The sequence below is a fragment of the Gilliamella sp. B3817 genome (genome assembly GCF_026536705.1).
GTDB classification, from domain to species: Bacteria; Pseudomonadota; Gammaproteobacteria; order Enterobacterales; family Orbaceae; genus Gilliamella; species Gilliamella apicola_I.
Map to the genome: position 1 here is coordinate 288,358 of NZ_JAFNNV010000002.1, position 57,671 is coordinate 346,028.

Genomic DNA, 57,671 nt, shown 5'->3' on the forward strand with positions numbered 1-57,671 from the left:
CCAGTAACGTGGCTCGAGTGTTTTGATCTTGAATAGGTCTATCAGCACCTTTATATTTTTTTATCGAATCGTCTGAGTTCACTCCCACAATGAGAATATCACAAACATTTTTAGCTTGTTGCAAAGAACTTAAATGCCCTAAATGTAACAAATCAAAACAGCCATTTGTAAATCCAATTTTTTTACCTTGTTTTTTTAATTCATCAATAATTGGCTTAGCATCGGATAAACTGATAATTTTATTTGTTCGAGTACACTTAATTTCACATTTTTTTGTCGTTAATTTTACTTTTAATTCATTAAAAGAAACAGTGGCTGTGCCTAATTTTCCAACCACAATTCCTGATGCAATATTGGCTAATTGCATCGCTTCGGCAATTGGTGCTTTTGCACCTAAAGCAATACCTAATGTGGCTAAAGAGGTATCTCCTGCACCAGAAACATCGAAAACTTCTTTAGCTTCTGTTGGTATTTTGACAATGAAATTTTTATTTTCACATGAAATATAAGCCATTCCATATTCACTTAAGGTCACAATAATATTTTTAATACCATATTGTTTTAAGAAAATATCAGCACCTTGTTTCAATTCATCATCAAATTGTGGACTATCAGGATTGAGTTTAATACCTGTTGCATCAAAAAATTCTTTGATATTTGGCTTAATTAATGTTGCACCACGATACTTAGAATAATCATTACCTTTTGGATCAACAATAACTGGAATATTAAACTTATTACAAAGATTAATAATCATCTGAGTGGTTTCTTGATTAAAAATACCTTTATTGTAATCCGATAACAAAACAATATCGGTCATCTTAATGGCTTGCTTGACTAACTTAGAAAATTTAGGGAGTAATTCAGGTACAAACGGAAGTAGCTTTTCAGCATCAGCACGAAGTAAATGATTATGATTAGCGATGAATCGTGTTTTGATAATAGTTGGATGATTTTTCAATCGATAAAGATGACTATGGCTTCCTGCATTTTTTAAAAGTGAAGTAACAAGCTTACCGTTTGTGTCTAAACCAACAAATCCTAAAAAAGTAGGTTTACAGCCAAGAGACGCTAAATTTGCCGCCACATTACCTGCCCCACCTAACATTACCTCTTCATGATCCAATCTGAAAATGGGTACGGGTGCTTCAGGAGAAATCCGCTCTACCGTTCCATACAAAAAACGATCCAACATAATATCCCCAATGACCGTTACTTTAGTATTTCTAAATCTATCAAGGTAAGAATAAAATTGATTCATATTAATATTTCCAGTTTATGCTATTTCAATATTTTTTTAATTTCTTCGAAAATCGAATTTGGTTTGATACTTTTCATACAGATATGATTGTTGTTTTTATTGATACAATATGATGCCCATTTATTATTTATCCATTCGCATGTTAAAGGACACGCACTGGAAGAAATATTGACATTATCTGAATAACCATAAAAGTCTGCAGAAGTCGGACCAAAAATCACGACTGAAACACCACCTTCTAAAGACTTTCTTAAATGAACCATTCCACCTTCTCCATCAATATGTAACATGGAATTTTTCAAAATAGCTTTCAACTGATTTAAAGTCGTTTTTCCAACTAAGTTTAAATCCGTACTTTTAATTAACTGACATCTATCTGTCGATACACCTAATTGAACAATTTTGTATTCTGGAAACGCTGTTTTTATCAGCCTGACTAATTCATCATAGTATTCAAGCGGATATAATTTTGTGGATTCACTTTGAGGATTTGTCCCATCCACCCCACGATTAAGCGTAATAAACTTTGTATCGGCTAATTTTAGATCTTTTAAAACTTTTTCATCATCAGATAGTGCTGGTAAAAATTTATAATTATTGCGATCAATATTCAAAAAACCATAAATATCTGGCTGTTGCAATCTATTTTGATTATTGATTATAGAATACTGAATACTTAATGAGTCAATTTTAGGTGGATCGTACACAATTTTACCATTTATTCGATAAAATTCTTCATACAATTTAACCAATTTTTTTAATTTCAAATTTACATTTGACGGGAGTAAAACTAAATTATTTTTAACTATTAGTGGAAAACGATCTATTTTAAAATCAAGTAAGTAAGCTACTCGATCTTGATTCCACTCATCTTTATGATAGATATTAAAAACTGATTCCCCAATCAATTCTTTAACTAATTTGGTATTCTTTACGAAAATATCGATAGTTTTAATTTCATCTTTCAAATAATCCAAAAGATAACTACAGTAATTAAGATTAATTAAGATATCACCGATTCCCCCTGTAATGAAAAAAGATAAACGATCTAAGCGATATTCAATTTCATAAGGTTCATTAGTAATCGGATCAAATTTTTGCTTGTTTGATTTAAAGTCAAAAAGTTTACACAAATTCCACCACAACAATTTGATTGCAGCTTTTTTATACTTATTAGAATAAAGTGATTTATATTTATTAACTTTTTGCTGTAATTTATCAAAATAGTTCATAATTGATTTCTTATTTACTCATATAGTTTCAATATTAAAATATATTTACATTAACCTAGCTTTTGGGCGGGGTATTATACCCTAAAATAAAGGAAAATTTTTAGAAAAATTTCTAATAATTAAAATTATTTTTATAGCAAAAAAACTGAATAAATAAGTAATTATATTTATAACTTGAGTAAACAATCGTGTTATTTAACTATGCTAGTTTAGTCTTTGACCTTTCCAATAAAGCGACTATTGATAATAATTAATTTATACTTTCATCATGCTTTAAAAATTTTTTGACTTGTTCAAAAACAAAATTTGTATCTATAGATTTCATGCAGATATGGTTGTTGAGACTATTGATGCAAGTTTTCGCCCATGTTTCATTTAACCATTCGCAACTAAATGGGCAAGCTTTAGAAGCAATATTAATATTGTCAGCATATCCATAAAAATCGGCAGAGGTAGGCCCAAAAATCACAACAGATACCCCTCCATTTAAAGCCTTTCTTAAATGTACCATTCCCCCTTCACTATCAATATGTAGTACAGAATGCTTAAGTAATACTTTAAGGGCGTCTAATGATGTTTCGCCAACCAAGTTTATATCAACATTATCAATCAGTTGACATCGATCGGTTGATGCGCCTAATTGAACAATTTTATAATTTGGATAATTGATTTTAATAAGATTTACTAAAGCATTATAATTGTGTAAGCTCCACAGTTTAGTGGACTCAATCACATTACCTTGATTATCAACGCCCCTGTTGATAGTGATATATTTACCTGGCTTGAGCCTTAAATTGTTTAATATTCGGTTTTCGTGAAATATTTTAGGGGTATACTTAAAATTACGACTAATATTTAATAAATTAGCAATATCAGGTTGTTGTATTCTTTTATGTCCATTGATAAGCGAAAACTGATTAGTCATGCCGTCCATAAAAGGTAAGTAATCAAAAAAACGGGTATTTTTCTTGTAAAAATCTTTGTAAACGTCAATAAGTTTAAGCAATTTTTTATTTTTGGAATGCTTTGAATAAATAAGGTTATTTTCTAAAATTTGTGGGTATCTAACTAATCCTATTTTCAACAGATATTTATCATTTATTGGCTCTAAAACGGGAAAAATATTAAATTCAGCCCCACCATCTAAAGATTTCACCATACCAGCATTATTAACAAAAATATCGATAATAATGTTGTTAGGCTTTAAATATTCTCGTAAATAACAAGCGTAATTAAAACCAATTAAAATATCACCAATCCCCCCTGATAAAATTAGGGCTATTTTATTTAAATTTTTCTTAGATATTTTATCTTTACTGGTTTTTAAACTAATTATTTGAACAATGTTCCACCAAATTAATTTAAGCGCAATTTTCTTATCATTAACTTTGTATTTTGTTTTATATTTATTAACTTTTCTCTGTAACTCTTTAAGATAACTCATAATTAATATTACCCCATGTATTAATTTGAATTTTTCCAGCCATTACAATTCGTAATTTAATAAACGCTATCAATTAAATGGGTTGCTACATTACATGCTTACATTAGAACGTTAAAAGCATTGACAATTTACTGCTTTTCTAACTTTCTAATCACTATATTACGTACTATTTTGCAATTGGGTTGAAACATTCAATTATTCGTTTGGTAAAATTAGCTAATATTTTAGTTAAAGGTTTGATATATTTTAATCACGCAAAAAAAGGGATACAGATCATACAAGTGCCATTTATCACAAAGCTGATCCCATTTTTCTATACTGTATCATGTAACATTATAATATAACGTTTAAAGTGAGCTTATCAATCATATGTCAAATAACATCAGTCATGATTAAACACCAAAATCAGTCTTCAAAGCACAACCAAACTTGGAATTTTCTAATGTTATTTAGTTTATAGCCAATTATTCAAAACAAAATGCCTTTATTTCAATTATAATTTTTAATTCAACATTCTGTATTTTTTTATGCCAATCAATAGAAATCACACTCTACTAAAGATTTTTAGATTATTTCACGACACAACGATTTTATTGACTCTTAATACTTAAATTTTATTACAGTGTTATATTTAATAATTGATAACTGGTCAACATTATTTTTATAAAAAAGTTAACTAATAATTCCAAACTCAATATTGGATGGCGGTAAGTTTATACTATTAGTCACTGAATTGGGAATGAAAGTTGGTAAATATTGATTTTTGAAGTTCGTTTGTATAAAAATTGATTCATTTACTTAACAATTTCAACCAACATGACCTAAATTTAAACGATTATCGATAGCGTAAATTATCCTACGCTTAAATTACACCAAAGGTCTGAAACTTTTTAATGTTTCTTTAATCTGTTCGATAATCAATTGGATATCTAATTCAGCAATCGGATCACCTGCCTTTGTAATCTTGTTTTGTTGTGTAAATAAAAGTTTAGCGTTCGTGCCGATAGGTGCCCATACTTTATTCAGATTAAAACCAGCATTAAAACGATTATTATAAACCGCTATCAATGGTTTATTATAAGTTGATGCAACATGCACAACTGATGTATCCACACTAATGACTAAATGACATAGCGAAACAAGCGCTGATGCCACAATAAAAGATGGATTTCTATTGAGATGAATATTCGGTAATTCATCAATAGCACAAATTTGCTTCTGTTCCCCCACAATAATGGTAGTACAATTTTTTTGTTGTGATAGAAAAGCGTTAATTCTTTTTATTTGTTCATGTGAAAAACTTTTCGTTTCAGACGATCCAAACGGATTAAAAACAATAATAAATTTATCCGATCCATTACACACTTCGTCAATAAACTTTTTGGCTGTTAATAATTCATCATGATAAATATTGAGATGATATTGAACACAATTATAACTAATTTTCAGAAGATCTAGAATTTTACAGCTTCGTTGAGTGATATGAGCGTTCACCTCGTTAAAAACAATTGAAGTATCATATTGTAAGAATTTAGATTGATTAAACCCTATGGTATGCGTCGGGTCAAAAGATGAGATAAGTTCAACTCTTCTAAGACTATTATCACCTTCATCATAAAGATCAATGGCAAGATCTATCTTGATATTTTTTTCGGTTTTGCAAAATTTTTTTATCTCTTTTTTATTAAAAAAGTAAGCATTATCGACTTCAATAAAACCATTAAATAAAAAGCTTAACCGTTCATCCACAACAACATTCACTTGATAATTTTTCTGTCTTAATTCATTAATAAGAAAAGAAGCAACGATTGCATCACCAATACCAAAATCGCACATGACTATTAATAATGAGTGATATTTTTCAGCATCAAAAACGGTTTGATTTAATTTTCGTTTGTTAAGTTGATTTGTTTTAAAATTATTCTTAATCTTTTTAATTAGAAAATTTCTATATCGATTAAGGCGTTTGAAGCATTCAATCATTCTTTATTGTCTCGTCAGTTTTCCATAATAAATAGTTCAACAATTTTGTCTTATAAAACAAATCAATCGTTATTTTTCAATTGGATTTTTTTCAAAATTAATCATCGATTCATACCATAATCCCGTAATTTATTGGCGATTGCCGTATGTGATACGCCTAACCGTTTCGCCAGTTTACGGGAACTTGGATATTTATCGTATAACTGTAATAAAATCTCTTTTTCAAACTGTTTGGTCATTTCATCTAATGTCTTATTTTCGATATTATCAATGCTAGATATTCTTGATGAAGTTTGCACTGGTAACTCAATATCATTGACGGTCAATTTAGTTGATGTCAACTGAGATAGAGCGCAATACAGAATATTTTTTAGTTGTCTTACATTCCCTGGCCATGAGTAGCGGGCTAAATAGTCAAAAACTTCATTATCGACATAAGGAGCAGGTATGCCTTGTTTATCGGCAAATTCATTGACAAACATCATGGTTAGCGGAGCAATGTCTTCTTTGCGTTCACGTAATGAAGGAAGATGTAATGAAAGCACATTGAGCCGATAATAGAGATCTTTTCTAAATTTTCCTTGTTCGACTAAATCGGCTAAATCAACTTTTGTGGCACAAATAATACGTACATCAACATACACCTCGTTATCATCGCCAACCCGACGAAAATAGCCATCATTAATGAAACGTAATAACTTGGTCTGCATTTGAAAAGACATTTCATCAATACCATCAAGTAGAACCGATCCGCCATTAGCCTGTTCAAAAAAACCTTTTTTACTTTCTATTACCCCTGGGTAAGCCCCTGCAGCATGACCGTAAAGTTCGCTTTCAACCACTTCATCTGGCATTGCAGCACAATTTAACGCTAAAAAAGTTTGCTCCCCTCGAGGACTGTATTGATGACAGGCATAAGCAAGCAGATCTTTACCAGTACCTGTTTCTCCCGAGATTAATAACGGTTCACGTTGCATCGAAAACGCTTTAGCTTGGGCAATTAATTTTTGCATGGCATTACTTTGGGTCGCAAAAATGTCAAAAGCCTGACTTGCCACAACATGAATTTTGGATAATCTTTTTTTAAGATATTCTATAGGTTGGATGATAAAAATAGTTTTTGATGTTTCATTAACTTTTTGCAACAGATAATACTGTGCATTAAGTACAATAATAGTATCATCTAGCTCATCAACACCTTGCGTCTTATCCAGATGAAATATTGCCTGATAGTCAAAAGGTTGTTGTAACGTTAACAAAGTCGATGAAAGTAACGCTTTAGCCTTGTCATTATATGCTATCAGTCGTTTATTATGATCAATTTCAAGGATGGCTATTTGCATTATAATCCGCCCATTTTTCATTTAGTTTCATCAAATTATTATATCGATTTTGCCAATCAGCTGTTTTGATTAAATCGTCATAGCTAATTTTGTTTTTTGTTAACAGCGATTGCGCTTTGGTTGATCTAAGGGAGTGTTGTTTATCTAAACTTTCCAATTGTTCTAAAATTGCAAAAGTTCCTTGACGGTTATTACACGCTAACAACAGATCACAACCTGCTGCTAATGCATTTTTTGCTCGCTCAGCATAATTTCCCATGACAGAAGCACCTTCCATCGATAAATCATCCGAGAAAATGACACCATCAAAATGTAATTGTTGACGAAGCACTGTTTTAAGCCAATAGCTTGAACCGCTCGCTGGTTTATCATCAAACGCTGGATAGATAACATGCGCAGGCATAATTGCATCAAGTTTTTTATCAGCAATTAATCTGGAAAATATCTGCATATCATGTTCAATTAATGATTGATTGCGATGATCAACTGGCGTTTCTTTATGAGAATCAGCAATAACATGACCATGCCCCGGAAAATGTTTACCGGTTGTTTTCATTCCAGCACTATGCATACCATCAATCATTGCTGATGCAATTTGGTATGCGATATCGACATCTTGATGAAACGAACGTGAGCCGATAGCCAAACATTCATGACCTAAATCCAATACGGGCGCATAACTCAAATCAATATCAAAGGCAATTAGTTCCATTGCTAACAACCAACCGGCATCAAAAGCTAAGGATTTTGCTTGTTCAATATCATTCAGCAACGCATACGATTGTGCAGGGGGAATTAATGTAAAACCTTGTCTAAAACGCTGAACTCGTCCCCCTTCATGATCCACTGAAATTAATAATCGTTCTGGGGATACTGAACGAATCTCTTTTATTAATTGTGATAATTGTTCTACATTCTGAAAATTACGGCTAAATAAAATGACGCCCGCAACTAAAGGATTTTGTAACAGCGTTTGATCTTCTTTGGTTAAGGTCGTCCCCTCAAAATCAATTAATAGCGGTCCCATTACTCATTTGCCTCAGTTTGATTATTATCAGTTTGCGTCTTTGGCTGAGCAAAATCTTTTGAAGCTACTCTCTCTAAAATTTCGCCATTTTGGGTAGAAAGTAATTCTATTGAAAGATCAGCATCTGTGCCATTATCATCATTAGGTAATTGATAAAGTGTGGTAAACAATACATATTGCGCATTTATTGATTTAGCTAACCCAATCATTTTTCCTCGAGACACAAATTTATCATCTGAACCAATACCGATTGCTTGTTTAGCTTGATTAATTGATTGCTTATCAACAACTGAAAAAATGGGTTGCTTACTCATTAACTGGTGTAGCGCTTCATCAATTTGATTATTTGCGACAAATTCACCTGTGCGATTTTGTATATCACTGATTAATAATACTCTATTGCCTTCAGGGATTGATGAGGATTGTAGTATTTTAGTAATAAATGGCGATAAAATACTTCGCCAATCTGTTTTTTTAACAATTTGCGGCGGAGTTTCAATAATGCCTATTGGTGAATTGTCAATTGGAGGAGTATCGACTGTTTTTTTAGAATCAAGAAGATGACACCCGACCAATAAACTGACAAATGCAATAAATGCTAATAACCTTATAATTTTTCTCATATTAAGTTAACCTATTAATCGCCCCAAATTTTTTCCACCTAATAAATGCATATGAATATGAAAGACTTCTTGTCCCGCATCTTTATTACAATTCATGATTAATCGATAACCACTTTCATCAATTCCTTCTTGTTTAGCAATGTTAGCGGCCACAATCATCATATGTCCAAGTAACTGTTCATCTTGTTCAGTCACATGATTAACAGTTGGAATAAGTTTGTTTGGAATGATTAAAATGTGAGTGGGGGCTTGCGGTGAGATATCTCGAAAAGCGGTCACTTTATCATCTTGAAATACGATATCTGCAGGAATTTCATGTCGGATAATTTTACTAAAAATAGTTTCTTCTGCCATTATATTTTCCTTATATAAAACCCGATAAAAGTTAAATTAGAGAAAGCATAACATATTTTTATTATAAAAGTGTATAGATAACGTTACAATTTACAGAAACAAAAAATCTAAACTAAATTGTTTACCATTTCAAAAAAACAGAGTATAACGCTAAGAAATCATTAATTTTAATGCTAATACCAGTAAGAACATCCCAAACAACTTAATCAGTTTATCCACTGAAATTCTTTGTGCTATTAGTAGGCCCACTTTTGCCATAGGAATACTAGCGAGCATAATGACTAATACAGCAGGAACATAAACAAAACCAACGCAATATTTTGGTAGAGGCATGACATGCCAACCAGAAATGATGTAACCTATCGTGCCAGCTATGGCAACCGGTAGCGTAAAAGCCGCTGATGTGCCGATTGCTTTACGCATACCAATACCGCATTTTTTTAGAAAAGGCACGACTAATACGCCTCCACCTACGCCAACTAAAGCGGCAAAAAGACCAATAACACCGCCCATTGCGATATAAATACTAGTATTCAACTTTACCACTTCAGTAGCGTGATTGTGCACAACTTGACGGGTTTTAAAAACAAATTGACTACCAACATAAATCATGAAAATGACAAAAATCCATTTTAACCAAACACCCGGTATCAAAGGCGTAATGTAGGATCCTCCGATAGTACCAATAATACAACCTAAAACCATTCTTTTTAAAATAGACCACTCGATATTGTGGTTTTTATTATGCATCCAGCTTGAAGACAAACTCGTCCCAATGATTGTTGCTAAAGATGTGGCTATAGCGATATGGTTTGTCCAAACACTATTAACGGTAAAGTGGTTGAGTGTAAAAATTAGCGCTGGCACAATCAAAGCGCCCCCACCGATACCAAACATGCCGGCTAACAGACCTGCTGCCGCCCCAATGCAAAGAAACAGAATAAATTCTAGTATCATAAAGCATCCTTTTGTTTTAGTAGCTAACATTAAAATCGAGATCATAAATTCAGATTTTAAATAATATTTCAAATAATCATTTGGTTATACATCGAAATTGTACGGTTTTACAGGGTTAATATTTGACAGACCACCTAAGTTTAACATGACAATGTATTTGGTCATGATCAAATAGTGACAGATGACAAAAAATCGCTTATTTTAATAGAAAATCAATGAATAAAATAAATTTCTAAAAATTAAAATGGTAAGGAGTACATCATGAAAGATCGATTAAAATGGGTTGATGAATTTTGTTTTATGGGCGAAACAGCAAGCGGTCATGCCTTAATCATGGATGGTGGCATTGAACACGGCGGTCGCAATCGTGGTGCTCGTCCAATGGAACTATTACTGCATGGTGCTGCTGGTTGCATGGCTTATGATATTGTCGCTATTTTAAAAACAGCTAAAAAAGATATACGGGATCTGTGGATTGATATCGATAAAACTCAAGCTGATTCTTCCCCTAAAGTTTACACCTCGATTAACTTTCATATTGTCGTCACAGGTAAGAATATTGACAACGAAGCCGTTGAAAAAGCCATAAAACTTGCATCTGAAAAATATTGTAGTGCCTCAATTATGTTAGGTAAAACAGCAAAAATGAGTTACACCTATGAAATAAGAGAGCACCATTAATCGTATAGATCGAAAAGTTATATATAAATAACAAGTTGATCTTAGCTGTATAACCATTCATCCATTAACATATTGAATGTAGGCTTTGATTTTATATGAGAATGGTTATGCCGCAGTTAACAAAGAGTATGCGATTTCGAGATCTGGTCATTCTTGGATTGCTTTTTATTGGACCCGCAGCCCCAGTTGGATTATTTGGGGTATTAGATGCAACGAGTGATGGCGCCACGGCGTTAGTGTATATAGTAGCGACATTAGTTATGGGGTTTACGGCATATTCTTATGCCAGAATGGCAAATGCGTTACCCCATGCTGGATCGGTGTATGCTTACTGCTCAGCGGGAATTCATCCTCATGCTGGTTTTTTAGTCGGTTGGTTATTATTGCTTGATTATTTGTTTATTCCAGCTGTAGCTTATTTATTTAGTGGAATATCCCTTAATGCCCTCATGCCTGATATTCCTGTTTGGCTATGGACGGGTTTAGCGGTTATTGTGACAACAGCACTCAATTTAATAGGGATTAAAAAATCGATTAATATCACTTTAGTTATATTAATTCTGGAAGTCTTAATTTTATTAGCGATTTTAACTGTAGGAATTTGGGTATTATTAACAAGTGATATTGAACGAGACTGGTTAAGACCATTTACAGGGGGACAATTATTTACTTGGGAAAAATTATTGACAGCGGTATCCATTGCCGTGTTATCGTATTTAGGTTTTGACGCCATCGCAACTTTTTCTGAAGAAAATCGAGGTGAACGCAATTTAGTCAGTCAAGCTATCTTAACTTGTTTATTCATAGCTGGGTTACTGTTTGTTATTCAAATTTATGTCGGTTCATTACTCAGTCCCTACTCTCCCGAATATCTGCAAACGCATACAGAATTACAAGGAAAAGCCTTTTACAATATTGTTAGCCAAGAGATAAGTCTTTGGCTTGGATGGGCGTTAGGTTTAATGAAAGCAATAGGTGCATCATTTGCTGCCATGGTCGGACAAGCTGCTTCAAGCCGTTTACTGTTTAGTATGGGTCGAGATAAACGCTTACCTGCAATGTTTGCAAAGGTCGGTAAGCAAAGCGGTGTACCTACTATCGCAATTTTATTTGCAGCAATTTTTAATTTAGGCTTGGCAGCGATTGCCGCAATTAGTCCAAAAGGATTGCCAACTTTAATTTCATTTGTTGATGTTGGTGCACTCACTGCATTTATTATGTTACATCTTTCAGTGATCGGCTATTTCAAGTTTAAAAAACAGAATTTCAACTATGGGATTTCTTCTTTTATATTTGATATATGTTTGCCTATTATCGGTATCTTGGTTTTAATACCGGTATTACTGCATATTGATAATCAAGCCAAAATAGTGGGGATTATATGGTTAACGATAGGCATTGTTGTTTTGATTTTTAATCAAGGAAAATGCCAATTAACGGCATTCACTAAAGCGAATATATAACCTAATCAACTTTAATTTATATCAACGATGCTATAGTGTATTGAATAATAGAATGGAATATATCAAAATAACAATTAAATACATTTAAAGGATTATTACACTATGTTGGCGGAAATATTACGGGGAGCAATGATCTCCGGTAGTCTTATTATTGCTATAGGCGCACAAAATCTATTTGTACTAAAGCAAGGTTTATTAAAAAATCATATATTCTTTGTGTCAGCTATCTGTTTTATATGTGATTTTACCTTAATGTCTATTGGCATCATGGGAGTCGGAACATTTATTAGTGCCAATCCTTTAATTACCAATATTCTTGCCATTTTAGGGGCACTTTTTTTAATATGGTATGGATTTAACGCATTAAAAAGTGCGATTAAAGGCACAAGTAGTATGCAAATTGAATCTCAAGATACAAAAAACAATAGCTTACTTAAAGTCGTACTTGCGACTTTAGCTGTGACGTTACTCAATCCACACGTTTATTTAGATACGGTTGTTATTGTTGGGGGAATTGCAGGCACGTTAACCAGTGAGCAGAAAATAGCATTTCTAATTGGTGCTGTTTGTGTTTCATTTATCTGGTTTTTTGGTATTGGTTACGGCGCCAGACTTTTAACCCCCCTATTCAAACAAAAAAGAATGTGGGTCATTTTAGATTGCTTGGTCGGTTTGGTGATGTTTTATATCGCTTATCGATTAATTATGTATGTTTACCAAGGTATTTAATTGACTTAAACCATTAATATACGATTATTGACCAACAAGATCGTTTCAACACTTGTGATCATTATAATGATTGCAAGTTAAGTTGAAATATTTGCAAATCTCGTCAAATTTTATTAGCCCACCTGATTAATCAAGCCTTTTTAATCTATAGCATAGTGGTCTTTCATTTTAAACAATGACTATGTTTGTATTGAAAACCTGCACTAATGCGTTTTATTACCTAAATATCTGCAAAATTAAAATCTTTAGCTTATTTTGTTGTTTAGATTAGTGGATTGATAATAAATTCAAATGAAATTTACATATTTTGCATGTCAAATTCGTTCCAGACGAATTTGTCGAACGCTTGCGTTCTCATCGCTTAGTTTACTTAAATTAGTCTTGTTGATTATGTTTAAAAACGAAGAAAGAAAGTGGTGGGTCGTGAGCTTGATTATTCGGCACTTCGTGTGCCTCACCCCTTCGGGGCCAACACTTCGTGTTGTTCAAATTCGTTCCAGACGAATTTGTCGAACGCTTGCGTTCTCATCGCTTAGGTTTACTTAAATTTATCTTGTTAATTATGTTGAAAAACGAGGAAAGAAAGTGGTGGGTCGTGAGCGATTCGAACGCTCGACAAACGGATTAAAAGTCCGCTGCTCTACCGACTGAGCTAACAACCCATAGAAAATTACTAAAAGTGGTGGGTGATACCGGGTTCGAACCAGTGACCCCCTCCTTGTAAGGGAGGTGCTCTCCCAACTGAGCTAATCACCCCAAATGTTTTATTGCTAAAACGTCACGGTAAAGATTGGTGGGTGATACCGGGTTCGAACCAGTGACCCCCTCCTTGTAAGGGAGGTGCTCTCCCAACTGAGCTAATCACCCTTACCGTGTGGATGTGCATTATAAGGCACGTCTTATTTCAGTCAACCTTTTTTTTCATAATTTCGCAAAATTAACTTTGTTCGATTTAATTTTAATCTTATTTTGCGTAATACTTCGCAAAAATCCCTTTTTTTCATTTTTATTTAATCAATCCTTATTATGCTTGGTCATAAGGTAATTTAAAATCATAAGTACACAATCGATCATGTTTATCCGAAAATGTCGTATTAAAATATATATTGAACCCCAATGGTTACGGTATCAAATTATCTATTTGGTTAACACTCAAACAGCAAAACAAAATGAGACTACCGTTAACTACCCTTATCAAAACTTGAATGATGTTGAACAACTGATTCTTGAGCTGAAGAACCGTATTCCAACACAATCGGTTTTTGAACTTTATCTTAATGAAAATGATTTCCAAACCAAACAACTCAAACTTCCACCACTTAATTTAGCCTTAGGCGAACTAGCTTTATATGTTGAAGCATCGATTTATCAATTATTTGAACTCACCGCTACAAACGTCTGTTATGATTTTATTTATTCTGCTGACAAACCTTATCTTAATGTAACAATATGTAAACGTGATTATGTCAATGAGTGGCTGGATTTATTTAAAAAACACAATTTAAGATTACACTGTATTGGTGGAGTAATTAATGAAGAGATAATCAATTTTTTACCCTGGCGACAAGAAAAACAGAAAAGGCAGAAATTTTCGTTACTTGTTACTATGGTGTGCATAATGGGGATTGCTTGCTGTTCTATGGGTTATTTATGGCATCAAACGCAACTTAAACTCAGTCATTACACCCTATTAAATGTCGAACAACAACATAACGAAAAACAGTTAACTCAACAATTAGCAACTTTTATTCCTAAGCTGTCGGTTAGCCAACAACAAATTTATCACGTTTTAACACTACTATCAGAACAATTACCACCTGTTATATGGTTAGAATCATTTCATTATCAACCGCAACAAGTGATGATTTCTGGTTATAGCTTTCGTCATATTGAGATTATCAATTTTAATCAAACGTTATTACGGCAGGATAACATCATAAAAAGTCAGATTCATGACATAACCAGACAAGAACACAATTTGTCATTTAAAATGGAAATCACATTCAATGAAGAGTGATTTTTTTAATCGCCCACTTTGGCAACAATATACTATCGGTTTTATTACTATCATCACAATGATCATCATTAGCTATCTATTTTTTATTGAGGATATTGCTAATCAAGCCAAACAGCAATTTAAACAGCATCAGATTCAGAGTGAAAAAATAAAACAGCTACAAACCCAAATTGACCGATATCAAACCCAAATGAATAGATCATTCGTTTTACTTTCAGAAAAAGATTTGGCTCATGCGATTACACAAAACCAGTTAACTTTACATGCATTCAGATACTATCGAACGGATAACAAAACGATGTGGGATATTGAGCTTCATGGACAATTTACTAATTTTCTAAACTTATTATCGACCTTTAACCACAATAGCTATTATCTTGATTTATCTGATTTTAGGATTCTTCGACAAAATAATCATCTAATCATATCGTTTACATTATCTTTCGATAAGGAAACAACATGAATCATTATTTATTCTCTAGCTTAATTTTTATCATGATGATTTGCTTTAATGCTGATGCAAATCACCGTTTGGCACGCGATCCATTCAATCTGACTGATTTGATATCGTGTACCGAACAAACTACCCAATTATTAGCACAGATACAAAGCTGGCAACTTAGCGGAATCATACAATCACAGCACAATAATTATTATCAAATCTGGTTAACGTCAACACAGCAATGGTTAGCAATAATCAATAGTGAGATTCCTCCAATGTTATTGCCTTGGCAAATCAAAACGCTTACGAATGATAACGTTGTTTGGCAAGCAAATCTGGCTCAATATTGTCAAGATAGTATTGTCTGGATGATGCCATTAAACAAGTGATATGAAGGAATTAACGTATGGCTAACATCCGATATCTTTTATTAAAACACCTCAAAAAATGGCAAATTATTAGCACTGTTTTATTCCTTGCTCAAGTCAATACTAGTTCAGCAACTAACAATCAATTATCTAAAATAAACCATTCGGAACTTATCACGTTAAATTTTTACCAAACTGATATTGGTATTATTTTGCAAGCATTAGCTGACAGTAAACAACTTAATTTGATTATGACTGAAGACATAGCACAAAAACAGACTATTAAGCTTCAAAATGTCGATTGGCATAAAGCATTAATGATTATAATCAATAGCGCTAACTTACAAGCCAAAATTGAGGACAATATCTTATTTATTTCAAAAGCGGAAGATCCCGAACAGATTAATCAAAAACAACGATTAGATAAATTATCACTTGAACAGCGTTTACCCTTAGATACTTTACCTATACGTATTGAGCATGCCGATCTGAACACATTATTGGATATCATCCATAAGCAAGCGCTATTGTCAGAACGTGGTAAAGTGATTGTTGATAAACGGACTAACTCGCTAATCATCACTGATATTCCCCCCAAATTGACAGCGATTAAAAGTCTTATCACATTGCTGGATAAAGCAATACCACAAGTCCATATTGCCGCTCATATTGTCAATATGAGTGATGAAAGTATGTCAGAACTGGGGATTAAATGGGGTTATGTGGGGCAGCCTTCGCAGTTAATCAATAAGTTCGATGTAAAATTGGGCGCTGCCAGTTCAACGGCTAATCTGGGCTTTAATCTTGCGAAAATGTCTGGCAGTTTACTCAATTTAGAGTTATCTGCACTACAGGCGGAAAATCAACTTGAAATTATTGCCAGTCCTAACTTACTGACCGCCAATCAAAATATGGCTTCAATTAAACAAGGCACTGAAATTCCTTACGAAGTATCGAGCGGTAGCAGCGGCTCGACTTCCATTGAGTTCAAACAAGCCGTTTTAGGATTAGAAGTGACGCCTAAAATCATTGGTGAACAGAGTATGATTTTAGATCTCCATATCACTCAAAACACCGCTGGGCAAGCGATTAAACGCAGTGATGGCGGTGAAGCCCTCGCTATAGATACGCAAGAAATCAAAACCCAAGTCAAGGTAAAAAGTGGCGAAACAATTATACTTGGCGGTATTTTTCATCAAATAAATAGCAAAAACGATCATAATGTACCTTATGTTAGCCAAGTCCCTATTATCGGTAGTTTATTTAAGTACAAAAATAAAAAGCAACAAAAGCGAGAATTAGTCATTTTTATTACACCGCAATTAGTTGAGTAAATGTGTACAGAGTTGTATCATACCCTATATTTTATATTTTTACTTTGAGGTCAATAAAGGATTCAAAGTATTGTTTTTTAAATCATTGTGATTTTCACTTTTTACACTAGTAGAGAATATTATGTTTCATGTTGTCGCTTCGGATTTAGATGGCACCTTATTAACGCCTGAACACAGTCTTTCACCTTATACCAAACAAGTTTTGCAAGCATTACGTCAAAAAGGCATTCATTTTATTTTTGCTACAGGGCGACATCATATTGATGTTGCGCAAATGCGTGAAAATATGGAAATTGATGCATTTATGATAACGTCAAATGGCGCCCGAGTTCATGATAGTCATGGAAACTTAATTTTTAGCCAAAATGTCGAACCGACGCTCGCCAGTCAAATCGCCCAAGAGTGCACTGACGATCCATTAGTGTTTACCCATATTTACCGAGGTGATCAGTGGTTAATTAACAAAGAAGATGCCTATTCTCTTAGCTTTCATCAAGAAAGCCGCTTTACTTATGAGTTTTTTAATCCTTTTGACTTTGAAACAGATGACATTGCTAAAATCTATTTCACAACAAGTGATGATGCCTTTCATCCACATTTAGTCAAATTAAAAAATCGGCTTGATGAAAAGTATGGCGATCAAGTCAGTATTGCCTTTTCATCATTAAATTGCCTTGAAATTATGGGCGCTAATGTTTCCAAAGGCAGTGCGTTAAAAAAAGTGGTCGATAAATTAGGATTAGCATTAAACGATAGTATTGCATTCGGTGATGGCATGAATGATTATGAAATGTTAAAAATGGTTGGAAAAGGGTGTATAATGCAAAACGCCACGCCAGATTTACGACAAAAATTACCTGAATTAGAAGTGATTGGTTCAAATGCTGATGATGCCGTACCGCATTATCTTGATAAACTTTTTTCAATTAATCCCTAACCAAATTATTGATAAAAATGAAAGCAGACAAAGAACTTAACACAATTGGATTACGCTGTCCTGAACCCATAATGATGGTTCGCAAAACGATGAGAGAGCTTGCTGTTGGGCAAGTTCTTCTTGTGATTGCTGATGATTTGGCAACAACTCGTGATATTCCCAGCTTTTGCCGGCATATGGATCATGAACTATTAAGTTCACAAATTGAATGCCCACCTTTCTATTACTGGATAAAAAAAACGCATTAAATGCAGGTCAACATGTCGCTAAAGATAGATATGTTTATCAATTAAAATCAAGTTGATATAGATAATATCGAAGTGTTCGCCAATCGCTAGTTGTCAAATTATCGCTCATCAAAAAAAGGGTACAGTGTTGCCCTGTTCGCCTTGATTTCAAATTCAAAAATAGACTATAACGAAGTATTAAGGGTTTTCGCATTAAATGCCATCGCTGATTGTGCCAATAAATCTGATTAATGTGATGAAATAAAGCTAATTCACCAGTTATTGTTTGAAAATAGCTAAGACTGCGCCACCACTCAACTATCAATAAAATGATCACCACAAATGTATAGGCGTTAAATGAGGTATCGGCAAATAAAAATAGGCTAGCCATTATTAACAATAAATAAAAACTTGATGAAATGATGATTTGCAAGTAAGATTGCTTAAGTTTTGTACTCCACATAATGATCACCCAAAAATAATAACGTCTAACTTTCTCATACTTTGCTAGAAATATTTTAGAATTAATCAATAATTGTGAAACAACACGCACATAGAATCGTATACGATAAATCTTTATTTATTAAAATGGTTAACTTCAAAATTACGATAGATACACTAAAATCAAATTTTTAATGTGCAATTGAAAGATGATTGAATGATTTTTAGGAAGAGTATTTTTTTGTGTTGTTCGATTAAATTGAGTGCTCAGTATTGAAAACGAACAAAGGGACTTATCACTTTTTGTTTTATGCAATTTACTATAATTAGTATATACTCATCGACCTAAAAAAAGTTAAAAACCTTACAGGAAATAGAGTTTTTTTAATTATTTCCAAATTTACCTTAAATCAATTAGGTAGGAATGATTAGTGATGTTAGTTAGAGTAATAAAGTTTTTTCTCAAATTTTTTGCTGGTTGCTTACTGTGTGGCTTAGTCATCGGTATAGCTGGTTACGCCTATTATTCAAAGGATCTACCAGATGTTGCTACACTAAAAGATGTGCAATTACAAACACCGTTACAAGTACTCAGTAAAGATGGTGAGTTAATTGCGATTTTTGGTGAACGTCGACGTACGCCTCTTAAATATGATGAAATACCTAAAACGGTTATTAATGCGGTTATTGCCACCGAAGATTCCCGATTTTATGAACATTTTGGTATCGATCCAATCGGAATTATTCGTGCAATGTATATTGGATTAAAACAAAAAGGATTTTCACAAGGTGGAAGTACTATTACTCAACAAGTTGCTAAAAACTTCTTTTTAACTTCTGAAAAAAGTATTTCTCGAAAAGTAAAAGAAATGATCTTAGCGATCCGCATGGAAAAAGAGCTGTCCAAAGATGAGATCATGGCACTTTACTTAAACATGATTAACTTTGGTTCACGAGCTTATGGTGTTGCAGCAGCTTCCTATACTTTTTTTGGTAAAACACCTGATCAATTAACTTTAGATGAAGCCGCTTTATTGGCTGGTCTTCCGAATGCGCCTTCTGCATATAATCCAATTTCGCATCCTAATAAAGCATTAACAAGACGTAACTGGGTATTGGGACGAATGTTAGATCAATCCTACATTACGCAAGCGGAATATAATGAAGCCATAAAAAAACCTTTAAATGTCAGTTACCATTCTCCACAGATCGCCTTTTCTGCTCCTTATATTGCTGAAATGGCACGGCAATTTATGTTTGAAAAATTTGGCGAAAAAGCCTATACGGACGGTTATAAAGTTTATACCACTATCTCAAAACAAGACCAAATTGCCGCAACAGAATCAATACAAAAATCGATCATTGATTACGACAAACGACATGGTTATCGTGGTGCTAATAAAATTTTATGGAAAGAAAATGAAACCGCGTGGCATGACGCAAAAATCCTCGAAACATTAAATAAATACACCTGTTATAGTGGAATCTGCCCAGCCGTTGTGCTGAAGTCTACGGATAAACAAGCATCAATTGTTTTAACTGATAATAGTCATGTTGAGATTTTGTTCGATGGCATGAAATGGGCAAGACCATTTATCAATGATAATAAACAAGGCGCTTATCCACATAAAGTATCAGATGTGCTAAAAGCGGGCCAGCTTATCTGGGTGAGAAAAGTTAACGACTTATGGGAACTGTCTCAACTACCCACTGTCAATGCGGCATTGGTTTCATTGGATTCTGAAAATGGTGCGATAAAAGCGATTGTCGGTGGTTTTGATTTCAATCTCAGTAAATTTAACCGTGCGACACAAGCACTGCGTCAATTAGGCTCAAACATAAAGCCATTTATCTATACTGCAACGTTAGAACATGGCTTAACAATGGCAACACTCCTTAATGATGCACCAATTGTTCGAACAACAGGCAGCACGACCTGGAAACCCAAAAACTCACCACCGCAATACGCAGGCCCTTTACGTCTGCGCATTGGTTTAGGTATGTCTAAAAATGTCATGATGGTACGAGCCTTACGTGCGGTTGGAATCGACTATGCCGCCACTTATTTAGAACGATTTGGCTTTCCTAAAGAAAATATTTCGCATAACGAATCGCTTGCTTTAGGTTCTGCATCATTTACGCCTTTACAAGTAGCAAGAGCGTATTCTGTTATCGTTAATGGCGGCTATTTGATTACCCCTTATCTAATTGAAAAGATTGAATACACAAGTGATAAAAGTATTATCTATCAACATCAACCTGTTATCGCTTGTCACGACTGTCAAGATGATCTCATTATTACTGACTCAACACCTCAAACTAATAACGATGTGGAAAATGCTACCAATGAATCTGGCAGTGAAGAGCCTGAACAAGCGAATCTCCGAGCGGATGATAATATCATTATTCCTGACATTGAAATTAATCATGAAAATAATAATAAGCCTATCACACCAATTTATGCACCACATACATTAAGTAGTGATATTGCCTTCATTATGAAAGATGGGTTACGTTCAACGGTATTTGGAGGTTCAGATTGGCAAGGAACAGCATGGCGTGTTAAAGCTTTAGGTCGACGAGATGTAGGCGGTAAAACGGGGACAACCAATGCATCTAAAGATGTTTGGTTTTCTGGATTTGGTGCCAATATTGTCACAACTGTATGGATGGGTTTTGACGATCATCGTCGTGAATTAGGAAAAACCTTCCGCGCTGAAGGCGGGGCCAATACGGCCAATCCAATATGGGTTGACTATATGAAAGAAGCATTAAAAGATGTGCCTGTTGTTACCGATGTTCAACCGGAAAACGTAATTAGTGTTACAATCGACCAAAAAACAGGATTATTACCACAATCTGGTGCAAACACCATGACAGAATATTTTATTAAAGGCACTGAGCCTACCCGTTATGCAACTAAAGAAGTCGGTACCGAAACAACAGATTCGGACGGTAACATTTCTGAACTATTCTAATTGAGGTATGATAATGAATGGTTCAATCAGAATAATTGGCGGAAAATGGCGAGGACGTAAATTAGCTGTACTTGACAAGCAAGGGTTGCGTCCGACCACAGATCGCATTAAAGAAACACTGTTTAACTGGCTAATGCCAGTTATTCATGACAGCACCTGTCTGGATTGTTTTTCAGGTAGTGGTTCATTGGGATTCGAAGCCGCTTCACGCGGGGCTAAAAGCGTGACGTTACTTGAAAAAGACAAGCAAGTCGCGAGCCAACTCAACAAAAATAAACAGCTCATAGCAAGTCATGCTATCGATATCTACCATACAGACACTTTAAATTGGTTGAATAAACCCGCCTCAAAAAAGTTTGATATCGTGTTCATCGATCCCCCCTTTCATCAAGGTTTAGTTGCCGATACGGTAAACTACCTTGAGAAAAATAACTGGCTAAACGCCTCATGCTACCTCTACATTGAGACGGAAATCGATCACAATGTATTGAGTTACATTCCGAATAACTGGCATTTACATCGCGAAAAAACCGCCGGTCAAGTTCATAGTTATCTATTTATACGAGAAGAAATTTGATGTTCATATTATTTGGTAAGATTTTTTATTCTATAGTTTGGCTATTTTTATTCGTCAATTTAATCCACCCCTACCCCACTCCAGCCAATGTTGTTGCCTATGTAGGATTACTCATTTTTACGCTTTTGCACGGTTTACAAGCTTGGATTCTTTACTCAACGATGACCAATCAAGAAAAGCGAGAGGATAAATTTAAACCACTTAGATTATTTATTTTTGGTTTTTTTGAATCACTTAGCTGGAAATATAAAAAATAGTTAAAAAAAAATCTTGCGACCTCAAAAATTTTTTGTATAATGCTCACCACTTCTTACGAAGAATTCCAAAAAGCGGGAATAGCTCAGTTGGTAGAGCGCAACCTTGCCAAGGTTGAGGTCGCGAGTTCGAACCTCGTTTCCCGCTCCAATTTCATCCTTATAAAAACTCTATACATACCCGTTTATTATATTATTTAATTGTGTTAATACTTATTACCCATTATATTGTCTGTGTAATTCCCTTTTGATAATCGTAGATGTTTTACTTATTAGTAAAGTGAAATGTACTTTGTCTTTTCTCAAAAGACAAACAAAAATAAAGCAAAATAAAAACTCAATTTATTTTGCCCTATATATCGTCGTATGCCTGCAATGCCAAACGTTTACTTTACTAATATTATCCTGTTTACTAAACAACTAAAAACTATTTGTTGTTTTAAAACCACCCCCACCAGATGAGGAACTCGATCTAAATCCACTACTTCTTGAAGAAGAACTCCTTGACGAAGAACGGCTAGAAGATGAACTACTTACTGACCAACCTGAAGAATGCGTTTCTTGTCTGACTACTCTATAGGCTAACAGTGTTTGAATGATGCTTTCAGGAAAAACACGACTATTGAATAAGTTATTCAATAAATCATCAAGTTTTGATGATGATAGATTAAATTCATAAAGAGAACTCGGAATATTATTTTCTTTAAATATATAAAGTGCTTGTTCAAAGCGATGATAAGTATTCTCCAGTTCTCTAATCGTTTTTAGTAACGTGATAAGATAGGCTTCCGTATCCTTAATTTTTTGGTTTAGCTCTAAAATTCTTTCTAACAAAGCATCATCTTCTTTCGATTGAGTCTGCAAAGTTAAATCCGTTAACTTATTAAAAGTTTGTTCTTGGAACAATTTAGCAAGTTGATTTGAAATTGTCCTAAACTGAAAACTTTCGCCTTTTCGAACTTCTTCTAAGGTATTTTCAGTCTCCAGTTTTTGTTTTTTATAATCTGCTAAATCTTGCTCAGTTTGAGCTAATTCCATTTTTGTCTCGGGTAATTTTAAGCTTTTTTCAACTTCATATTCTTTTTGTTCTTTCTGTTTCGAAATTTGTTCGTAGACGTTTTTTTTATTTTCAAAACGCAATTTAGACTCTTTTATTAACGCCTCAAGTATTATCTGATTTTTGTAGTTTTCAGAAAAATTGACAAATCTGGCTACCCAAGCATCTAACTTACGAAATATCCCAAAAGCTTTATAATTACTTTCGCCAAATCGGCGATTAACCAAATAGTTGTAATAACGATTCTTATGATATTGTGCTAATTTGGTTATAAATTCTTGTTTAGACGCATTATAATTTTTTGTTTCGGAGGTTAACGCTAATTTAGCTTCGTTATAATGATTAAAAATCGAGACATAATCAGCATCACTTTCAAGTTGCATAATCTTCTTTGTTGTTAGCTCATCTAATCGCAACAGCACTTCTGCCATTTTTTGATTATAGTCTTCAATGACATGATCTAATTGACCCGATTTATCTTCTAAATTACGGCATAACTCTTGTAATTGTCGGATGAACTTTTGAATCTGAACATCATCATTTTTAGGCGATTCTAATAAATAAATCGTTGCTATCTTCTGATATTTTTCGACCTGTTCATTTTTCATATCCACAATTTTTTGACGAGAATCTTGCAACTCTTTTTTCGCTTTTGTTAATGAAACATTTACACCCGAAAGTTTATCCTCAATATTTCTTTCAATCTTTTTAGGTTGCATTTTTTACCACTCCAAAATCCGTCCTGACTTAACCGAATTTGGGCAAATAAACATTAAACGTCCTTTCGGTTTATTGCATAATTGGTTATTATCAATATGCCCATCATCAATTTTATCTGCTCTGACACTATTATAGGCTTTTTCAGTTACCTGTTGACCAAACATATCCACAAATTCTGTTTCGCCCGTTTCAATACTTTTTACCCATAACGAAGTGGTATCTCCATTAGGCAATGTTGGAGTAACAATAATGTACCAAGATTTTCCATTCGTGTTTTCATGTGTCCGCTCAACACCTGATTTATAATACGGGTTATCAACAATCGTTAACGTCAAATTAGTTTGAGCAAGCTTAAGATAATAAGCTATCATTTTTTGATAGTTTTCTACATTATCAAAACTGAGATTTTTTAAATCTGCTTGTAACACATCTTGTAATGCAAGCACAGGTCTCATATCCGAATCAGGCACATTAAGTGCTAAAAATTGATTATTATCAGCTTGGATTTTATTTGCTATCGCCTTTGCCCTATCGATAGAATTGTAGAGCATTTCAATTTGACTAAAATCGACAACCTGTTGTCCTTGATTCAGATTGTCAATAACTGAATCAACCGCATGTTGTAATACAGGATATTGCTTACTTTCCTTGATAAATTGGTCACTTTTAATTAATTCTGCTAATCGTCTATCATCTTCAAGCAATGTATTTAACGTTTTCATTTGCAAACGTATTTCAGATAATTTATCACTTACGGTAAGACTGGCTTGCTTAAATTTATTATATGTTTCTTGTTCACTTTCGGTAATAAAAGAACCAGCAACCGTTGGTTTAACCAACGTCGGAATTAAATCTTGATTAAGCAGACTTGCAATAGAAGCTTTTAATTTTTTGGCGGGAATCTGTGCATAATGAATAGGATAATTATCAATTTTGGTAAACTGATTTTTTAACTCAGTTAAGGTGTTTTTAGACGTTAAAATCTGACTATAATAGTTATCGATGTTGGCTTTGATATCTTTTGTCACACTTAATTTACTGTAAACCACTATGACAGATAAAAACAAAATAACACCGATAACTATTGATATCGCCTTTCTTTTAATATAACAGAGTACCAACAAATGCTGAAACCAAGAATGCTTAGGAGCATTAAAACGTAATCGATGATCAAACCATCGATTAATGCCTTCTTCAATGATTTGATTATCGACAATTTGCCCTTTAGCTTGATAGTAGGATTTAATACTTTCTTTTAAATTACTCCGTAATTTATCGCGATCCAAATGCTCAAGTAATAGTTGCTGTTTTTGGTAAAGCTCATCAATTATTGCCATTGCACCTAATTGATCACTCAGTTTAATATCCTGCATCAACCCTCAACCTTCAAAATGATATTATTAAAGCGTTGTTTTCCTTCTTCAACAATCCGATCTATTTCTTTGGCGTTATCAATCGACTCATTTCTGAGTTCGGCAATTAATTGTTGGCTTGATTCTTGGTAATTTACAATTGATTCGACCAAAGCTCGCAATGAATCCGCTTTAATGGTTGAGCCATAACCTGCTTTTAAACCTTCTTCTAGTTGTTTATTACCAGAAGTCGCAATGCTTTCAATACCTTTACTCATACCTTCTTTCATTGCCTCTAAGGTTTTCGTACTTTCACTTAATCCTGTTAATGAAGTAATTGAAGCACTTAAAGCAGTAAATACAATTTCGTTGGTTGAAAAAAAGCTAACACTTTGTTGATAAACACGTTCTTTCACAGAAGTGGTTTGCTGTAATCGGGCAAAGACTGCTTCGGCAGAATTATAAGAAACAGTTAAATTATTGGCGAGATCTAACACAATTTGATAACGACTATCTTCTTGTTGAACATTACGTAATGCTTCATCTCGTAAAAGTTCTAGACGAGCACGTGCGACAGGATCATCAACATTAAAATTATCAACTTCAGCAATAGCCTCTGTTAATTTTTGTTTGCAGTCATCAAGGCGAGCAGTAGCAATTTGCAATACTTCTTGCGCAACAATTTGAGCTTGTTTTAAGCCAAAACGGAAATCTTGATAAGCATTTAAAATAACATGTTCACGTTGAACCTGATTGCCAGTTTCTTTCGAAACCTCTAAATAGGTTTTCTTAATCAAGTTAAATCGATCTGGAATAGAACCGCGTTGAAAGGTCATCCAACCCATTTTGATTTTTTCGATAAAATCTAATTTACCGTCATCTAGCCAACCCAACATTTTTTCCATATCCGTACGAATACTATCAAAATGGCTGACAATTTTGGTATAGCGATCTGAAACGTGTACACCGTCTATTTGCTCCCGAACCACTTCATTAAATGCACTTTGCTGTTGAAGTGTTCGCGCAATGGCAATAATACGATTTTTATCAATTTCAGCAATATTATCTAATAGTTTTAAAATCGGCGCATCGGCTTGAGGTTTAATCATAATTCCGATTTTATTTAACAATTGTACAGCTCTATCTACATATGAAACAACCTGACTAGACATCCTTTTTATTCCTTTAACCATTTTATCTTTAATATTAATCGCTTAAGCGAGCTGATTGAATTATATCTTAATAAAAAACTAATCACAATTTGAGATTCGTTTTAATTAAAGGTTAATAATTCAAATTTAGTAATAAAAACACAACCCCCGTTTTTGGCATAATATTCCCAATATATTTCAAAAATATGAGCAAAGATGTAATTTCTGTTTTGACATATCGCCATTTTGAGAATGGGAGTAATTGGCTATCGCTGACAATAAGGTTGCAGTTAATTTTTTTATAAAAAAATGACTAAGAAAATGGATTCAATCTATTGGATAAAAAAATAAACTATTTAAATGAATATCAAAAGTAAACAATTTAACTCATCATGATTGCTTATTTTTTGATTGCCAATTTTATTGCTATATGGTAAAAAAAGCTTAGTTACTTCTTTTTTAGTTTTATTTTTTTAAGTAAAAAAACAAACAAATTACAATTTTACACTTTCCCATTTTTAGTAATATAAACTGTTTTCATATTTAGCATTAACAATAATCTGTTGCTAGTCAAAAAAATCGTTTCCAATTATTAGTTATATAAGTAGGTATATGTTCAAAAAATTAAGCTCTACTTTGTTTTTTAACATAATTGCCAGATTCACGTAATGAGTTCTCAGCTGTCATTTTCAACTATTTGCTCTGTCGATTCAGAGTTCTGTTTAATTGTTAATATAAATGAGAGATTACCATGAATAAAATATATAAGTTGGTATGGAATGCACAGCGTCAAGCTTTTATCGTAACTTCAGAAAAAGCACAATCTAAGAGTAAATTATTTTTCACCAATTTACTGTCAATAACAACATTAACGTTAGCCTCGATTTCCATAAGCTATGCACAATGTATTGATAATCTTTCAGACATTAATACGAATTGCCAGCAGCAGAGTGATCAACAACCATACGACAATCATCAAGTTAGCCAGCAAACTCCAAAATATTTTCAATATCCTTACTCAATAACTAATTTAAACAATTCGGTGGAAATCACACTGCCAAATCATATTGAATCGAATGACGATGGTTATGATTACTCAAGTAGTTCTGATGTCGATAATTTAACTGTGAATCAGCCAGCGGGTGAAATCATTGGCGGTAAATATGGCATTAACATCAATCATAATGGTAAAGGCTCTACAAATCTTACCATTTCTGGCAGTGTTATTGGAAAGACAAATGCGGGGATACAAGTCACACATGCAATTGATGCCCAAGATTTAAATATTACAGAATTAGTTGGTGCTAATATTCATGGACAAGAATTTGGTATCCAGGCAATAAATAACGGGCGTGGGGTAACAACAATTACCACCTCAGAATCCGTGATCGCTGATAAGGGGATTGCTATTAATGTGGAAAATAACGTTGATACTAAAGGTTTAAATATCACGCAATCGGCTGGCGTCATTCATGGTATATTAGCGATTAGAGCTATGCATAATGGTAAAGGTTCATTGAACATCTCAACGTCGGGAGAAGTCATTTCTGACTCAGGAGATGGAGTCTACGGAATCAACAATTCAAACGCAAGTGATATTACTATTGGTCAATATGGCGGTTCAATCAAAGGTGCTCTAAATGGGATTTTTGCTAATAATGCAGGCAACGGGTCAACTACAATTACAACGGCTGGAAACATAACAGCACAAACACAATATGGCATATTCGCTCATAATGATTACAATACTCATGACTTAACAGTTACCCAGTCTAATGGACATATCACTAGTCAATCCCACGGTATGAAATTGGAAAACTATGGTAATGGTTCAACAGTCGTAACCACGTCAGGGGATATTATTAGTCAGGAAGGAGATGGGATATTAATCGATAATTTAAACAATACCAAAAAACTTACATTTAACCAATTAAAAGGCAGTATAACTGGCTATCATCAAGGTATTAATTTAATCCACACTGGTAATGATGCTATGTCAATTACAGCCAATGGGGATATTATTGGTCAACAATCAAATGGTATAGCCGCTTTTGGCGCTGCAAATACTCAAGAATTAACTATCAATCAATTGAAAGGCAATATTATTGGTTCCACTATTGGTATTTTTGCTCAAAATGGCGGCACAAATTCAACACTGATAACCACTTCTGGCAACGTGACAGGACAAAATTTAAGCGGAATATCTGTTCAGAATAATACTAATACGCATGATATCACCATTAACCAAGCATCCGGTACAATCCATGGGAATTTAAATGGGATTGAAACTTTCAATATGGGTAATGGCACAACGTTAATTACAACTGCAGGTGAAATAACCTCAAGCTCATCAAGTGGTATCTATTCGATAAATTATAACAATGCGAAAGATATTAATTTGATTCAGTCACTTGGAAGCATTTCTGGAAAAAACTATGGTGTTTATCTTGATAATAACGGTAATGGTTCAAGCTCTATCACTGTAGCTGGCAACGTTACTGGCGGTAGTAAAGATGGTTTATTTGTTAATAATCATACTAATACTAAAAATCTAACCGCTAAACAATCTTCGGGTATGATTCAAGGAAAAGAGAATGGTATCAATTATAACAATTCTGGTAATGGCTCAACCTATATAACAACTTCAGGCACTGTAAGTGGTGAAGAAAATGATGGTATATATGCAATTAACGATATTCATACACATGATTTGAATGTTATGCAAACGAAAGGTAGCATTAATGGATATCTAAATGGAATCAATATACAAAATAAAGGCAGTGGCTCAACATCAATAATTTCATCGGGTGATGTGGTTGGTAGCCAAAAAAATGGTATTCATGCATTAAATGATCAATCAAGTACTAACTTTGTTGTTTCGCAAACATCGGGATTGATTAAAGGGTTAATTTATGGTGTGTACATTGAAAATAATGGAACAGGATCAACATCAATTAATACATCTGGAAATATTGTTGGCGGTCAAGAAGACGGCATTTATGCATTAGGAAATGATAATACACAAGAAATAAAAATTGGTCAATTAGACGGCAATATCACAGGATCAAATCATGGCATTAATATTTTAAATAATGGTCAAAATTCCAGTACCATTACCACATTAGGCAAGGTTAATGGATTAGAAGGTCATGGTATTAATGCTATCAATAATTCTCATGCTAAAGATCTGACCGTGATTCAATCATCTGGCGAAATTAATGGTAAATTAAATGGCATAAAAATGCTCAACAATGGAACACGTTCAACCCTAGTCAGTATAGCCAGTAACGTTACCGGTAACTCGCTTGATGGAGTAGAAGTTATAGGACAGTCTTCAACCAATAATTTGATATTTGGACAGATAAAAAACAGTGAAATTAAGGGATATATTAACGGCGTTAATTTATTAAATAATGGACAAGGTTCAACAGGATTAAAAGTGGCAGGGAAAATAAATAGCCAAACCCGAGATGCTGTCCTTGTGGTTAATGATACCAACACGAACAATCTTTCGTTTAAACAAGAGAAAGAAGGCAATATAGAAGGCGCTTTAAATGGTGTTTACCTCACCAATCAGGGACGTGGATTTACGCATATTGTTAATGAAGGTTCAATTCTTTCTAATGGTGGTAATGGTATTTTCGTGGTAAATAAAAATTTGACACAAAACCTCAAAATTGAATCGTCTGGTAATATTAAAAGTTTTGATAATGGTATTAATGCCCTAAATGAAGGAAAAGGCTTTACCTCATTATCATCTTCATCAAATATTACAGCTAACATGGGTTCAGGAATTCATTTAATTAATGGAGAAACAGCAACCGATATGACAATTACTCAATTAAATGGCGTAATCTCAGGTTTTGATAGTGGTATTAAAGCGATAAATAATGGTTCAGGCTTCACGCAAATTGATATATCGGGCAAAGTGATTAGCCAAGATAATGTATCTGGGAATGGTATTTATACTTCAGGTAAAGAAAACGCGAAAACCTATATTAATCTTAATCAAGGTGCTGATGTTTCATCAGCAAATAATATTGCGATTAGAAATGAATCAACCGATTCCATCGTCTCACTAAATAATGGTTCTAAAGTAAGTGGAGAAATCAGATTAGGTTCGGGCAATGATACCTTGATCATGAATCAAGGTGCCGATATTTCTGCACTCACTATCATTGATGGTAGCGAGAAAAAAAATCAAATCAGGCGCGCATCTGAACTTGATACGCTCATACTGAATTTACATCTTACAGGTTCTTCAACCTCTGATGGTGCCATTAATAATGTTGCTATTTATAATTGGGAAGATATCACACTGAAAAATACAGGTAGATTAACATTAACCGGTGATCTCAACACCAACAAGCTAACGCTTGAATCTGGTGCTGTAGTTGACCTGCACCCTTCTCTTCATCAAGTTAAAGTTAATGGTAACGTCTACAATGGTGGAACAATCACTTTAAGCAACACTTTTGCCGGCGATAACATGACAATAAGTGGTGATTACATAGGTAATAATGGTAAATTAATACTCGACACCGTTGTTCAAGACAGTGATAGTCCAACAGATAAATTGATTGTAAACGGTAACACATCGGGCAATACATTTATCAGCATCAATAATATTAATGGATTAGGTGCGGATACAGGTAATACCAATGGCATTGAAGTCGTTCATGTTGATGGTACGAGCACGAATGATGCATTTAGCATTGAAAATCAACATATCGATGTGGGTGCTTACGAATATATCCTATATAAAGGCGATATTAATAAACAAAATAATAATTGGTATTTACGATCATTTTTGATTAAAGATCCAGAGCAACCAATCAATCCGGACAACCCAACCAACCCCGAAAATCCGACTAATCCAACTAATCCGGATAACCCGAACAATCCAGATAACCATACAGAACCTACCGACCCGATTATCGACCCTGACCCGCAAGATCCTAATGTAACCCCTGGAACAATAACATACCGAAAAGAAGTCCCAATGTTTGCTGCCATTCCCGCCCTATTACGTCAAGCTGATAATATTATGCAAGGCAATATGCACCAACGTATCGGCAATACGCCATTTTTAGATTCACCGATGACTTGGGGCCGATTCATCAATAAACGGATCAATTTACAACAGAGCGGTATAGCTAACGCGCATAGCAAAGGGAATTATACAGGCTTACAGTTAGGTAGTGATATTTTGCAGAATAAAGAATGGCGTATGGGGGCTTATTTTGGTTATTTGCGTGGAGATTTAAGTGTTGATGGCTTTGCGAGTGGCAAAAATGGTCGAGTGGGAAGTAACAAAATCGATTCATACTTTTTAGGTGCATATGGTACCTATATGCAAGACAATGGCACATATGTGGATATTGTTTTACAAGGTGCGCATCATCATACCGATGTAAAACCGAATGGAAATAAAAACAGCAAACAAAAAGGATACGGTTTCAGTGCATCGATCGAAACAGGCAAACCCTTTAACTTATCGGATAGTGGCTGGAAATTAGAACCACAAGCTCAAATAATACACCAATGGTTAAATTTGGATGATAGTCATGTGAGTGGAAACACTAAAATTAAACAAAGTCATATCAATAAATGGTTATTCCGTGTTGGTGGTCGATTTGAAGGTCTATTCCAAACCGAAACCGGTATTTTACGTCCCTATGCAAGGGCGAATTTATTCTATTCACCTAATGGCGCCGATCGTATTAACTTTGCTAGCCAGAGTGCATCAACAAAATTCAGTAATGGCGCAAAATACCTCAGCTCAGAAATTGCACTCGGTGGCAGTTATGAATTAAACAATCAAATGAGTATTTACACTGAAGTTGGGCATACGTGGACTAATGGCGGAAAAGCGAGAGTTAAAGCGCCATTCAGCAGTTCAATAGGTATTAAAGCCAACTGGTAATATTACTGAGCATCCTAATTTAAAAACAGATAAAACCGATAACATTGTTGCTATCGGTTTTATCTTGAAATTTGTTTACTACTTTTATAATTTAGCCTCAATCATTCATCCAATCACGCTTACAAATCGATAAAAACTAAAAATACATTTTTAGACTTTGTGATATTAATTATCATCTTCTAGCAACGATTTAAATCGCTTTCACATCACTGCGTAATTAATCTTAATAATTATCTCAAGCGCTATATAAAAAAACATTATGATAATGATTATTTTCTATAAAGATACTAATGAATTATGGTACTGTTTCGGCTTGTTATACAGATTTTGTTTCAAAATAGGAAAACAATTATGAGTCAATCATCCAATCCATTAGTTCGTTTCTATCTGAAAGTGGGATTAATACCACAGATACTATTAGGATTAATTTTAGGCATTATTTTGGCTGCCGTCTCAAAAGAAACCGCCTTAGATATGTCTTTGATTGGAGAACTATTTATCAATGCGCTTAAATCCGTTGCGCCAATATTAGTTTTGATTCTCGTTATTGCCTCAATTGCCAATCACCAACAAGGCAAGCAAGCAAACATGAAACCCTTAATTGCACTTTATTTGACTGGAATGATGTTAGCAGCATTATTAGCCACGGTTGCCAGCTTTCTATTTCCATCGCAAATCTCATTTGGTGATACACTTGAAAATTTAACCTTTACTCCACCTAATGGCATTTCTGCGGTATTAAAAACTTTATTAGAAAAGATGATCGATAATCCAGTTAGTGCCCTTATCAACGCCAACTATATTGGCTTAATTATATGGGGTGTGGGCATTGGTTTAGCCTTAAGGCACTCAAGTGAAACAACCAAAACCATGATGAGCGATTTATCTTATGCTATCTCATTTATTGTGAGAATTATCATCCGTTTTGCGCCCTTAGGTGTATTTGGACTTGTAGCATCAACACTGGCAAAAACAGGCTTTGGCGAATTATTAAAATATGCGCATTTACTGATTGTATTAGTTGCTTGTATGCTAATTGTTGCATTAGTGATTAATCCCCTACTCGCATTTCTGGTTATGCGTAAAAACCCTTATCCATTAGTATTTACATCTTTAAAAGAAAGTGCGATCCCCGCCTTTTTTACCCGTAGCTCTGCCGCCAATATTCCTGTTAATATTGAAATTTGTAAAAAATATAAAATGGATGAAGATACCTATTCGGTTGCTGTGCCACTTGGTGCTGCGATTAATATGTCTGGGGCGGCAATCACCATAACCGTTTTGACACTTGCCACTGTCAACTCAATGCCAGCAAGTGCTAATATCCATGTCGATATCTACTCCGCACTTTTACTCTGTATTATTACTTCTATATGTGCTTGTGGTGCATCAGGTATTGCCGGTGGCTCACTGCTTCTTATTCCGGTTGCCTGTAGTATGTTTGGCATACCGAATGAAATTTCAGCAAATGTAATTGGTATTGGCATTGCAATAGGTGTCATTCAAGACTCCGTTGAAACCGCATTAAATTCCTCCAGCGATGTGGTATTTATCGGTGCTGTATCATCAGCAGCGCAAAAGAAACAATCGGCATTAAATTAACATCTTATTTTTTAATGAAGGATTATTTAAACAATCAGTTAATCAAACAAAATACTTCACTGCTTAAATACCTCCCAAAAGCATGATAATCTAACCATTATCATGCGAAGCGTTGAAAGTCACATTTTAACAATGTTATGTGACACCATTCATAATGGTGTCTATAACCCACATGCACAATAAGATTGCTTTTATTAAAACGACTCATTATTATGAGAATCTTTTTAACAATTTGACAACCTCCTATAAATCACTATGTCAACACAGTCATTCTCAAAAAAAGGTAACGACACTAAAGCAGCATTGATCCGTAGTGGCATGGCGTTAATGACAACTTATGGCTACCTATCCTCAAATCTAGAAAGCATATTGAAACAGGTTGGTGTACCCAAAGGGTCATTTTATTACTACTTCAAAAGTAAAGAAGATTTTGGGCGAGCCATTATCGCGTCTTATGATAGCTTTTTTAGTCATAAATTAGATAAACATCTAACCGACAGCTTGATATCATCACCACTCGCTAGAATCAAAGCTTTTTATGAAGATGCTAAACAAGGCATGGCAAAATATGATTTTAATCGTGGTTGCTTAATTGGCGAACTAATCCAAGAAGAATCGTTATTACCGGAAGGGTATGCACAACTACTTGAACAGATTTTACAAAATTGGCAGACCAAACTAGAACACTGTTTATTACAGGCACAACAATGCGGAGAACTGAGTTCAGCGGTAAACTGTAAAGCCCTTGCAGAATTTTTTTGGATTGGTTGGGAAGGCGCCGTAACTCGTAGTAAATTAATAAAAAAATCGGCACCTTTAGATCTGTTTATTCAACTTTTTTTAGATAAAATAATTCAATAATACCAATGGTTAATTTTGATTTATTCCCTCCTAACCAATTCATGTTACGCACGCTTAAATAACCTTTAAAAGACAATTTATATTATTTTGATTGCCTATCACTAGGCAATATGATACAAATAATAGCGAATTATCGTACTATCTTTTCAAGCAAAAAATAATCGATAAATTCAATATACAATCTTTCCACCTTGTACTTCGTTTCATCATTTTATTTGTAAATAACGCAATTTTATTTTTATTCATAAATATCTTTACATAATGCATTAAATTTTCATAAGTTTTTTGTATCTCGTTACATTAAAAACAAAATATTCGTTGGTTAATTTTCTATCAGCATTTTCATTTAAATTAAAAGCTATATTTTACATAAATATAAATATCTCTGATTAAGTGAGAGGAAATAATGAACAAAATTTATAGGCTTATTTGGGATGCAGTACGTCAAAGTTATGTACCAACTTCGGAAAATACCCAATCAAAAGGTAAAAGTTTTTCGGTAAAATTGCTTACTGTTGTCAGTTTGAGTTTTGTATTAACACATTACAGTTATGCAAGTGACACGGCAAACGATTTAAATAATGCAATTGTTTCACAAAAACCTAATATTAATCAATCATTAAACTTGCCATACAGCGGTAATCCTCTACAGAATTTTATTAATCACAGCGCTGGCATAAGTATTTTTGCCACCTCAAAAAACATCACTATATCAAACGATATTACCAACTCGAATGATGGATACGATTACACAACCGACAGTAACACCAGTGATTTTACTTTTAACCAAGCGGCTGGCTCCATAACTGGTGAAGCCAGTGGAGTGAATATTACTCACGGCGGTATTGGTTCAAGTAACATCATGCTATCAGGCGTGATTACAGGAAAAGCTGAGAATGGGCTCGCGGTAAACAATACCGAAACCACAAAAGATTTAAAAGTATCACAAATGGGTAACAGTAGCATTCAGGGTAAAAAAAATGGGATTAAAGTCGAGAATAAAGGTAACGGAACCACAACACTAACCACTTCTGGACGCGTTGTTGGTGAAGCAGCCAACGGAATACAAGCTGATAATGCGACAAGTGCAAAGGATCTTAAGGTTATCCAACTGATAGGAAGTATATCGGGCAGAACAAACGGTATTTATGCAAACAATAGCGGAACGGGCTCGACAACGGTCACTACCTCTGGCGAAGTCATTGGTAGCCAACATGAAGGAATTTACATATTTAATGATACCACAGCCAAAGACATCACCGTTACACAAATGAATGGCAGTAGTATTAAAGGCCACGCAAATGGTGTCAATATTATAAACAACGGTATAGGATCGACGTTGATTAATGCATCAGGAAGTGTTGAAGGTCAAACAGCAAATGGCATGTTTGTCGTCAACAAAGAAAATACAGAAGATCTCACCGTTAACCAATTAGAAGGCACGATTCATGGTAGTACAAATGGTATTAACATGACAAATAATGGTAACGGTTCAACACTGGTCACGACTTCAGGTGATGTCATTGGTGATCAAAATGACGGGTTATTCAATGCTAATCATGCCAATGCCCATGACCTCACACTTAATCAGTTATCCGGCAAGATTCAAGGTAAGCAAAACGGGATCAATATGGCGAATAATGGTAAAGGCTCAACCTTTATCACCACCTTAGGTAATATTATTGGTACTGAAAATGATGGGCTATACTCCTATAACGGTAACAATACGCATGACCTTACTGTGCATCAATCTGGGGGCACTGTAAATGGCAAGCTTAATGGCATCAATCTTGCCAATCAGGGAAACGGATCAACCACCATTAACTCAGTGGGTGATGTCATAGGCGAAAATAATGATGGCATGTATGTGGCGAATGATGTCAACACGCAAGATCTGACGATTAAACAAAACGGCGGCAAAATCAGTGGCAATACGAACGGGATTAATCTTGCTAATAAAGGAAAGGGATCCACATTCATAACAACACAAGGAAAAGTGTTAGGCAACCAAAATGATGGTATGTTTGCCCTTAATGATACTACCACTCAGCATCTCACCGTCGAACAATCAGACGGAAGTATTCAAGGTAATAAAAATGGCATAAACATGGCGAACAAAGGCAACGGTTCAACCCAAATTACCACATCGGGTGAAGTCATTGGGAAAAATAATGATGGTATGTATGCCTTTAATGATATCAACACACAAAACATCACCGTCAACCAAAAAGGTGGAAAAATTTCTGGTAATTTAAATGGAATAAACATGGCCAATAGCGGTAAAGGTTCAACCACTATTACCACATCAGGCGAAGTATTTGGCAATAATAACGACGGTTTATATGCGGCGAATCAATCAAACACTCAAAATTTATCTATTACACAATCGGCAGGCATCATTAACGGGAATGCCAATGGAATCAACATTGCCAATCATGGTAATGGATCGACTTCTATTTCAACATCAGGTGTGATAAAAGGACAGAAAAATGACGGTATGTACGCCTTAAATGGCACCAATTCACATGATCTAACCGTTAAGCAATCATCAGGAAATATTTATGGTGCATTAAACGGTATCAATATGGCAAACAGTGGTCTTGGTGAAACCAACATTACCACGTCGGGAGATGTAATCGGTGCAAAATACGATGGGTTATATGCTGTTAACGATGTCCATACAACAGATATGAAGATAAATCATATACAAGGTAACATTACAGGCCAAAAAAACGGTATTAATATTACCAACAAAGGTGAAGGTTCATCTTATATAACATTAACCGGTAATGTAACCGGTTCAACTTATGATGCAATCGTTGCTTCAAATGATTCAACCGCTAATGATTTATCGGTAATACTTGATAATAATGCCACCATTACAGGACAACTTAATGGCATCAATTTAGTGAATAAAGGTCGTGGTTCAACCTCTATTAACATTAATGGATCTGTCCTAAGCCATTCTTTAGATGCAATCATTGTGGCTAATGATGTTACAACAAAAGATCTGATCTTTTCGCTCCAAAATCAGGCACATATTCAAGGAAGTAAAAATGGGATCAATCTGACTAACCAAGGATTAGGATCGACAAGCATTACTGTCGAAGGTAACATTCAAGCAGGGCGTGGAGATGCGATCTCAGCGTCCAATAAAAATAAAGCTCAACATTTATATATTGAACAAAAGGCAACCAGTAGCGTAACCAGTTCAGATAATGGTATCAATGTGAGTAATTTAGGAACAGGGATTTCATCTATTACTGTATCAGGAAATATTAATGGTGATAATGGTTCGGGAATATTAGTTAAAAACGGCAATACGTCAAGCGATCTCATCTTATCCCAAACGGCTGGTAGCATAATTGGACTAAATAGTGGGATTAATGTCACCAATAACGGGACAGGCATAACTAAAATTGATATCGCAGGTACGGTAGTTGGTAAGGGGCAAAATCAACTTAACCTTCCTGGTGCTGGCATTTACTCATCAGGTAATGTTGGGACAAAAACCTATATCAATCTTAATGCAGGATCGGATGTTTCAGCCCTAATAGGCGCATCAATTAAAAATGAAATTAGTGATGCGATAATTACTCTTAATGATGGTTCAAAAATCAGTGGACAAATCCTACTTGGAACGGGTAATGATACCCTCACCATTCATAAAAATGCGAATATTACCGACCTCACGATTATTGATGGTGGTAGTGATACAATGCGCAGTTCACAATCATCGTCAACCGATACACTCAATCTTTACCAAGATCTGACAGGATCATCAACAAGTACGGGGCGTAGTGGCGATGTATCTGTGCTAAATTGGGAAAATATCAACGTAGGGCAAGGGATAACATTTACATTAACAGGCGATTTAGATACTCAAAACCTTAACTTAAACGCTGATTCTGTTTTGAAATTACAAACATCATTAAATCAAGCTACGGTAAACGGTACCATCAATAACGCAGGAACCATAACGCTGAGTAATTCAAAGGCTGGCGAAAATTTAATAATTAACGGTGACTATGTCGGCAACAATGGTAAATTAATTCTGGATACCGTGGTACAAGGTAGTGAAAGTGATACCGATAGATTAAATGTGAATGGTCATGTAACTGGACAAACACAATTACAGATAAACAATGTCAATGGTATTGGAGCGGACACCACAAATACAAATGGCATTAAAGTGGTGAATGTGACAGGCAGTAGTACCAATGACGCATTCAATTTACAAGGTGGACATTTAGATGTCGGCGCTTTCGAATATTATCTTTATAAAGGTGATCTCAATAAGCAAAATGATAATTGGTATTTACGCTCCTATTTAGACAACATAAATGAAGATCAAATTACCGACAAGAATAATACTCATTCAAAGAATGAAGAAAATAATCCGGGAACAACTGATTCTAACAATGATGAAAATAATCACGATTTGAACCCTATTATTGATTCAAATCATCAAAAAGAAGAAAAGCATAATACCAACAACAAACGCTTAACTTACCGAAAAGAAGCCCCACTTTATTCAGCGGTGAGTAAGCAATTACGTCAAGCGGATATTATCATGCTCAGCAATCTACACCAACGCATAGGTAATACGCCAAGCAACGATGTCACTAACACATGGGGTAGATTCATTGCAGCACGCAAAGATATCAAACAAAACGGCGTATTAAATACTCACAGCAAAGGAAATTACACCGGTTTACAATTAGGTAGTGATATCTGGCAAGATAATGATTGGCGTATAGGCGCCTATTTTGGTTATCTATACGGTGACTTAAAAGTTAACGGGTTTGCAAGTGGTGTAAATGGAGATGTTGGAAAAAATACGACTGACACGTATTTTATTGGTGCTTATGGGACTTACACGCATGATGACGGCAGTTATCTGGATTTAGTGGTGCAAGCTGCACGACATAAAATCAATATCAAACCAAACAGTAACACCAACAGCAAACAAAAAGGCTATGGCGCCACCGCTTCAATCGAATTAGGTAAACCGTTTACATTCAGTGATATGGGTTGGAAGCTAGAGCCTCAAGTACAGATTATACACCAATGGCTCGATTTAGATAAAAGCCATATAAAAGGTAACACAACCGTCAAACATAGTAATAATAATGCTTGGCTATTCCGTATTGGGGGTAGAATCGAAAACGATTTTGTTACGGATTTTGGCACGTTACGACCCTATGCGCGAGTAAACCTGTTCTATTCGCCAAATGGTGCTGATCGTACCCACTTTGCTACACCAAGTTACACCAAGACAATCCGTAGTGGTGCGTCACATACCAGTACTGAATTAGCGATTGGTGGAAGCGTTGACATCAACACGCAATTTACCGCCTACGGTGAATTGGGTCACACTTGGTCAAATGGTGGCAATGCCAGAGTCAAAGCCCCAATAAATGGGTCAATAGGTCTCAAAGCCAACTGGTAAATTAATATAACAACCCCATTAAAACCGATATTGGTGATCAAACAAATATCGGTTTTTTTATATTTAAACCATTATACAAGTTTAGGCTGACTAAAATAAGCGTAAAATTAACCCCATTAGTTAATACGATTGATGGCAATTTTAACGCATCAATAGCTTGATTAATATCTGTTGCAATAGACTAGACAATCGGTCTATAATTTTTGGACCGACTGTCTAGCAACATTAAATCAGCCTGTTCACTGACTATCTGTTCTACCAATTCAGTGAGTAAACATACCTTAGATTGCCAAATGTAATAAGGAATAACCATGTCATTCAAAGCTATTGTGTTAGAAAAAGATGAAAACCACGGTTTTACAAGTTCTATAAAAACCGTCCCCCAACAACAATTACTTGCTCAGCAAGGTGACACATTAATCGAAGTTCACTACTCAAGCATTAACTATAAAGATGCATTAGCACTCACTAACAAAAGCCCCGTTGTCCGGCAATGGCCAATGATACCGGGCATTGATGGTGTGGGTTGTGTTATTGAGTGTGCAAATGGTCACTATCAAAAAGGGGATATGGTCATCTTAAACGGTTGGGGATGTGGTGAAACCCACTGGGGATGTTTAGGGCAATATGCCTACTTAAAATCAGAATGGTTAATTCCGTTACCACAAAATATCACGCCTTATCAATCAATGGTTTTGGGTACTGCCGGCTATACCGCCGCCTTATGTGTAAAACGACTGCTTGATTTCGGCATCAAACCGCAAAATGGCGCTATTCTTGTAACGGGTGCAAGTGGTGGCGTGGGTTCCGTTGCCGTTGCCCTGCTAAGCAAATTAGGTTATAGCGTAACAGCCTCGACAAGTAAAATGGATGATCAAGACTACCTACGCAAACTTGGTGCAACCAATATCATTGACAGCCAACCATTAAAACAAGCAGGCAAACCACTCCAAAAAGAGCAATGGGCAGCCGTTGTTGATGTCGTTGGATCACACACACTCGCAAATGCGTGTGCACAAACACAATATGGTGGCATAGTAGCTTGCTGTGGATTGGCACAAGGTATGGACTTACCTGCAACGGTTGCGCCGTTTATTTTGCGTGGCGTAACATTAGCCGGTGTTGATAGTGTGATGGCAACTTATCAAAATCGTTTAGCGGCATGGCAGTTATTATCCCAACAACTTGATGCATCAATGTTATCCCATATTGGCAAGACCATAACTTTAAACGACTGCAATGATATCGCCACTAAAATGATAGCAGGACAAATAAAAGGTCGTTATGTGGTTGATGTTAATAAATGAATTTAAGATTTATAAACATTATACGAGTATAATTTTCCTAAACGTTGGGTTTTTAGTATTTTGTAAAAACGAAATTTTTTATTCACTCAGTTTTTAATAAAAATAGCAATTTAAACTTTTGAACTTTTGAACTTTTGAACTTTTACAAGACACCATTCATTAGATTTTATAGCGAGAAAACTATTAGCTAGTTAATTAAAGATATCTTCAGTAAAAAAGAAAGAATTTTCTACTTCCTTTTTATTAACAATTATATCTTTATTATTTCATTTCATCATGTTAGTTTAATTATGCAACTCATCCAAAAATGTAAAAATTTCTAGTACTTTTTATGCTTGTTTTTTGCCAGAAAAATGGCTACAGTCAAAATCGAGTAAATTGTTTTGAAAAAGTAATACACGATGACCAATTAAAGTTTTCAGCCTTGCATGAATAATTTAAAAGAGGAAATGTGATATGCCATACAAAACACGCAATGATTTACCTGAATCCGTACGTCATGTACTGCCAGAACATGCTCAAGATATATTTAAAGAGGCATTTAATAGTGCGATTAAGGAATACCAAGATCCGAAAAAACGCCGAGACAATAGTCCGCCTGAGCAAGTTGCCTTTCGTGTTGCTTGGTCGGCAGTTGAAAAACTTTATCATAAAGATGAAAACGGCAAATGGGTAGCTAAATAATATTATCAATATGATTTGAGTATTAGAACAATACAAAAGCCAACTATGATAGTTGGCTTATTCATATGTTCAATCTAGTGTGATATTTCGTCAAATTTGAAGCTCTTACTCAGTCAAATAGACTCTTTTATGGTTAATACCGATTTCTATTGTGATGATCAATATATAGTGTGAATTTCTTTTAGCGTTTTGGTTGATATCTGGCAACTATAATTAATTTATTTTCATCATGCTTTATTTTCTCCTTTCTTGTATTTGCTGTTTTGCTAAACCTGCCATATTGCACTGATATTTTCCTTATCAATACGGAAAATGTTGGTTAGTAATTCTTTATTTTTCCTTTTATACTAAATTTGAATCGTCAATAAACATAGGTGCTTGATTATGAATAATAAAGGTTTACCAAAAGATTTTTTATGGGGAGGAGCCGTTGCTGCTCATCAATTAGAAGGGGCTTGGCAAGCGGGTGGAAAAGGAATAAGTGTTGCCGATGTCATGACCGTTGGTTCGCCAAAAAGTTATCGTAAAATTACCGAAGGAATTATTGAAGGTGAGTATTATCCTAATCATGAAGCCATCGACTTTTATCATCATTATAAAGACGACATTAAACTTTTTGCCGAAATGGGCTTTAAATGTTTTAGAACGTCGATTGCTTGGACACGGATCTTTCCTAAAGGTGATGAGCTTGCGCCAAATGAAGAAGGCTTGAAGTTTTATGATGATCTTTTCGATGAATGTTTAAAATATAATATTGAGCCAGTTGTCACCCTTTCACATTTTGAATTGCCTTATTATTTAGTCACCGAATACGGTGGATTTCGTAATCGAAAATTAATCGATTTTTTCGTTCGTTTTGCCGAAGTGTGTTTTGATCGTTATAAAGATAAAGTCAAATATTGGATGACGTTTAATGAAATTAATAATCAAGCCAACTTTGATGAGGATTTTGCGCCATTTACCAATTCAGGGATTTATTATCAAGCAGGCGATAATCGTGAAGAAATTATGTATCAAGCGGCTCATTATGAGTTAGTTGCCAGTGCTAAAGCCGTGCAAATTGGTCATGCGATCAATCCCGATTTTCAAATCGGTTGTATGATTGCTTTTGTACCTATCTACCCCGAAACCTGTAAGCCGAGTGATATATTAATGGCGCAAAAAGTCATGGAACGTAAATACTTTTTTGCCGATGTGCATGTTCATGGTCAATATCCAAATCATATTATCAAATATTGGCAACATAAAGGCTTTAAGTTAGATGTAACCAGCCAAGATTTAGAGGTACTGGCAAACGGCACCGTCGATTATATTGGCTTTAGTTATTATATGTCCAATGCGATCAGACATAAAGCAGGTAACGATCGTTATGAATTTAATGAAAAAACCGATTTGATCGGTAATCAATACGTCAAAAAATCGGATTGGGGTTGGCAAATCGATCCTGAAGGATTGCGATACTCATTAAATTGGTTTACGGATATGTATCATTTACCGTTATTTATCGTGGAAAATGGTTTTGGTGCTTATGACAAAGTCGAGGCTAATGGTGCAGTACATGATCATTATCGTATTGAATATTTGCGTGAACACATCAAGCAAATGAAGTTGGCTGTTTTGCAAGACGGTGTTGACTTAATGGGCTATACCCCTTGGGGCTGTATCGATTTAGTTTCGGCAGGCACGGGCGAAATGGAAAAACGTTATGGTTTTATTTATGTCGATAAGGACAACAAAGGGAATGGCACGTTAAAACGTAGTCGCAAAGATTCATTTGCATGGTACAAAAAAGTGATTGAGTCAAATGGTGAAGTTTTATAAAAATTTTGATTTATAACCCATTTTATGGATAACAACTTTTTAGGAGAAGCTATGAAAAAAGCGTTAATTATTTGTGCTGCGGGTATGTCTTCATCGTTAATGGCAAAAAAAGCAACCGAATATTTTACCAATAAAAATAAGGCGATTTCAGTTGATGCTGTTTCAGCAACCGAAGGCAGTAGTATGATTAAAAATAGTGATTTTTCCCTGTTTTTAATTAGTCCACAAACGACGATGATGTTAGATAAATTCAAAAAATTGGGCGATGAAGTCGGTAAGCCTGTTGTCAGTATTCCTTTTCAAGCTTATATCCCTACCCCTTCGGGTATTGAACAATTAGCGAAATTGATTGAGGAAAATATCCAATAATTTTAGATCATTGCTGTTTTCAGTATTGGGCGCCGTTTTTTGACCGTTTTAGGGTCGGCGCCCAGCGATGTTGCTTAGAGTGTGTCTGATTAGCCAACTAAAGCAACCACACTATTCTTTATCTTTTTAGCTGTTATAGGTGTGGATGATAATGATTAAAAATAAACAACGCGATCTTATTAGCCTATTAGTCGGCTCAAAAAATCAGTTTAAAAGCAGTGTGTTGCTAGCAACTGAGTTATCATTATCCGATAGGACTGTTCGTACTTATCTTAACGATTTGAAAGCATTGATTGAATGTAATGGCGCCAAAATTGTCAGTAAACAAGGCTATGGTTATCAATTGCAAATCTTGGATAGAACGGCGTTTAATTCGTTTTTGATTGAACATCATTTATTAGATCGGCATGAAGAACAAGCCAATATACGAGAAGTCTGTCACCGCAAACACTACATTCTTAATCTGCTATTACTGGAATGTCAAAAAATCGATATTGAAGCATTATCCGAACAGTTATTTATTAGTTCATCACAACTCAATAAAGATATGCTGGAAATAAAAAATCAGCTTCACCCCTTCGAACTGACTTTAAAGAAAAATAAACAGCTGTTTTATGTGGACGGTGCAGAAAAAGCCAAACGTCATTTTATTATGAGCTATTTTTTTCATGAAGAATCCATCAACTTTTTGCAGCGTTTAACTTATTTAAATAAGTTTAGTGATGCAATCAGTTTTGACACGTTAACCATTATTATTTTAGATGAGTGTCGTGAAGCAAACATAAAATTGTCCGATGTGATGATGCAAAATATTGTGTTGCATCTTTCTTTAAGCATTAAACGTTTACAATCTGGTCTGACCATTCAAAATCTGGATATGCCAGAAACAACTAAAAGTTCATTGGAATTTCACGTTGCGAAAAACATAATTGATCGCATTGAGACAGTAATTGGTTTTGCTTTTCCGAAAGAAGAACAGATGTATTTAACCTTGCATTTGATGAGTAAATCTAACTTTATCCAACAAGATTTAGATGCGCAACTCAGCTTAATGTTAACCGATTTATTACTTAAGATTCAGCTTGAAACAGGCTATCAATTTTTGAAAGATGAGCAATTAAAAAATGGCTTGGTTCAACATTTAAAACCGATGTTAGTAAGGTTAGCGCAAAATATCAAACTTGAAAATCCATTACTGAATGAGATCAAAACCTGCTCGCCCGAATTATTTGACTTAGTTAAGCACTATTTTAAACAACTCCCTAATCTAACTAAGTTAACTGTTTCTGATGATGAATGGGGTTATTTAGCCTTGCACTTTTTGGCTTCCGTTGAAAAACTGAAAAATGCGCAAAAAATGAGAGTATTAATTATCTGTGCAACCGGATTGGGTAGCGCTCAGCTTTTAAAAAATCGGGTCGAGTGTGAATTTGATGAGCGTATTAAAATTATTGATACCCGAGGCTATTATGAAATTGAACCCGACATGTTAAACGAAGTGGATTTTATTATCTCTTCAGTCGATCTTTCTGCCAAAGTCTTTAAAATTCCGGTTTTTCATGTTTCTGTTTTTTTTACTGAAGAAGATGTGCAAAAAATTCGGCGTTATCTTTCTTCACGTCATGTCATAACTTCATCCAATCTGAACACGATGTCATCGACTCATATCGTCAATGAAAAAAGTCATTTGTCCTATCTTGAGCAAGTCGTTGAAGAGGTGACCGCTGATTACTTTTATTATTGCCAATGTCCATTAACGAAAGAAGATATTTTAGATCTTTTATTGGAGCGTTTAGCGGTCAATGAAGCCTGTTGTTATAAATCAAAGATGATTAAGCAAATGGCTAAACGAATGGCGTTAGGAGATATCTTTTTTAGTCCTAACATTGTAGTACCGCATCCTGCTGTTCCTGTCGGAAGATTATCTAAAATGGGGATTGCGCTGATTCCTCATGGTGTCTATTGGGATAAAAACTACCCTGATATTCGCTTTATTTTTCTTATTTCACCGTCTGTTTATCAAAATCCTTCTTTAGCAATGATGACGAAAGCAATCGTCAATTTGATTGATGATTCAGCGATGCAACACCAGTTATTACAATGCCAAACTTTTTCCGAATTCAAATCACTGTTTATTAAACTTATAGAAAAGGGAGCGTAACAATGATTTCAAAAATGAGCTCAGAAGATATTCAACTAGTCGCTTTTAATATTATTTTGCATAGTGGCAATGCCAAAACCAAAATCCATGAAGCCTTTCAGGCAATGCGAGCAGCCAAGTTTGACCTGGCTAATCAACTTCTTGAAGAGGCTAATCATGAAATTTTAGCAGCCCATCAATCTCAAACCGAATTACTGCAATCTTATGCCAATGGTATGCAAATCGAAATGGAAATTATTATGGTGCATGCTCAAGACCATTTAATGACAACCATGACAATGCGTGAAATTGCAATTGAGATGTCATTTTTATATCAAAAATGTGATCAGCTATCGACTAACTAAAGAGGTTAAGCAATGATGATAAACGCCCAATTTGATAAGTCTAAAAAATTGAGTTTAACTAATCTTTATTTTAATCGTTTTTTAGCGATTCGCTACTCGACTGCTTTTTTGCTATTTTTGAATCTTTACTGGGCTGTTTTTTTGCTTGGCTCAAAGTCCTACACCGCTATTTTGCCTATTACGCTTTTTATTTTGGGTGCATTAACCGCTTTTGAACAAGTAAAGCTTTATCGCAATCATGATAACTTTCTACCTTTTGCTAAGTTATTTTTTCAAATGATGCTTTTAATGTGTGGCGTGTTAGTTATCACCCTTTATACATCTTTATTTCATATCTTTTTTCCATTTTTAAAAGATTCGCAATCTGTTTTAAATACGATCATGGGGCTACTAATTGGGAGCGGTGTAATGGCTTTTTTAATGCTTAAAAGATTGGCAAAAATTCAACGTAACGAGGATAAACATTTTAAACGAATCCAAGCTTATGAAGAAATTATTAATTAGATGAGGAAAACAAAATGAATACCGGATTTGTGTTTTTACAAAAGTATTTAATGACACCAATGGCAAAAATATCACAATTTAAAATTGTGCGCGCGGTAATGGCTGCCGGTATGGCATCAGTACCTTTCTCAATTGTTGGCTCTATGTTTTTAGTTTTTAATACCTTGCCAATGACATTCACGGGTTTAGAAGGTTTTTTTGAAAATACGTTTTTTCGGGTCAGTGATCTGTACATGATTGCCAATACCGCTACAATCGGTATTTTAGCGCTCTATTTTAATTTTGTTGTGGGCTATGAATTAACCAAAATTGAAGCGGAAGAGACAGGTTTGAAAGTGAATGCCCTTAACGGTGCAATGTTATCGACTTTTGCATTTTTTATGACTTTACCGGAATTAGTCATGCAAAATGGGGTGATTACATTATTCAGTGATCAAAGTAACCTTGTGTTTAATGGTCTACGTTTAACGCCTTTTGTGTTTCGCTTAGGCACATCGGGGATCTTTATTGCTATTGTCATGGCAATAGTCGCCACGCATCTTTATTTTTTATGTGTCAGACGAAATTGGGTTGTTAAAATGCCCGAAACCGTACCATTAGGTGTTTCACGCTCCTTTACGGCGTTGATTCCAACGTTTGTTATTGCTTTTTGTATCATTATTTTAAATGGCTTTTTAGTGTTTATGGGGACAGATATCTTTGATATTGTCAGTATTCCGTTTACGTTTGTGACTAACTTAACCAAAAGTTGGTTAGGGATTATGGTTATTCTTTTTTTAATCCATGCATTATGGGTTGTAGGTATTCACGGGGCAAGCATTATTGGGGCATTTATTACGCCAATTATGTTAGCCAATATGACCGAAAATACCGCAGGTGCACATATTCCATTCGCGGGTGAATTTAATAATTCATTAGTCATTTTAGGTGGCTCAGGTTCGACACTGTTAATGACGTTTTTTATTGCTTTTTTTGCTAAATCAAGCCAGTTAAAAATTTTAGGTCGTGCGTCCGCTGTTCCTGCCATATTTAATATTAATGAGCCGATTATTTTTGGTATGCCGATTGTTTATAATCCCTATTTAGCTTTACCTTTCTTTTTAGCGCCAATGGCATGTGGAACATTAGGTTACTTTGCTATTAGTTCGGGTATTATGAATCCAATCATTGCTTTAGTTCCTTGGCCGTCACCAATGGGATTAGGCGCCTTTATCGGGACAGGTGGAGATTATAAGGCGGCCATTGTTGCGATACTGTCTGCTATTTTAGCTCTGTTTATTTATCTTCCGTTTGTTAAACTTTATGACAATAAATTATTTAAAGAAGAGCAAGGCAAACCAGTTGATGATGTTCAAGAAGTTGGCGAAGCCGATTAAAAATAAACAAGTATAACCGTTTTATCAATTTATAAGTGTTAATTTAAGTCACGATCAATCATTCATTAATCGTGATTTTTTTTGATGAGTTTTTGCAAACTAAAAATTGTGTTGAATTATCAATACGTCCATTAACAATCACTGAACATAATTTACTCAATGCATGAATCTTCTATGCTATATTCATCTATTCCTCCACTTCAATTTTTGACTCGCTTTTCACATTAATAATAACGATGCCTAGCGACAAAAGTGGGGGAAGTTATCATGTATTTAGCAGGAGGTGTTGTATGTCCTATTTGAAAAATCTGTTCATTAAGTATTGCTGTTTTGCTTTGTTTTTATTGGTATCTCAGCAAGTGCTTGCTGTTGAAACTCATCAACTAAAATTAGAAGCAGGTGCAGTTGCTTCACCGGATAATTATGGTGCTATGGCAGCGAAGGAAATACTTGAAAAAGGTGGAAATGCAGCCGATGCCGCCGTGGCTACTGCATTTACCCTTGCCGTGACCTATCCTGAGGCTGGCAATATTGGCGGTGGTGGATTTATGACACTTTGGATGGATGGAAAACCTTATTTTATCGATTATCGTGAAGTTGCCCCCCATAATGCCTATAAAACCATGTTTTTAGATAGTAATAATGAAGTGAGCCCTGGTTTAAGTCTTTATTCTCATCAAGCTTCTGGTGTACCGGGTACGGTTGCCGGTATGTGGGCTGTTCATCAACGCTTTGGTCAATTAACCTGGCAAGAAGTGATGGCGCCAGCAATCCGCCTTGCTAATGAGGGTTTTATTGTCCCACCGCAACTTATTGAACGTTATCAAGAAGCGGTTGTGACTGCGCCAAACAACGGTTATTTTAAGCAATATTTTGGTAATATGAAAACCAATAAACTATTTAAACAACCTGAATTAGGTAACGTCTTAAATAAAATAGCGCAGTTTGGTCGTGACGGATTTTATAAAGGGGAAACAGCCAAACTGATCGCCCAACAAATGAAAAACAATAATGGTTTTATTACTGAATGTGATTTAGCAAATTATCAGATTAAATGGCGTGATCCTTTGATTGCCAATTGGCATGATATGCAAATCATAACCGCTCCTCCACCAAGTTCAGGTGGTATTGGATTAATCCAACTATTATTAATGAAGCAAACATTAGCAGACAAGTTTAAAGATGTGAAACCCAATTCTGCGCAATATATCCATTTATTAGCAGAAATTGAAAAACGTGTTTTTGCTGATCGCGCCGAATACATGGGCGATCCTGATTTTATCAGTGTCCCCGTTGCAAAACTTATCGATCAACAATATTTAGTTGAACGTGCCAAACAAGTTAATCCTATTGCGATTTCGAAAACTGAGCAAGTGAAACCGGGTTTAGACTGGCAACATGAAAAGTTACAAACAACTCATTTTTCAATTGTTGATAAGTGGGGAAATGCAGTATCAAATACTTATACGTTAAATGGTTGGTTTGGTTCGGCTATTGTTGTCAAGGGTACAGGTATTTTACTTAATAATGAAATGGATGATTTTAGTAGCAAGCCCGGTATTGCCAATCAATTCGGTGTGGTCGGTAATGATGCAAATGCCATCGAACCCAATAAACGTCCATTGTCATCAATGTCTCCAACCCTATTTATCAAAAATAATAATGTAGAAATGGTGATAGGTACCCCTGGTGGTTCGCGCATCTTCACATCTATTTTTCAAGTCGTGGCTAATGTTTATGATAATAAGATGTCATTAAAAGATGCAGTGGATGCGGTACGTTATCACCACCAATTATTGCCGAACAATGTGATTTTTGTTGAGCGGTTTCAAACAACTGTACCGAATTTGTTTAAAAAAGAGTTAGAAAACATGGGGTATCGCTTCGTGCAACAAGATTTTAGCGGAGATATTCAAGTGATTAAAATTCATAATAATAAACCAGAAGCCGTGTCAGATATTCGTGGTAGAGGTCAAGCGATTATCGTCAATTAAAGGATAAATTTAAGATTACATAAAGAATCAATGTGTTGGGTAAATTGTGCTATCAATAATTAGGATTACACCTAGATTTTTTCTAGATAAGTATGGTAAACAGTAAATAAAAAACCCGTCTCATTGACGGGCTTTTTATCGCGATTTGAAGATAATTATTCTGCAATAATTTCAACAATAACTTTAGCAAAAACTTCGCTGTGTACTTGGAATAACACTTCAAACTCACCTGTGTTACGTAATACACCATTTGGTAAGCGAACTTCGCTTTTTGATACTTCAATACCACGAGCTTTAACCGCATCAGCGATATCACGTGTACCGATAGAACCAAATAAACGACCTTCATCACCAGCTTTAGAAGTAATAGTCACTTTACCAAGTGCATTAATTTCAGCAACGCGCTCTTCAGCGGCTTTTAATGTCTCAGCAAGTTTTGCTTCTAATTCAGCACGACGCGCTTCAAAGAATTCGATATTCTTTTTAGTCGCAGGTACTGCTTTACCTTGTGGAATCAAAAAGTTACGCGCATAACCCGCTTTAACATTAACTTGATCACCTAAGCTGCCTAAATTAGCAACTTTATCGAGTAGAATAATTTGCATTATATGTTCCCTCTGTTGCTAATTACTGATGGTTGTCAGTATATGGTAATAATGCCAAGTAACGAGCGCGTTTGATAGCGCGAGCTAATTGACGTTGATATTTTGCGCTAGTACCAGTAATACGACTTGGTACGATTTTACCACTTTCAGTGATATAGCTTTTTAATAAAGAAACATCTTTATAATCAATTTCTTTAACGCCTTCTGCAGTAAAACGGCAGAATTTGCGACGACGGAAATAACGTGCCATTTGGCTATTCTCCTAATAGTTTAATTTGGTCAGCATGTAACACAAGTTGACTTGTTTGATTACGTTTAGTGTGTGTACTAATAAAGCCACTCACTAATACTTTGCTGCCTTTTTTTATGTAACTTAACTCTTGTTGTCCGCTGGCAATAACGGGCATTATACACCATGCTTGCCTTGTGAGTTCTGCTTCAATTTGTTCAGAAACATGTTCTAGATAAAATTGGCAGTGTGACACTCCACTTGGACTGATTTTTCTTATCGGGGTCTTGGTAACAATACCCGATAACACCAAACGATTATTCTTCGGAATCATCGTCCATGTTTACTTCGCTAAAATCTTCTTCAGCGTTACGACGCTCATCTTTAGCTTTTAACATTGGTGAAGTTTCAGTTACAGCATGTTTAGTACGCATAATTAAACTGCGAATGACTGCATCATTGAAACGGAAGTTATCTTCAAGCTCGTTAACAGCTTCTTGAGTCGCTTCAACATTCATTAACACATAATGTGCTTTGTGCAGTTTTTCGATAGGATAGGCTAATTGACGACGACCCCAATCTTCTAAACGATGAATTTTTCCACCGTCAGTCGTTAATGTACCAGTATAACGTTCGATCATACCCGGTACTTGTTCACTTTGATCTGGGTGAACCATAAAAACAATTTCGTAATGACGCATTATCGCTCCCTACGGATTAATCAGCTTTCTGTCGGGGCAACCGCAACCCATTGAAAGCAAGGAACATGAAAATTTGGCGGTTGAAATCGACGGGGCATTATATATCAACTGACCATAATTGACAAATGAATATGTTAAGTTTAATAAATTTTTGTGCCAGACTAATACTGATGATAATTGTTTGATAACAATAAATTTAAGGAATACTTCACGCAAATTCTTAAATAATTCTTGATAAGTCTAATCATATTTTCATTCTTGGCTTTCTTTACCAATTAAAAAGGTCACCCTTTGGTGACCTGAACATAGAAAACATTTTATGTTGTAATCTTATTTTGCCGCTTTTACGGCTAAGCCTAACTGCCATACTGCCATTGCATAATAGCTACTGTGATTATAACGGGTAATGACATAAAAATTAGGTAATCCATACCAGTATTGATAACGATTCCCCATATCAAGCCTTAACAAGCTAACCTGTTTATTGCCATCTAATGTGCTTTGTGGTTTCAATCCTGCTTTGGCCAATCTTTCGATCGAATATTTGGTACTAAACCCTGTTTCAAGCGATAATGCCTGTCCATCGGCTTTTACAGCCACTTTTTTCCCTTTTTGCCAACCATAGGCTTTAAAATAGTTGGCAACGCTGCCAATTGCATCTACGGGATCCCACAAATCAACATGACCGTCATGATTAAAATCCACCGCATGATTTCTAAATGCTGATGGCATAAATTGACCGTACCCCATTGCCCCAGCAAATGATCCATTTAAATCAAAAGGATCAACACCTTCATCTCGACACATAATTAAGTAATCTTCTAACTCTTTAGCAAAATAGGCCGAGCGTCTTGGGTAATAAAAAGCAAGTGTCGAGAGTGCGTCAATAATTTTTGTTTTTCCCATGACTCTACCCCACCCTGTTTCAACACCAATAATACCGACAATAATTTCAGGTGGAACACCATACTCTTTATAAGCTCGCGCTAACTCTTTTTCATATTTATGCCAGAACTCTACTCCTCTTGGCAGATTGCTAGGCGTGATAAATTTATTTTTATAGCGGATCCAAGCACCATTAGGGCCAGTCGAAGGTCCCGACTGTGGTGCTTGTTTGTCCATTAAATTTATAACCCAATCAAGTTTTGTGGTTTGTGCTAGTACTTCTCGAAGTTGTTCCCGATCAAAGCCATGTTTATTGACCATTTTATCGATAAACTTTTCTTGTTCAATAGCCAATGGCGCATCGTTGACAATGACAAGATCATGCTCTTTTTCAAGATAAACACCACCCGATACATTTGATTGACCTCGATGTTGTTGCATCGGCGATGTCGTCGAGTTGTTACTTTGGCAAGCAACAAGTAACCATACCATACTGAATAAAATGACAATACGTTGCATAACCCATCCACATTTAAAGAGTTAAATAATAAACAGCATAATAATGTATTTCATGCTATTCAACAATGTTTTGACAAGGTTGCCCTTGAGAAATCTGCTTGATATTGGTTAATGTGGTTTCGGAGATATTCAATAAGGCTTCTTGCGTTAGAAAAGCTTGATGCCCTGTAAAAATCACATTATGACACGATGATAATCGACGGAACACGTCATCTAAAATAACATCATTCGATTTATCTTCAAAAAAGAGGTCTCGTTCATTTTCATAAACATCCATTCCTAATGCGCCAATTTTGGTTTGCTTTAAGGCATCGATTGCGGCTGTCGCATCAAGTAATCCACCACGACTGGTGTTAATAATCATGACGCCATTTTTCATTTTTTTAAATGAATCTTTATTAAGTAGATGATAGTTTTCAGGGCTCATTGGACAGTGAAGCGTAATCACATCGGATTTTGCATAGAGTTCATCAAGTTGGACATATTGCGCACCTAATTCGACTGCAATATCATTTGGAAAAGGATCATAAGCTAAAATATTCATACCAAAACCTTTTAGGATTCGGATCACTGCTTGTCCAATTTTACCAGTACCAATCACGCCTGCGGTACGATTATGCATGTTAAATCCAGTTAAGCCATCAAGGGCAAAATTCGCATCGCGAGTCCGTTGGTAGGCTTTGTGAGTACGTCGATTAAGCGTCATCATGAGTGCAACGGCATGTTCGGCTACTGCTTCAGGTGAGTAAGCTGGTACACGAACAACCGTAATGCCTAATTTTTTGGCTTCAGCAATGTCAACATTATCAAATCCGGCACACCGTAACGCTAAGATTTTTACCCCACAATGCGCAAGTTTTTGTAAAACGGTTTTATCAACTTCATCATTAACAAATACACAAACGGCATCATAACCTTGTGCTGTGACTGCTGTTTTATGACTGAGTTTATGATCATAATATTCGATATTAAAACCAAATTTTTTATTGGCAATCTCTAAATGTTCTTTGTCATAGTGTTTACTACTGAAAACCGCAATTTTGATTGAATGTTTCATTTTTTTGCACCTCTGTTCATGGTGATTAACGCATGTTTGGTTGTCTCTGTTTTTTATAGTTTTATTGAAACTATACAGACATTGTAAACCTAAATAAAATAATTTCAGCCAAATACCAAAATGAATGAATTGTTTGCTTTGACCTTAGTGATTATTTTGACAATGATATGTTATGATAGCACTTTGCTAAAAAACTAACCAATAATGTTAAATAATGAATAAGAAATTAACTGGTACATTTTTAAATAGAAAAATGTTGCTTTGTGTTTATACAGGCTTTTGTTCTGGATTACCATTTTTCTTTATAATTCAATTAATTCCGGCTTGGTTAAAAGTTGGTGGTGTCGATATTAAAACAATTGGCGCTTTTACACTAACACAAATACCGTATTTATTAAAATTTCTTTGGGCACCATTATTAGATCGTATTTCACCTTTTTCGCTTGGATATCGCAAAGGATGGTTGCTTTTAACACAATTAAGCTTATTGTTCATCATACCTATATATGGTTTTCTGACACCGAAAAACAATATTGATATCATTGTGTTCCTTAGTTTACTGACTGCATTTATTTCAGCAACACAAGATGTTGCTATCGATGCATATCGAAGAGAAATTTTAAGTGATAATGAACTTGGTAACGGAAATAGCATACATATTAACGTTTATCGAATTGCTGGATTTATTCCTGGTGGTTTATCTCTAATTCTTGCTGATTATTTATCTTGGATTGAAGTTTTTGCTTTCACTGCAGCTTTCATTGTTCCAATGCTAGTTATTACAATGATGTTAAAGGAACCAATGCATAATAATTACATTCCATCGGATAAATCCGTTTTCGTGCAATCCATAATTGAATTTATTAAGCGTATATCGTTCCCAAAAGTTTTATTTGTATTATCTTTTGTGGCTCTGTACAAACTCGGGGACAGTCTTGCAACATCTTTAGCGACACCTTTCTATTTGGATATGAAGTTTGAAATGAGGCATATTGGTACTATAGCTAAAAATGCTGTCGTATGGCCTAGCCTTTTGGGGGCATTAATTGGTGGTGTATTTATATCAAAATTTGGATTGAATCGTTCGTTATGGATATCTGGTTTTGTTCAGATGTTTTCAATTTTAGGTTTTGTTTATTTATCTTGTGAAGGCCCCTTTCAATCAATAACCTATAAACAATTAATTATGTTGGGGATTGTAATCAGTTGCGAATCAATAGGAGTGGGTATGGGTGCAACAGCATTGGTTACCTATATTTCTAAAAATACAAGCCCACTATTCACAGCAACCCAATTTGCTTTATTAACAGGTTTTTCAGCTATACCGAGAACATTAATCAATTCTATGTCTGGCTTTTTAACCTCTTATTTAGGCTGGACTAATTTTTTTTGGTTGTGCTTTTTTCTTGCTATACCAGGAATGTTATTACTTTTTGTAGTTGCGCCATGGAATAAAAAAACTTAGGAGAGAATATGGATCAATTAACTCAAGCATTAAATTTTCGGCATGCATGTAAAAAGTTTGATGACACGAAAAAAATCGCTCAGGCTGATATGGAATACATTTTAGAAGCGGGTCGATTATCACCGTCTTCTTTTGGTATTGAGCCTTGGCATTTTGTCGTTGTGGATAATGATAAAATCAAAACGGAATTACGTGCTGCTTGTTACAATCAAGAACAGGTAACTAGTTGTTCACATTTTGTCATTGTGCTTTATCGTAAAGCCAATAATTTTACATTACAAAGTGAGTATTTGCGTCGTACCGTCGCCCGTGGATTACCGAATGCTAATGATCAAACTGCAATCGATACGGCAAGTCAATATTTCATCAATTTTTATGAGCATGGTTTAGCAAATGGATTAACCGTTAATCATTGGTCAGAAATGCAAGATTATCTTGCTTGTGCCAATATGCTAACAGCGGCAGCGTATCGAAGTATTGATTCGTGTGCTATTGGGGGATTTGAATACGACAAAATTGTGCAAATACTTGAAAAATATATGCCGCAATTTAGTGCTGAATCTTATGGTATTGGACTTGGTTTAGCGTTTGGTTATCGATTAAAAGAGCCAACAGCAAAAATTCGCTGGCCTCTAAAAGATCTTACAACGTATTTATAAAATTAAAAAAAACTTCCGTGCCTAATGGCGACGGAAGGAACAAAATGAAAAAAACAACACCGAATTTATTTAACCGATTGGTATAAGGTTTCGGCATCTGTTGATGCCGAATCCATAATAAACACCACGCCAGATAAAATATTGCCAATTTGTGGATCGGTAATATTTTGTTGTAATGACGTTAATATTTCTTGCGCC

The 57,671-nt window shown here is 35.0% G+C and carries 47 protein-coding genes and 4 tRNA genes (2 of these 51 only partly in view); 28 read left to right on the forward strand and 23 right to left on the reverse strand.

Going from position 1 to position 57,671, the window contains the following annotated elements:
- From rfaE1 to J3U36_RS04000, 9 genes are all read right to left on the reverse strand, one after another.
- Window positions 1-1,261 carry the 5' portion of a D-glycero-beta-D-manno-heptose-7-phosphate kinase gene (gene rfaE1, locus J3U36_RS03960; RefSeq protein ID WP_267378113.1) on the reverse strand. The gene continues 218 nt to the left of window position 1, outside the view, so 1,261 of the gene's 1,479 nt are visible here — the first part of the coding sequence; the start codon lies at window positions 1,259-1,261; its stop codon lies off the left edge, out of view.
- Between the two features lie 20 nt (window positions 1,262-1,281).
- Entirely contained in the window at window positions 1,282-2,493 is a 1,212-nt protein-coding gene (locus J3U36_RS03965; RefSeq protein WP_267378110.1) for a glycosyltransferase family 9 protein, read from the reverse strand.
- 250 nt (window positions 2,494-2,743) lie between these two features.
- On the reverse strand, window positions 2,744-3,937 hold the full coding sequence (locus J3U36_RS03970) for a glycosyltransferase family 9 protein (RefSeq protein ID WP_267351280.1): 1,194 nt from the start codon (window positions 3,935-3,937) through the stop codon (window positions 2,744-2,746).
- Between the two features lie 867 nt (window positions 3,938-4,804).
- A complete protein-coding gene (locus tag J3U36_RS03975; RefSeq protein WP_267378107.1) occupies window positions 4,805-5,920 on the reverse strand; it encodes a glycosyltransferase family 9 protein in 1,116 nt (371 codons plus the stop codon).
- 101 nt (window positions 5,921-6,021) lie between these two features.
- Window positions 6,022-7,263 carry a sigma 54-interacting transcriptional regulator gene (locus tag J3U36_RS03980; protein ID WP_267361163.1) on the reverse strand — a complete coding sequence of 414 codons (1,242 nt, stop codon included), beginning with the start codon at window positions 7,261-7,263 and terminating at the stop codon, window positions 6,022-6,024.
- Window positions 7,244-8,290 carry a beta-N-acetylhexosaminidase gene (gene nagZ, locus J3U36_RS03985; RefSeq protein WP_267378104.1) on the reverse strand — a complete coding sequence of 349 codons (1,047 nt, stop codon included), beginning with the start codon at window positions 8,288-8,290 and terminating at the stop codon, window positions 7,244-7,246. Before nagZ ends, J3U36_RS03980 begins: the two co-directional genes overlap by 20 nt.
- Entirely contained in the window at window positions 8,290-8,913 is a 624-nt protein-coding gene (locus J3U36_RS03990) for a hypothetical protein (protein WP_267378101.1), read from the reverse strand. Before J3U36_RS03990 ends, nagZ begins: the two co-directional genes overlap by 1 nt.
- Window positions 8,914-8,919: 6 nt before the next feature.
- Window positions 8,920-9,267 (reverse strand): HIT domain-containing protein, encoded by a 348-nt coding sequence (locus J3U36_RS03995; protein WP_267361157.1) that lies wholly within the window; start codon window positions 9,265-9,267, stop codon window positions 8,920-8,922.
- Between the two features lie 150 nt (window positions 9,268-9,417).
- Complete coding sequence (locus J3U36_RS04000) at window positions 9,418-10,224, reverse strand: sulfite exporter TauE/SafE family protein (protein WP_267361155.1); 807 nt, start codon at window positions 10,222-10,224, stop codon at window positions 9,418-9,420.
- Window positions 10,225-10,485: 261 nt separating this feature from the next.
- On the opposite strand from J3U36_RS04000, the gene J3U36_RS04005 reads away from it, so the two are divergent.
- The 3 genes from J3U36_RS04005 (at window position 10,486) to J3U36_RS04015 (ending at window position 13,097) form a co-directional block, all read left to right on the forward strand.
- On the forward strand, window positions 10,486-10,905 hold the full coding sequence (locus J3U36_RS04005; RefSeq protein ID WP_267361153.1) for an OsmC family protein: 420 nt from the start codon (window positions 10,486-10,488) through the stop codon (window positions 10,903-10,905).
- A 107-nt stretch (window positions 10,906-11,012) separates the two neighbouring features.
- Entirely contained in the window at window positions 11,013-12,368 is a 1,356-nt protein-coding gene (locus tag J3U36_RS04010; protein ID WP_267378096.1) for an APC family permease, read from the forward strand.
- A gap of 102 nt (window positions 12,369-12,470) precedes the next feature.
- Window positions 12,471-13,097 carry a LysE/ArgO family amino acid transporter gene (locus J3U36_RS04015; RefSeq protein ID WP_267361149.1) on the forward strand — a complete coding sequence of 209 codons (627 nt, stop codon included), beginning with the start codon at window positions 12,471-12,473 and terminating at the stop codon, window positions 13,095-13,097.
- 586 nt (window positions 13,098-13,683) lie between these two features.
- Here the strand turns inward: J3U36_RS04015 and J3U36_RS04020 are convergent.
- The 3 genes from J3U36_RS04020 to J3U36_RS04030 all read right to left on the reverse strand — a co-directional run bounded on the left by J3U36_RS04020 (window position 13,684) and on the right by J3U36_RS04030 (window position 13,964).
- Window positions 13,684-13,759: transfer RNA gene (locus J3U36_RS04020), tRNA-Lys, on the reverse strand.
- 18 nt (window positions 13,760-13,777) lie between these two features.
- Window positions 13,778-13,853, reverse strand: a tRNA-Val gene (locus tag J3U36_RS04025).
- A 35-nt stretch (window positions 13,854-13,888) separates the two neighbouring features.
- A tRNA-Val gene (locus J3U36_RS04030) sits at window positions 13,889-13,964 on the reverse strand.
- Between the two features lie 205 nt (window positions 13,965-14,169).
- Between J3U36_RS04030 and J3U36_RS04035 the strand changes: the two genes are divergently transcribed.
- From J3U36_RS04035 to tusA, 6 genes are all read left to right on the forward strand, one after another.
- Window positions 14,170-15,114, forward strand: a complete 945-nt coding sequence (locus tag J3U36_RS04035) for a PilN domain-containing protein (RefSeq protein WP_267378092.1) — start codon at window positions 14,170-14,172, stop codon at window positions 15,112-15,114.
- Window positions 15,104-15,577, forward strand: coding sequence for a hypothetical protein (locus J3U36_RS04040; protein ID WP_267378089.1), 474 nt, complete (start codon window positions 15,104-15,106; stop codon window positions 15,575-15,577). The genes J3U36_RS04035 and J3U36_RS04040 overlap by 11 nt, the downstream gene beginning before the upstream one ends.
- Complete coding sequence (locus tag J3U36_RS04045) at window positions 15,574-15,945, forward strand: hypothetical protein (protein WP_267378086.1); 372 nt, start codon at window positions 15,574-15,576, stop codon at window positions 15,943-15,945. The genes J3U36_RS04040 and J3U36_RS04045 overlap by 4 nt, the downstream gene beginning before the upstream one ends.
- 17 nt (window positions 15,946-15,962) lie before the next feature.
- Window positions 15,963-17,258: a secretin N-terminal domain-containing protein gene (locus J3U36_RS04050; protein ID WP_267378083.1), complete on the forward strand. Its 1,296-nt coding sequence runs from the start codon at window positions 15,963-15,965 to the stop codon at window positions 17,256-17,258.
- A 121-nt stretch (window positions 17,259-17,379) separates the two neighbouring features.
- A complete protein-coding gene (locus J3U36_RS04055; protein ID WP_267378080.1) occupies window positions 17,380-18,195 on the forward strand; it encodes a Cof-type HAD-IIB family hydrolase in 816 nt (271 codons plus the stop codon).
- A gap of 8 nt (window positions 18,196-18,203) precedes the next feature.
- Window positions 18,204-18,443, forward strand: a complete 240-nt coding sequence (gene tusA, locus J3U36_RS04060; RefSeq protein WP_411597448.1) for a sulfurtransferase TusA — start codon at window positions 18,204-18,206, stop codon at window positions 18,441-18,443.
- A 37-nt stretch (window positions 18,444-18,480) separates the two neighbouring features.
- Here the strand turns inward: tusA and J3U36_RS04065 are convergent, their stop codons facing one another.
- Window positions 18,481-18,885, reverse strand: coding sequence for a protein YgfX (locus J3U36_RS04065; RefSeq protein WP_267360425.1), 405 nt, complete (start codon window positions 18,883-18,885; stop codon window positions 18,481-18,483).
- A gap of 412 nt (window positions 18,886-19,297) precedes the next feature.
- On the opposite strand from J3U36_RS04065, the gene J3U36_RS04070 reads away from it, so the two are divergent.
- From J3U36_RS04070 to J3U36_RS04085, 4 genes are all read left to right on the forward strand, one after another.
- Window positions 19,298-21,841 carry a penicillin-binding protein 1A gene (locus J3U36_RS04070; protein WP_267378401.1) on the forward strand — a complete coding sequence of 848 codons (2,544 nt, stop codon included), beginning with the start codon at window positions 19,298-19,300 and terminating at the stop codon, window positions 21,839-21,841.
- A gap of 13 nt (window positions 21,842-21,854) precedes the next feature.
- Window positions 21,855-22,418: a 16S rRNA (guanine(966)-N(2))-methyltransferase RsmD gene (gene rsmD, locus J3U36_RS04075; protein ID WP_267378076.1), complete on the forward strand. Its 564-nt coding sequence runs from the start codon at window positions 21,855-21,857 to the stop codon at window positions 22,416-22,418.
- On the forward strand, window positions 22,418-22,675 hold the full coding sequence (locus J3U36_RS04080) for a DUF1145 domain-containing protein (RefSeq protein ID WP_267351250.1): 258 nt from the start codon (window positions 22,418-22,420) through the stop codon (window positions 22,673-22,675). The genes rsmD and J3U36_RS04080 overlap by 1 nt, the downstream gene beginning before the upstream one ends.
- A gap of 72 nt (window positions 22,676-22,747) precedes the next feature.
- Window positions 22,748-22,823 (forward strand) — tRNA-Gly (locus tag J3U36_RS04085).
- A 269-nt stretch (window positions 22,824-23,092) separates the two neighbouring features.
- Here J3U36_RS04085 and J3U36_RS04090 read toward each other — a convergent pair.
- From J3U36_RS04090 to J3U36_RS04100, 3 genes are read right to left on the reverse strand one after another with little or no spacing between them, the layout of a single operon-like run.
- On the reverse strand, window positions 23,093-24,448 hold the full coding sequence (locus J3U36_RS04090) for a hypothetical protein (protein WP_267378072.1): 1,356 nt from the start codon (window positions 24,446-24,448) through the stop codon (window positions 23,093-23,095).
- Between the two features lie 3 nt (window positions 24,449-24,451).
- Entirely contained in the window at window positions 24,452-25,822 is a 1,371-nt protein-coding gene (locus J3U36_RS04095; protein WP_267378069.1) for a DUF6384 family protein, read from the reverse strand.
- Window positions 25,822-26,973: a hypothetical protein gene (locus tag J3U36_RS04100; RefSeq protein WP_267360493.1), complete on the reverse strand. Its 1,152-nt coding sequence runs from the start codon at window positions 26,971-26,973 to the stop codon at window positions 25,822-25,824. The genes J3U36_RS04095 and J3U36_RS04100 overlap by 1 nt, the downstream gene beginning before the upstream one ends.
- A gap of 730 nt (window positions 26,974-27,703) precedes the next feature.
- Here J3U36_RS04100 and J3U36_RS04105 point away from each other — a divergent pair.
- From J3U36_RS04105 to ggt, 13 genes are all read left to right on the forward strand, one after another.
- Window positions 27,704-32,878, forward strand: a complete 5,175-nt coding sequence (locus J3U36_RS04105; protein ID WP_267378064.1) for an autotransporter outer membrane beta-barrel domain-containing protein — start codon at window positions 27,704-27,706, stop codon at window positions 32,876-32,878.
- Window positions 32,879-33,229: 351 nt separating this feature from the next.
- Window positions 33,230-34,480 carry a serine/threonine transporter SstT gene (gene sstT / locus J3U36_RS04110; RefSeq protein ID WP_267351241.1) on the forward strand — a complete coding sequence of 417 codons (1,251 nt, stop codon included), beginning with the start codon at window positions 33,230-33,232 and terminating at the stop codon, window positions 34,478-34,480.
- A gap of 255 nt (window positions 34,481-34,735) precedes the next feature.
- On the forward strand, window positions 34,736-35,341 hold the full coding sequence (locus tag J3U36_RS04115) for a TetR/AcrR family transcriptional regulator (RefSeq protein WP_220216702.1): 606 nt from the start codon (window positions 34,736-34,738) through the stop codon (window positions 35,339-35,341).
- A gap of 406 nt (window positions 35,342-35,747) precedes the next feature.
- Window positions 35,748-40,793: an autotransporter outer membrane beta-barrel domain-containing protein gene (locus J3U36_RS04120; RefSeq protein ID WP_267378060.1), complete on the forward strand. Its 5,046-nt coding sequence runs from the start codon at window positions 35,748-35,750 to the stop codon at window positions 40,791-40,793.
- A 311-nt stretch (window positions 40,794-41,104) separates the two neighbouring features.
- A complete protein-coding gene (locus J3U36_RS04125; protein WP_267378057.1) occupies window positions 41,105-42,100 on the forward strand; it encodes an MDR family oxidoreductase in 996 nt (331 codons plus the stop codon).
- Between the two features lie 456 nt (window positions 42,101-42,556).
- Window positions 42,557-42,784: a ChaB family protein gene (locus J3U36_RS04130; protein ID WP_220216686.1), complete on the forward strand. Its 228-nt coding sequence runs from the start codon at window positions 42,557-42,559 to the stop codon at window positions 42,782-42,784.
- Between the two features lie 384 nt (window positions 42,785-43,168).
- Window positions 43,169-44,605, forward strand: a complete 1,437-nt coding sequence (locus tag J3U36_RS04135) for a 6-phospho-beta-glucosidase (protein WP_267378055.1) — start codon at window positions 43,169-43,171, stop codon at window positions 44,603-44,605.
- A gap of 51 nt (window positions 44,606-44,656) precedes the next feature.
- Window positions 44,657-44,974: a PTS cellobiose transporter subunit IIB gene (locus J3U36_RS04140; RefSeq protein WP_267378052.1), complete on the forward strand. Its 318-nt coding sequence runs from the start codon at window positions 44,657-44,659 to the stop codon at window positions 44,972-44,974.
- Between the two features lie 151 nt (window positions 44,975-45,125).
- Window positions 45,126-47,135 carry a BglG family transcription antiterminator gene (locus J3U36_RS04145; protein ID WP_267378050.1) on the forward strand — a complete coding sequence of 670 codons (2,010 nt, stop codon included), beginning with the start codon at window positions 45,126-45,128 and terminating at the stop codon, window positions 47,133-47,135.
- A gap of 2 nt (window positions 47,136-47,137) precedes the next feature.
- Window positions 47,138-47,479 (forward strand): PTS cellobiose transporter subunit IIA, encoded by a 342-nt coding sequence (locus J3U36_RS04150; protein WP_267378048.1) that lies wholly within the window; start codon window positions 47,138-47,140, stop codon window positions 47,477-47,479.
- Window positions 47,480-47,491: 12 nt separating this feature from the next.
- Window positions 47,492-47,983, forward strand: coding sequence for a hypothetical protein (locus J3U36_RS04155; protein ID WP_267378045.1), 492 nt, complete (start codon window positions 47,492-47,494; stop codon window positions 47,981-47,983).
- 14 nt (window positions 47,984-47,997) lie between these two features.
- On the forward strand, window positions 47,998-49,359 hold the full coding sequence (gene celB, locus J3U36_RS04160; protein WP_267378042.1) for a PTS cellobiose transporter subunit IIC: 1,362 nt from the start codon (window positions 47,998-48,000) through the stop codon (window positions 49,357-49,359).
- A 290-nt stretch (window positions 49,360-49,649) separates the two neighbouring features.
- Window positions 49,650-51,353 (forward strand): gamma-glutamyltransferase, encoded by a 1,704-nt coding sequence (gene ggt / locus J3U36_RS04165; protein ID WP_267378040.1) that lies wholly within the window; start codon window positions 49,650-49,652, stop codon window positions 51,351-51,353.
- A gap of 155 nt (window positions 51,354-51,508) precedes the next feature.
- Here ggt and rplI read toward each other — a convergent pair whose 3' ends face one another.
- From rplI to J3U36_RS04195, 6 genes are all read right to left on the reverse strand, one after another.
- Window positions 51,509-51,958, reverse strand: a complete 450-nt coding sequence (rplI, locus tag J3U36_RS04170; protein ID WP_267378038.1) for a 50S ribosomal protein L9 — start codon at window positions 51,956-51,958, stop codon at window positions 51,509-51,511.
- 22 nt (window positions 51,959-51,980) lie between these two features.
- A complete protein-coding gene (gene rpsR / locus J3U36_RS04175) occupies window positions 51,981-52,208 on the reverse strand; it encodes a 30S ribosomal protein S18 (RefSeq protein WP_025314965.1) in 228 nt (75 codons plus the stop codon).
- A 4-nt stretch (window positions 52,209-52,212) separates the two neighbouring features.
- A complete protein-coding gene (gene priB / locus J3U36_RS04180; RefSeq protein ID WP_411596968.1) occupies window positions 52,213-52,518 on the reverse strand; it encodes a primosomal replication protein N in 306 nt (101 codons plus the stop codon).
- Window positions 52,505-52,888, reverse strand: a complete 384-nt coding sequence (rpsF, locus tag J3U36_RS04185; RefSeq protein ID WP_065559156.1) for a 30S ribosomal protein S6 — start codon at window positions 52,886-52,888, stop codon at window positions 52,505-52,507. Before rpsF ends, priB begins: the two co-directional genes overlap by 14 nt.
- Window positions 52,889-53,218: 330 nt before the next feature.
- A complete protein-coding gene (gene mltB, locus J3U36_RS04190; RefSeq protein ID WP_267378036.1) occupies window positions 53,219-54,292 on the reverse strand; it encodes a lytic murein transglycosylase B in 1,074 nt (357 codons plus the stop codon).
- 55 nt (window positions 54,293-54,347) lie between these two features.
- Window positions 54,348-55,337 (reverse strand): 2-hydroxyacid dehydrogenase, encoded by a 990-nt coding sequence (locus J3U36_RS04195; protein WP_267351759.1) that lies wholly within the window; start codon window positions 55,335-55,337, stop codon window positions 54,348-54,350.
- A 226-nt stretch (window positions 55,338-55,563) separates the two neighbouring features.
- Between J3U36_RS04195 and J3U36_RS04200 the strand changes: the two genes are divergently transcribed.
- Together J3U36_RS04200 and J3U36_RS04205 are read left to right on the forward strand one after the other, a co-directional pair.
- Entirely contained in the window at window positions 55,564-56,814 is a 1,251-nt protein-coding gene (locus J3U36_RS04200) for an AmpG family muropeptide MFS transporter (protein ID WP_220216675.1), read from the forward strand.
- An 8-nt stretch (window positions 56,815-56,822) separates the two neighbouring features.
- Window positions 56,823-57,473, forward strand: a complete 651-nt coding sequence (locus tag J3U36_RS04205) for an NAD(P)H-dependent oxidoreductase (RefSeq protein WP_267351560.1) — start codon at window positions 56,823-56,825, stop codon at window positions 57,471-57,473.
- 65 nt (window positions 57,474-57,538) lie between these two features.
- Here the strand turns inward: J3U36_RS04205 and J3U36_RS04210 are convergent, their stop codons facing one another.
- Window positions 57,539-57,671 carry the 3' portion of a hypothetical protein gene (locus J3U36_RS04210; protein ID WP_267351562.1) on the reverse strand. The gene runs 59 nt beyond the window's last position, so the window shows 133 of its 192 coding nt (coding positions 60-192); its start codon lies off the right edge, out of view; its stop codon occupies window positions 57,539-57,541.

What these genes read in the sequence shown, in the direction of transcription:
- rpsR (WP_025314965.1), bottom strand. Translation starts at nt 52,208, where the DNA reads ATGGCACGTTATTTCCGTCGTCGCAAATTCTGCCGTTTTACTGCAGAA.
- celB (WP_267378042.1), top strand. Translation starts at nt 47,998, where the DNA reads ATGAATACCGGATTTGTGTTTTTACAAAAGTATTTAATGACACCAATG.
- J3U36_RS04000 (WP_267361155.1), bottom strand. Translation starts at nt 10,224, where the DNA reads ATGATACTAGAATTTATTCTGTTTCTTTGCATTGGGGCGGCAGCAGGT.
- J3U36_RS03990 (WP_267378101.1), bottom strand. Translation starts at nt 8,913, where the DNA reads ATGAGAAAAATTATAAGGTTATTAGCATTTATTGCATTTGTCAGTTTA.
- J3U36_RS04055 (WP_267378080.1), top strand. Translation starts at nt 17,380, where the DNA reads ATGTTTCATGTTGTCGCTTCGGATTTAGATGGCACCTTATTAACGCCT.
- J3U36_RS04135 (WP_267378055.1), top strand. Translation starts at nt 43,169, where the DNA reads ATGAATAATAAAGGTTTACCAAAAGATTTTTTATGGGGAGGAGCCGTT.
- J3U36_RS04070 (WP_267378401.1), top strand. Translation starts at nt 19,298, where the DNA reads ATGTTAGTTAGAGTAATAAAGTTTTTTCTCAAATTTTTTGCTGGTTGC.
- J3U36_RS03970 (WP_267351280.1), bottom strand. Translation starts at nt 3,937, where the DNA reads ATGAGTTATCTTAAAGAGTTACAGAGAAAAGTTAATAAATATAAAACA.
- rsmD (WP_267378076.1), top strand. Translation starts at nt 21,855, where the DNA reads ATGAATGGTTCAATCAGAATAATTGGCGGAAAATGGCGAGGACGTAAA.
- J3U36_RS04125 (WP_267378057.1), top strand. Translation starts at nt 41,105, where the DNA reads ATGTCATTCAAAGCTATTGTGTTAGAAAAAGATGAAAACCACGGTTTT.
- J3U36_RS03965 (WP_267378110.1), bottom strand. Translation starts at nt 2,493, where the DNA reads ATGAACTATTTTGATAAATTACAGCAAAAAGTTAATAAATATAAATCA.
- J3U36_RS04205 (WP_267351560.1), top strand. Translation starts at nt 56,823, where the DNA reads ATGGATCAATTAACTCAAGCATTAAATTTTCGGCATGCATGTAAAAAG.
- J3U36_RS04130 (WP_220216686.1), top strand. Translation starts at nt 42,557, where the DNA reads ATGCCATACAAAACACGCAATGATTTACCTGAATCCGTACGTCATGTA.
- ggt (WP_267378040.1), top strand. Translation starts at nt 49,650, where the DNA reads ATGTCCTATTTGAAAAATCTGTTCATTAAGTATTGCTGTTTTGCTTTG.
- rpsF (WP_065559156.1), bottom strand. Translation starts at nt 52,888, where the DNA reads ATGCGTCATTACGAAATTGTTTTTATGGTTCACCCAGATCAAAGTGAA.
- J3U36_RS04040 (WP_267378089.1), top strand. Translation starts at nt 15,104, where the DNA reads ATGAAGAGTGATTTTTTTAATCGCCCACTTTGGCAACAATATACTATC.
- J3U36_RS04140 (WP_267378052.1), top strand. Translation starts at nt 44,657, where the DNA reads ATGAAAAAAGCGTTAATTATTTGTGCTGCGGGTATGTCTTCATCGTTA.
- J3U36_RS04145 (WP_267378050.1), top strand. Translation starts at nt 45,126, where the DNA reads ATGATTAAAAATAAACAACGCGATCTTATTAGCCTATTAGTCGGCTCA.
- J3U36_RS04065 (WP_267360425.1), bottom strand. Translation starts at nt 18,885, where the DNA reads ATGTGGAGTACAAAACTTAAGCAATCTTACTTGCAAATCATCATTTCA.
- J3U36_RS04100 (WP_267360493.1), bottom strand. Translation starts at nt 26,973, where the DNA reads ATGTCTAGTCAGGTTGTTTCATATGTAGATAGAGCTGTACAATTGTTA.
- J3U36_RS04150 (WP_267378048.1), top strand. Translation starts at nt 47,138, where the DNA reads ATGATTTCAAAAATGAGCTCAGAAGATATTCAACTAGTCGCTTTTAAT.
- mltB (WP_267378036.1), bottom strand. Translation starts at nt 54,292, where the DNA reads ATGCAACGTATTGTCATTTTATTCAGTATGGTATGGTTACTTGTTGCT.
- J3U36_RS04015 (WP_267361149.1), top strand. Translation starts at nt 12,471, where the DNA reads ATGTTGGCGGAAATATTACGGGGAGCAATGATCTCCGGTAGTCTTATT.
- J3U36_RS04155 (WP_267378045.1), top strand. Translation starts at nt 47,492, where the DNA reads ATGATGATAAACGCCCAATTTGATAAGTCTAAAAAATTGAGTTTAACT.
- J3U36_RS03975 (WP_267378107.1), bottom strand. Translation starts at nt 5,920, where the DNA reads ATGATTGAATGCTTCAAACGCCTTAATCGATATAGAAATTTTCTAATT.
- sstT (WP_267351241.1), top strand. Translation starts at nt 33,230, where the DNA reads ATGAGTCAATCATCCAATCCATTAGTTCGTTTCTATCTGAAAGTGGGA.
- nagZ (WP_267378104.1), bottom strand. Translation starts at nt 8,290, where the DNA reads ATGGGACCGCTATTAATTGATTTTGAGGGGACGACCTTAACCAAAGAA.
- J3U36_RS04050 (WP_267378083.1), top strand. Translation starts at nt 15,963, where the DNA reads ATGGCTAACATCCGATATCTTTTATTAAAACACCTCAAAAAATGGCAA.
- J3U36_RS04035 (WP_267378092.1), top strand. Translation starts at nt 14,170, where the DNA reads ATGTTTATCCGAAAATGTCGTATTAAAATATATATTGAACCCCAATGG.
- J3U36_RS03980 (WP_267361163.1), bottom strand. Translation starts at nt 7,263, where the DNA reads ATGCAAATAGCCATCCTTGAAATTGATCATAATAAACGACTGATAGCA.
- J3U36_RS04080 (WP_267351250.1), top strand. Translation starts at nt 22,418, where the DNA reads ATGTTCATATTATTTGGTAAGATTTTTTATTCTATAGTTTGGCTATTT.
- J3U36_RS04090 (WP_267378072.1), bottom strand. Translation starts at nt 24,448, where the DNA reads ATGCAACCTAAAAAGATTGAAAGAAATATTGAGGATAAACTTTCGGGT.
- J3U36_RS04095 (WP_267378069.1), bottom strand. Translation starts at nt 25,822, where the DNA reads ATGCAGGATATTAAACTGAGTGATCAATTAGGTGCAATGGCAATAATT.
- J3U36_RS04005 (WP_267361153.1), top strand. Translation starts at nt 10,486, where the DNA reads ATGAAAGATCGATTAAAATGGGTTGATGAATTTTGTTTTATGGGCGAA.
- J3U36_RS03995 (WP_267361157.1), bottom strand. Translation starts at nt 9,267, where the DNA reads ATGGCAGAAGAAACTATTTTTAGTAAAATTATCCGACATGAAATTCCT.
- J3U36_RS04200 (WP_220216675.1), top strand. Translation starts at nt 55,564, where the DNA reads ATGAATAAGAAATTAACTGGTACATTTTTAAATAGAAAAATGTTGCTT.
- J3U36_RS04105 (WP_267378064.1), top strand. Translation starts at nt 27,704, where the DNA reads ATGAATAAAATATATAAGTTGGTATGGAATGCACAGCGTCAAGCTTTT.
- J3U36_RS04120 (WP_267378060.1), top strand. Translation starts at nt 35,748, where the DNA reads ATGAACAAAATTTATAGGCTTATTTGGGATGCAGTACGTCAAAGTTAT.
- J3U36_RS04010 (WP_267378096.1), top strand. Translation starts at nt 11,013, where the DNA reads ATGCCGCAGTTAACAAAGAGTATGCGATTTCGAGATCTGGTCATTCTT.
- rplI (WP_267378038.1), bottom strand. Translation starts at nt 51,958, where the DNA reads ATGCAAATTATTCTACTCGATAAAGTTGCTAATTTAGGCAGCTTAGGT.
- J3U36_RS04045 (WP_267378086.1), top strand. Translation starts at nt 15,574, where the DNA reads ATGAATCATTATTTATTCTCTAGCTTAATTTTTATCATGATGATTTGC.
- J3U36_RS04115 (WP_220216702.1), top strand. Translation starts at nt 34,736, where the DNA reads ATGTCAACACAGTCATTCTCAAAAAAAGGTAACGACACTAAAGCAGCA.